At 73.0% G+C, this 55,834-nt stretch carries 54 protein-coding genes and 3 pseudogenes (2 of these 57 only partly in view); 37 read left to right on the top strand and 20 right to left on the bottom strand.

Annotation, left to right across the window (positions count from 1 at the left end):
* From ACFPCY_RS26325 to ACFPCY_RS26290, 8 genes are all read left to right on the top strand, one after another.
* Positions 1-1,126: the 3' portion of a proline--tRNA ligase gene (locus ACFPCY_RS26325; protein ID WP_378259509.1), read on the top strand. 587 nt of this gene lie to the left of the window's left edge; the window shows 1,126 of its 1,713 coding nt (coding positions 588-1,713); the start codon falls outside the window, past its left edge; its stop codon occupies positions 1,124-1,126.
* 34 nt (positions 1,127-1,160) lie between these two features.
* Entirely contained in the window at positions 1,161-2,804 is a 1,644-nt protein-coding gene (locus ACFPCY_RS26320; protein WP_378259508.1) for an ABC-F family ATP-binding cassette domain-containing protein, read from the top strand.
* Positions 2,805-2,885: 81 nt separating this feature from the next.
* On the top strand, positions 2,886-3,797 hold the full coding sequence (locus tag ACFPCY_RS26315; protein WP_378259507.1) for an NAD-dependent epimerase/dehydratase family protein: 912 nt from the start codon (positions 2,886-2,888) through the stop codon (positions 3,795-3,797).
* Positions 3,794-4,966: a glycosyltransferase family 4 protein gene (locus tag ACFPCY_RS26310; protein WP_378259506.1), complete on the top strand. Its 1,173-nt coding sequence runs from the start codon at positions 3,794-3,796 to the stop codon at positions 4,964-4,966. Before ACFPCY_RS26315 ends, ACFPCY_RS26310 begins: the two co-directional genes overlap by 4 nt.
* Before the next feature lie 3 nt (positions 4,967-4,969).
* On the top strand, positions 4,970-5,725 hold the full coding sequence (locus tag ACFPCY_RS26305; protein ID WP_378259505.1) for a hypothetical protein: 756 nt from the start codon (positions 4,970-4,972) through the stop codon (positions 5,723-5,725).
* On the top strand, positions 5,722-6,213 hold the full coding sequence (locus tag ACFPCY_RS26300; RefSeq protein ID WP_378259504.1) for a hypothetical protein: 492 nt from the start codon (positions 5,722-5,724) through the stop codon (positions 6,211-6,213). Before ACFPCY_RS26305 ends, ACFPCY_RS26300 begins: the two co-directional genes overlap by 4 nt.
* Positions 6,213-7,340, top strand: a complete 1,128-nt coding sequence (locus ACFPCY_RS26295) for a glycosyltransferase family 4 protein (protein WP_378259503.1) — start codon at positions 6,213-6,215, stop codon at positions 7,338-7,340. Before ACFPCY_RS26300 ends, ACFPCY_RS26295 begins: the two co-directional genes overlap by 1 nt.
* 4 nt (positions 7,341-7,344) lie before the next feature.
* A complete protein-coding gene (locus tag ACFPCY_RS26290) occupies positions 7,345-8,169 on the top strand; it encodes a hypothetical protein (RefSeq protein WP_378259502.1) in 825 nt (274 codons plus the stop codon).
* Here ACFPCY_RS26290 and ACFPCY_RS26285 read toward each other — a convergent pair.
* The 6 genes from ACFPCY_RS26285 to ACFPCY_RS26260 form a co-directional block, all read right to left on the bottom strand.
* Complete coding sequence (locus ACFPCY_RS26285; RefSeq protein ID WP_378259501.1) at positions 8,126-9,400, bottom strand: serine hydrolase domain-containing protein; 1,275 nt, start codon at positions 9,398-9,400, stop codon at positions 8,126-8,128. The two genes, ACFPCY_RS26290 and ACFPCY_RS26285, sit on opposite strands and share 44 nt — an antisense overlap.
* Before the next feature lie 83 nt (positions 9,401-9,483).
* Complete coding sequence (locus ACFPCY_RS26280) at positions 9,484-10,308, bottom strand: VanW family protein (RefSeq protein WP_378259500.1); 825 nt, start codon at positions 10,306-10,308, stop codon at positions 9,484-9,486.
* Between the two features lie 196 nt (positions 10,309-10,504).
* The gene (locus ACFPCY_RS26275) at positions 10,505-11,710 is read right to left on the bottom strand and encodes an amidohydrolase family protein (protein ID WP_378259499.1); all 1,206 of its coding nucleotides are present in this window, start codon (positions 11,708-11,710) and stop codon (positions 10,505-10,507) included.
* Positions 11,707-13,092, bottom strand: a complete 1,386-nt coding sequence (locus ACFPCY_RS26270) for an amidohydrolase family protein (RefSeq protein ID WP_378259498.1) — start codon at positions 13,090-13,092, stop codon at positions 11,707-11,709. The genes ACFPCY_RS26275 and ACFPCY_RS26270 overlap by 4 nt, the downstream gene beginning before the upstream one ends.
* Positions 13,089-13,946, bottom strand: a complete 858-nt coding sequence (locus tag ACFPCY_RS26265; protein WP_378259497.1) for an SDR family NAD(P)-dependent oxidoreductase — start codon at positions 13,944-13,946, stop codon at positions 13,089-13,091. Before ACFPCY_RS26265 ends, ACFPCY_RS26270 begins: the two co-directional genes overlap by 4 nt.
* Positions 13,939-14,721 carry an acetoacetate decarboxylase family protein gene (locus ACFPCY_RS26260; RefSeq protein ID WP_378259496.1) on the bottom strand — a complete coding sequence of 261 codons (783 nt, stop codon included), beginning with the start codon at positions 14,719-14,721 and terminating at the stop codon, positions 13,939-13,941. Before ACFPCY_RS26260 ends, ACFPCY_RS26265 begins: the two co-directional genes overlap by 8 nt.
* Positions 14,722-14,872: 151 nt before the next feature.
* Between ACFPCY_RS26260 and ACFPCY_RS26255 the strand changes: the two genes are divergently transcribed.
* Together ACFPCY_RS26255 and ACFPCY_RS26250 are read left to right on the top strand one after the other, a co-directional pair.
* The gene (locus tag ACFPCY_RS26255) at positions 14,873-15,541 is read left to right on the top strand and encodes a sulfotransferase family protein (RefSeq protein WP_378259495.1); all 669 of its coding nucleotides are present in this window, start codon (positions 14,873-14,875) and stop codon (positions 15,539-15,541) included.
* Positions 15,542-15,573: 32 nt separating this feature from the next.
* Positions 15,574-16,200: a TetR/AcrR family transcriptional regulator gene (locus ACFPCY_RS26250; protein WP_378259494.1), complete on the top strand. Its 627-nt coding sequence runs from the start codon at positions 15,574-15,576 to the stop codon at positions 16,198-16,200.
* Positions 16,201-16,272: 72 nt separating this feature from the next.
* Here ACFPCY_RS26250 and ACFPCY_RS26245 read toward each other — a convergent pair whose 3' ends face one another.
* On the bottom strand, positions 16,273-16,515 hold the full coding sequence (locus ACFPCY_RS26245) for a DUF6158 family protein (RefSeq protein ID WP_378259493.1): 243 nt from the start codon (positions 16,513-16,515) through the stop codon (positions 16,273-16,275).
* A 114-nt stretch (positions 16,516-16,629) separates the two neighbouring features.
* Here ACFPCY_RS26245 and ACFPCY_RS26240 point away from each other — a divergent pair, with 114 nt between their 5' ends.
* The 3 genes and pseudogenes from ACFPCY_RS26240 to ACFPCY_RS26230 form a co-directional block, all read left to right on the top strand.
* A complete protein-coding gene (locus tag ACFPCY_RS26240) occupies positions 16,630-17,169 on the top strand; it encodes a 2,4'-dihydroxyacetophenone dioxygenase family protein (RefSeq protein WP_378259492.1) in 540 nt (179 codons plus the stop codon).
* A gap of 227 nt (positions 17,170-17,396) precedes the next feature.
* Positions 17,397-17,858: pseudogene (locus tag ACFPCY_RS26235) on the top strand (cytochrome P450 family protein); the annotation flags it as partial.
* A 169-nt stretch (positions 17,859-18,027) separates the two neighbouring features.
* Positions 18,028-18,336 (top strand): annotated as a pseudogene (locus ACFPCY_RS26230) (cytochrome P450); the annotation flags it as partial.
* On the opposite strand, the gene ACFPCY_RS26225 reads toward ACFPCY_RS26230, so the two are convergent.
* Positions 18,333-19,862, bottom strand: a complete 1,530-nt coding sequence (locus ACFPCY_RS26225; protein WP_378259491.1) for a bifunctional phosphatase PAP2/diacylglycerol kinase family protein — start codon at positions 19,860-19,862, stop codon at positions 18,333-18,335. The pseudogene ACFPCY_RS26230 and the gene ACFPCY_RS26225 overlap by 4 nt on opposite strands.
* 218 nt (positions 19,863-20,080) lie before the next feature.
* Between ACFPCY_RS26225 and ACFPCY_RS26220 the strand changes: the two genes are divergently transcribed.
* The 7 genes from ACFPCY_RS26220 to ACFPCY_RS26190 all read left to right on the top strand — a co-directional run bounded on the left by ACFPCY_RS26220 (position 20,081) and on the right by ACFPCY_RS26190 (position 27,114).
* Complete coding sequence (locus ACFPCY_RS26220; RefSeq protein ID WP_378259490.1) at positions 20,081-21,064, top strand: ABC transporter permease; 984 nt, start codon at positions 20,081-20,083, stop codon at positions 21,062-21,064.
* Positions 21,057-21,851, top strand: a complete 795-nt coding sequence (locus ACFPCY_RS26215) for an ABC transporter ATP-binding protein (RefSeq protein ID WP_378259489.1) — start codon at positions 21,057-21,059, stop codon at positions 21,849-21,851. The genes ACFPCY_RS26220 and ACFPCY_RS26215 overlap by 8 nt, the downstream gene beginning before the upstream one ends.
* Positions 21,852-22,073: 222 nt before the next feature.
* Positions 22,074-23,480, top strand: a complete 1,407-nt coding sequence (locus tag ACFPCY_RS26210) for an ABC transporter substrate-binding protein (RefSeq protein WP_378259488.1) — start codon at positions 22,074-22,076, stop codon at positions 23,478-23,480.
* A 110-nt stretch (positions 23,481-23,590) separates the two neighbouring features.
* A complete protein-coding gene (locus tag ACFPCY_RS26205; protein ID WP_378259487.1) occupies positions 23,591-24,646 on the top strand; it encodes an ABC transporter ATP-binding protein in 1,056 nt (351 codons plus the stop codon).
* On the top strand, positions 24,643-25,671 hold the full coding sequence (locus ACFPCY_RS26200) for a carbohydrate ABC transporter permease (protein ID WP_378259486.1): 1,029 nt from the start codon (positions 24,643-24,645) through the stop codon (positions 25,669-25,671). The genes ACFPCY_RS26205 and ACFPCY_RS26200 overlap by 4 nt, the downstream gene beginning before the upstream one ends.
* Entirely contained in the window at positions 25,668-26,543 is an 876-nt protein-coding gene (locus ACFPCY_RS26195; RefSeq protein WP_378259485.1) for a carbohydrate ABC transporter permease, read from the top strand. The genes ACFPCY_RS26200 and ACFPCY_RS26195 overlap by 4 nt, the downstream gene beginning before the upstream one ends.
* 46 nt (positions 26,544-26,589) lie before the next feature.
* Positions 26,590-27,114 (top strand): YbhB/YbcL family Raf kinase inhibitor-like protein, encoded by a 525-nt coding sequence (locus tag ACFPCY_RS26190; RefSeq protein ID WP_378259484.1) that lies wholly within the window; start codon positions 26,590-26,592, stop codon positions 27,112-27,114.
* A 32-nt stretch (positions 27,115-27,146) separates the two neighbouring features.
* Here the strand turns inward: ACFPCY_RS26190 and ACFPCY_RS26185 are convergent, their stop codons facing one another.
* A complete protein-coding gene (locus ACFPCY_RS26185) occupies positions 27,147-27,596 on the bottom strand; it encodes a MarR family winged helix-turn-helix transcriptional regulator (protein ID WP_378259483.1) in 450 nt (149 codons plus the stop codon).
* Positions 27,597-27,700: 104 nt separating this feature from the next.
* Here ACFPCY_RS26185 and ACFPCY_RS26180 point away from each other — a divergent pair, with 104 nt between their 5' ends.
* The 7 genes from ACFPCY_RS26180 (at position 27,701) to ACFPCY_RS26150 (ending at position 32,584) form a co-directional block, all read left to right on the top strand.
* Positions 27,701-28,033, top strand: coding sequence for a DMT family transporter (locus ACFPCY_RS26180; RefSeq protein ID WP_378259482.1), 333 nt, complete (start codon positions 27,701-27,703; stop codon positions 28,031-28,033).
* Between the two features lie 55 nt (positions 28,034-28,088).
* Complete coding sequence (locus ACFPCY_RS26175; RefSeq protein ID WP_378259481.1) at positions 28,089-28,409, top strand: DMT family transporter; 321 nt, start codon at positions 28,089-28,091, stop codon at positions 28,407-28,409.
* A gap of 71 nt (positions 28,410-28,480) precedes the next feature.
* Positions 28,481-29,242 carry an alpha/beta fold hydrolase gene (locus ACFPCY_RS26170; RefSeq protein WP_378259480.1) on the top strand — a complete coding sequence of 254 codons (762 nt, stop codon included), beginning with the start codon at positions 28,481-28,483 and terminating at the stop codon, positions 29,240-29,242.
* 79 nt (positions 29,243-29,321) lie between these two features.
* Positions 29,322-30,014, top strand: coding sequence for an ABC transporter ATP-binding protein (locus tag ACFPCY_RS26165; RefSeq protein ID WP_378259479.1), 693 nt, complete (start codon positions 29,322-29,324; stop codon positions 30,012-30,014).
* Positions 30,011-30,754, top strand: a complete 744-nt coding sequence (locus ACFPCY_RS26160; protein ID WP_378259478.1) for an ABC transporter permease — start codon at positions 30,011-30,013, stop codon at positions 30,752-30,754. The genes ACFPCY_RS26165 and ACFPCY_RS26160 overlap by 4 nt, the downstream gene beginning before the upstream one ends.
* A gap of 37 nt (positions 30,755-30,791) precedes the next feature.
* Positions 30,792-31,439 (top strand): response regulator, encoded by a 648-nt coding sequence (locus ACFPCY_RS26155; protein WP_378259882.1) that lies wholly within the window; start codon positions 30,792-30,794, stop codon positions 31,437-31,439.
* Complete coding sequence (locus ACFPCY_RS26150; protein ID WP_378259477.1) at positions 31,436-32,584, top strand: sensor histidine kinase; 1,149 nt, start codon at positions 31,436-31,438, stop codon at positions 32,582-32,584. The genes ACFPCY_RS26155 and ACFPCY_RS26150 overlap by 4 nt, the downstream gene beginning before the upstream one ends.
* Positions 32,585-32,665: 81 nt before the next feature.
* Here ACFPCY_RS26150 and ACFPCY_RS26145 read toward each other — a convergent pair whose 3' ends face one another.
* On the bottom strand, positions 32,666-33,658 hold the full coding sequence (locus tag ACFPCY_RS26145; RefSeq protein WP_378259476.1) for an ArsR/SmtB family transcription factor: 993 nt from the start codon (positions 33,656-33,658) through the stop codon (positions 32,666-32,668).
* 58 nt (positions 33,659-33,716) lie between these two features.
* Between ACFPCY_RS26145 and ACFPCY_RS26140 the strand changes: the two genes are divergently transcribed.
* On the top strand, positions 33,717-34,925 hold the full coding sequence (locus ACFPCY_RS26140; RefSeq protein ID WP_378259475.1) for an MFS transporter: 1,209 nt from the start codon (positions 33,717-33,719) through the stop codon (positions 34,923-34,925).
* A gap of 191 nt (positions 34,926-35,116) precedes the next feature.
* Here the strand turns inward: ACFPCY_RS26140 and ACFPCY_RS26135 are convergent, their stop codons facing one another.
* Complete coding sequence (locus tag ACFPCY_RS26135) at positions 35,117-36,427, bottom strand: KamA family radical SAM protein (protein WP_378259880.1); 1,311 nt, start codon at positions 36,425-36,427, stop codon at positions 35,117-35,119.
* A gap of 430 nt (positions 36,428-36,857) precedes the next feature.
* Between ACFPCY_RS26135 and ACFPCY_RS26130 the strand changes: the two genes are divergently transcribed.
* From ACFPCY_RS26130 to argS, 7 genes and pseudogenes are all read left to right on the top strand, one after another.
* Positions 36,858-37,946, top strand: a complete 1,089-nt coding sequence (locus ACFPCY_RS26130; RefSeq protein WP_378259474.1) for a DUF998 domain-containing protein — start codon at positions 36,858-36,860, stop codon at positions 37,944-37,946.
* Positions 37,943-38,857, top strand: coding sequence for an alpha/beta fold hydrolase (locus tag ACFPCY_RS26125; RefSeq protein WP_378259473.1), 915 nt, complete (start codon positions 37,943-37,945; stop codon positions 38,855-38,857). Before ACFPCY_RS26130 ends, ACFPCY_RS26125 begins: the two co-directional genes overlap by 4 nt.
* Positions 38,854-39,246 (top strand): hypothetical protein, encoded by a 393-nt coding sequence (locus ACFPCY_RS26120; protein ID WP_378259472.1) that lies wholly within the window; start codon positions 38,854-38,856, stop codon positions 39,244-39,246. The genes ACFPCY_RS26125 and ACFPCY_RS26120 overlap by 4 nt, the downstream gene beginning before the upstream one ends.
* Positions 39,247-39,477: 231 nt before the next feature.
* Complete coding sequence (locus ACFPCY_RS26115) at positions 39,478-39,879, top strand: hypothetical protein (RefSeq protein ID WP_378259471.1); 402 nt, start codon at positions 39,478-39,480, stop codon at positions 39,877-39,879.
* 556 nt (positions 39,880-40,435) lie between these two features.
* Positions 40,436-41,503 (top strand): annotated as a pseudogene (plsX, locus tag ACFPCY_RS26110) (phosphate acyltransferase PlsX); the annotation flags it as partial.
* A gap of 505 nt (positions 41,504-42,008) precedes the next feature.
* Positions 42,009-44,639: an HAD-IC family P-type ATPase gene (locus tag ACFPCY_RS26105; RefSeq protein WP_378259470.1), complete on the top strand. Its 2,631-nt coding sequence runs from the start codon at positions 42,009-42,011 to the stop codon at positions 44,637-44,639.
* A gap of 9 nt (positions 44,640-44,648) precedes the next feature.
* Positions 44,649-46,412 carry an arginine--tRNA ligase gene (argS, locus tag ACFPCY_RS26100; protein WP_378259469.1) on the top strand — a complete coding sequence of 588 codons (1,764 nt, stop codon included), beginning with the start codon at positions 44,649-44,651 and terminating at the stop codon, positions 46,410-46,412.
* Positions 46,413-46,951: 539 nt separating this feature from the next.
* On the opposite strand, the gene ACFPCY_RS26095 is transcribed toward argS, so the two are convergent.
* Both ACFPCY_RS26095 and ACFPCY_RS26090 read right to left on the bottom strand, forming a co-directional pair.
* Positions 46,952-47,314: a hypothetical protein gene (locus ACFPCY_RS26095; protein ID WP_378259468.1), complete on the bottom strand. Its 363-nt coding sequence runs from the start codon at positions 47,312-47,314 to the stop codon at positions 46,952-46,954.
* A 267-nt stretch (positions 47,315-47,581) separates the two neighbouring features.
* Complete coding sequence (locus tag ACFPCY_RS26090; protein ID WP_378259467.1) at positions 47,582-47,827, bottom strand: DUF2630 family protein; 246 nt, start codon at positions 47,825-47,827, stop codon at positions 47,582-47,584.
* Positions 47,828-47,976: 149 nt separating this feature from the next.
* Here ACFPCY_RS26090 and ACFPCY_RS26085 point away from each other — a divergent pair, with 149 nt between their 5' ends.
* The gene (locus ACFPCY_RS26085; RefSeq protein WP_378259466.1) at positions 47,977-49,140 is read left to right on the top strand and encodes a hypothetical protein; all 1,164 of its coding nucleotides are present in this window, start codon (positions 47,977-47,979) and stop codon (positions 49,138-49,140) included.
* Positions 49,141-49,221: 81 nt separating this feature from the next.
* Here the strand turns inward: ACFPCY_RS26085 and ACFPCY_RS26080 are convergent, their stop codons facing one another.
* The 5 genes from ACFPCY_RS26080 to ACFPCY_RS26060 all read right to left on the bottom strand — a co-directional run bounded on the left by ACFPCY_RS26080 (position 49,222) and on the right by ACFPCY_RS26060 (position 54,175).
* Entirely contained in the window at positions 49,222-50,079 is an 858-nt protein-coding gene (locus ACFPCY_RS26080; RefSeq protein WP_378259465.1) for an aldehyde dehydrogenase family protein, read from the bottom strand.
* Positions 50,080-50,175: 96 nt separating this feature from the next.
* Complete coding sequence (locus ACFPCY_RS26075; RefSeq protein WP_378259464.1) at positions 50,176-51,606, bottom strand: aldehyde dehydrogenase family protein; 1,431 nt, start codon at positions 51,604-51,606, stop codon at positions 50,176-50,178.
* Positions 51,607-51,611: 5 nt separating this feature from the next.
* A complete protein-coding gene (deoC, locus tag ACFPCY_RS26070) occupies positions 51,612-52,526 on the bottom strand; it encodes a deoxyribose-phosphate aldolase (protein WP_378259878.1) in 915 nt (304 codons plus the stop codon).
* 63 nt (positions 52,527-52,589) lie between these two features.
* Positions 52,590-53,696, bottom strand: a complete 1,107-nt coding sequence (locus tag ACFPCY_RS26065) for a hypothetical protein (RefSeq protein WP_378259463.1) — start codon at positions 53,694-53,696, stop codon at positions 52,590-52,592.
* A complete protein-coding gene (locus ACFPCY_RS26060; RefSeq protein WP_378259462.1) occupies positions 53,693-54,175 on the bottom strand; it encodes a SigE family RNA polymerase sigma factor in 483 nt (160 codons plus the stop codon). Before ACFPCY_RS26060 ends, ACFPCY_RS26065 begins: the two co-directional genes overlap by 4 nt.
* Positions 54,176-54,262: 87 nt before the next feature.
* On the opposite strand from ACFPCY_RS26060, the gene ACFPCY_RS26055 reads away from it, so the two are divergent.
* Positions 54,263-55,021 carry an inositol monophosphatase family protein gene (locus ACFPCY_RS26055; RefSeq protein WP_378259461.1) on the top strand — a complete coding sequence of 253 codons (759 nt, stop codon included), beginning with the start codon at positions 54,263-54,265 and terminating at the stop codon, positions 55,019-55,021.
* 57 nt (positions 55,022-55,078) lie between these two features.
* Here ACFPCY_RS26055 and ACFPCY_RS26050 read toward each other — a convergent pair whose 3' ends face one another.
* Together ACFPCY_RS26050 and ACFPCY_RS26045 are read right to left on the bottom strand one after the other, a co-directional pair.
* Positions 55,079-55,306, bottom strand: a complete 228-nt coding sequence (locus tag ACFPCY_RS26050; protein WP_378259460.1) for a hypothetical protein — start codon at positions 55,304-55,306, stop codon at positions 55,079-55,081.
* A protein-coding gene (locus ACFPCY_RS26045) for a hypothetical protein (protein WP_378259459.1) crosses the window boundary here: on the bottom strand, positions 55,303-55,834 show its 3' portion. Its footprint extends 344 nt past the window's final position; 532 of the gene's 876 nt are visible here — the last part of the coding sequence; its start codon lies beyond the right edge, outside the window — the gene reads right to left on this strand; its stop codon occupies positions 55,303-55,305. The genes ACFPCY_RS26050 and ACFPCY_RS26045 overlap by 4 nt, the downstream gene beginning before the upstream one ends.

The raw sequence follows: 55,834 nt of genomic DNA, 5'->3' as shown, positions 1-55,834 counted from the left end.
GTCGAACGGCGCGATGGGCGGGACGGGCTCGACCGAGTTCGTCCGGCCGGCCGACGTGGGCGAGGACGCCGTGGCGCACTGCCCGTCCTGCGGGTACGCGGCGAACGTCGAGAAGGCGACGTCCCGCCTGGCGCCCGTCGCCGACGAGGACGGCCCGGACGCGCCGGAGCCGTTCGACACGCCCGGCGTCCGGACGATCGAGGACCTCGCCGCCGGGTACGGCGCGCCCGCCGACCGGCAGATCAAGACGCTCGTCCACGTCCTGGACGGCAAGCTCACCCTCGTCCTGCTGCGCGGTGATCATGCCCTGCATGAGCAGAAGCTCGCCGACGCGACCGGCGCGAACGACGTCCGGGCCGCCGAACCGGACGAGATCCGGGACGCCCTCGGCGCGCTGCCCGGCAGCCTCGGCGCGGTCGGCGTGACGAGCCTGCCCGTCCTCGCGGACGAGGCGCTGCGCGGCCGCCGGAACATGTTCACCGGCGCGAACCGCGACGGCGTCCACCTGCGCGGCGTGGACGTGGCGCGCGACATCCCGTCCGCGACCTGGGCGGATCTGCGCGAGGTGGCGGCCGGCGAGCCGTGCCCGGCCTGCGGGACGCCCCTGGAGGTCTTCACGGCGCTGGAGGTCGGCCACATCTTCAAGCTCGGCGACCGCTACACCCGCGCGCTGGACCTGGCCGTCCTCGCGGCGGACGGTGGCCGCGTCCACCCGCTGATGGGCTGCTACGGCATCGGGATCGAGCGGGCGATGGCCGCGATCGTGGAGGCCCACCACGACGAGCGCGGGATCGTCTGGCCGGAGGCCGTGGCGCCCTTCGCGGTCGCCGTCGTCCCGGCCCAGACCGACGATCCGGAGGTCGGCGAGACGGCCGAGCGCCTCTACCGCGACCTGCGCGCCGCCGGTGTGGACGCCGTGATCGACGACCGTCCCGAGCGGGCGGGCGTGAAGTTCCGCGACATCGAGCTGACCGGAATCCCGCACCGCCTGACCGTGGGGCGCCGGAGCCTGGCCGAGGGCGTCGTGGAGCACACCGTCCGGGCCACCTCGGAAACCGCGAAGCTGCCGGTCGCCGAGGCCGTCCCGCACCTGTCGGCCTTGCTCGGAGCGGCGAAAACGAGTTGACCGGGGCCGCCGCGCGTCCGGAGACTCGGGTCCCATGGGTCACGTCGAGGTCGGGCATCTCAGCCACACGCTGCCGGACGGGCGGGTGCTGCTGGAGGACGTGTCGTTCCGGGTCGCGGACGGCGTCACGGCGGCGCTCGTCGGGCCGAACGGGGCCGGGAAGACGACGCTGCTCCGGATGATCGCGGGTGATCTCGCACCGCAGGAGGGCTCGGTCGCGCACAGCGGCGGGCTCGGCGTCATGCGGCAGTTCGTCGGGAACGTCCGGGACGGGTCGTCGGTCCAGGACCTGCTGCTGACCACGGCGCCGCCCCGGCTGCGGGACGCGGCGGACGTGCTGGAGGCCGCCGAGCTCGCCATGATCGAGAAGGACGACGAGCCGGCGCAGATGCGCTACGCCGAGGCGCTGGCCGGGTGGGGCGACGCGGGCGGGTACGAGGCCGAGGTGCTCTGGGACGCCTGCACGGTCGCCGCGCTCGGCGTCCCCTTCGAGCGGTGCCGGTACCGGGACGTGTCGACGCTGTCGGGCGGGGAGCAGAAGCGGCTCGTCCTGGAGGCGCTGCTGCGCGGGCCGGACGAGGTGCTCCTGCTGGACGAGCCGGACAACTACCTCGACGTGCCGGGCAAGCGCTGGCTTGAGGAGAGGCTGCGCGAGACGTCCAAGACGGTGCTGCTGGTGTCGCACGACCGGGAGCTGCTCGACCGGGTGGCCGACCGGATCGTGACCGTGGAGGCCGGGACGGTCTGGATCCACGGCGGGCGGTTCGCGACGTACGCCGAGGCGCGGCGGGACCGGAACGAGCGGCTGGAGGAGCTGCGCCGCCGCTGGGACGAGGAGCACGCCAAGCTCAGGGCGCTCGTCCAGATGATGAAGAACAAGGCGACCTACAACGACTCGATGGCGTCGCGGTACCAGGCGGCGCAGACGCGGTTGCGGAAGTTCGAGGAGGCCGGGCCGCCGGAGGTGCCGCCGCGCGACCAGAGCCTCAAGATGCGGCTGCGCGGCGGACGCACCGGGAAGCGGGCCGTGATCTGCGAGGACCTGGAGCTGACCGGGCTGATGCGGCCGTTCGCGGCCGAGTTCTGGTACGGCGAGCGGATCGCGGTGCTCGGGTCGAACGGGTCGGGCAAGTCGCACTTCCTGCGGCTCCTCGCGCACGTGGCGGAGGTGCTGCCGAGGGGCGCGACGCCGGTCGAGCCCGTGGCGCACACGGGCGTCGCGCGGCTCGGGGCGCGCGTGGTGCCGGGCCTGTTCGCGCAGACGCACGCCCGGCCGGACCTGGCCGGGCGGACGCCGTGCGAGATCGTCATGACCGAGCACGCGCGGCTGCGGAACGACGCCATGAACGCGCTCGCCCGGTACGAGTTGCAGTACTGCGCCGAGCAGCCGTTCGAGACGCTGTCGGGCGGCCAGCAGGCGCGGTTGCAGATCCTGCTGCTGGAGCTGGGCGGCGCGACGCTGCTCCTGCTGGACGAGCCGACCGACAACCTCGACCTCGCGAGCGCCGAGGCGCTCCAGGAGGGGCTGGAGTCGTTCGAGGGCACGGTCGTCGCCGTCACGCACGACCGGTGGTTCGCGCGGTCCTTCGACCGGTTCCTGGTGTTCCGGTCGGACGGTTCGGTCACCGAGTCGCCCGAGCCGGTCTGGGACGAGCGCCGGGTCGTCCGCGCCCGCTGAGCCTGCCGCGTCTTCCTAGCGGCAGGCTCAGCGGGCGCTGAAACCGTCGGGGCATCTGCGGCGTCTCTATAGGGTGCTTCGGTGCGAGTTGTGGTGACAGGGGCGGCCGGGTTCATCGGGGGCCGCGTGGCGCGGGCGGCGGCGGAGGCCGGGCATGACGTGCTGGCCGTGGACGCCCCCGGCCGCGCGCTCGCGCCCGCGACCGCCCGCCGCAACTGGGACGCGCTCCCCCTGGAGAAGGCCGAACTCGACCTGGCGTCCGCCGATCTCGCGCCGCTGACCTCGGCGGACGTGGTCGTCCACCTCGCCGGACGGCCCGGGATCCGCTCGTCGTGGGGCGCCGAGGAGGACATCCGCCGCGACAACGTCCTGGCGTCCCGGCGCGTCCTCGCGGCGGCCGGTGGACGGGTGGTCGTGGCGTCCAGCTCGTCGGTCTACGGCTCGGCCGGACGGGACCGCCCGACCCGCGAGGACGACCCGCTCGCGCCCGCCAGCCCGTACGCGGCGAGCAAGGTCGCGGTCGAGCGGCTGGCCCGGCGGCGGCCGGAAACGGTCATCCTGCGCTACTTCTCGGTCTACGGCCCCGGGCAGCGTCCCGACATGGCGTTCCACCGGTTCGCCGAGGCCGCGCTGGCGGGGCGTCCGCTGCCGGTGTTCGGCGACGGCCGCAAGGCCCGCTCGTTCACGCACGTGGACGACGTCGTGGCCGCCACGCTCGCCGCGATGTCGGCCACGACGCCCGCCGGGACGGCGATCAACGTCGGGCATCCGGAGCCGGTGACCGTCCGCGAGGCGATCGACCTGCTCGGCCGGATCCTGGGCGTCCGGCCGGAGATCGAGAGCGCCGCGCCGGTCGCCGGGGACGCCGACCGCACGTGGGCCGACCCGTCCCGCGCCCGCGACCTGCTCGGCTGGACGCCCCGGATCGCGCTCGCGGACGGTCTCGCCGACCAGATCGCCTGGCACCGCGCCAGCACCCTGGCGCCCGCATGAGGCATCGCGCGGCGTACTTCGCCTTCGACCTGTTCCCGTCCACCAAGGGCGCGGCGGTGCACATCGCGCAGATGGCGGACGAGCTGTTCACCCATTTCGGCGGCGGCCTGCTCGGCGTGACGGGCGGCGGGAGCCTGCCGTCCCGGCAGGTCGAGGGCGACCGGGAGATCGTCCGGTTCGGGGACGCCGTGCCGAACCTGCTCGGCCGGTTCGAGGCGTTCTCGGCGTGGGTGGCCGGGCACGTCGCCGCGCACGCCGGGACGCTGGAGCTGTGCCACGTCCGGGACCCGTGGGGCGCGCTGCCCGTCGTGTCCGCGCCGGACCGCCGGTACCGGGTGGTCTACGAGGTGAACGGGCTGCCGTCGATCGAGCTGCGGCACACGCGGCCGGGCGTCCCGGAGCGGACGCTCGCCAAGATCCGCGAGCTGGAGCACCGGTGCCTGCACGCGGCGGACGCGATCATCGTGCCGTCGCGGGTGAACGCGCGGGCCGTCCGCGCGTACGGCGTCCCGGACGAGAAGATCACGGTCGTCCCGAACGGCGCGGACGTCCCCGAGCCGCGTCCCAGACCGGAGGACGCGCCCGGCCGCTACATCGTCTACGTCGGCGCGCTCCAGCCCTGGCAGGGCCTGGACGTGCTGCTGCGGGCGTTCGCGCGCCTCGCCGACCTGGACGACCTGCGCCTCGTGATCTGCTCGTCGGTCCCGGCGCGGCGGGCCAAGCCGCTGCGGCGGCTGGCGCGGCACCTCGGCGTCGAGGACCGGATCGAGTGGCGGTTCACCGTCCCGCATGCGCAGGTCGCGGCCTGGCTGGAGCACGCGGAGCTGTCGGTCGCGCCGCTCACCGCCTGCGCCCGCAACCTCGACCAGGGCTGCGCGCCGCTGAAGGTGCTGGAGTCCATGGCGGCCGGGACCCCGGTCGTCGCCTCCGACCTGCCGGTGGTGCGCGAGCTGATGGCCGACCGGGAGCACGGACGGCTCGTCCCGGCGGACCGTCCGGCCGAGCTGGCCCGGGCCGTCCGGGTGCTGCTGGAATACCCGGACCTCGCCCGCGACCTGGGCGCGCGCGCCCGCGAGCACGTCGCGGGGACGCTGACGTGGGCGGCCTCGCGCGCCCGCCTTGCGGAGGTCTACCGTACGTTGTCCGCCCGACCCGTCGATCGGTGGTGACGCATGTTCTGGCGTAAGCAGCGCCAGGCGTTGGAACGCCTGCATCCCCTGCACCGGCAGCTCGTGGAGGAGCACCGCTTCTCCGCGACGCTCCCCGCCACCGACTGGTCGGCGCTGGTGGCGAGCCTCGCCCGGCACGAGCAGTCGATCAAGCGGCACAAGTGGCGGCTGCCGGCGCAGGCGCACGCCGTGGTCGTCCCCATGCTGCGGATCCTCCAGGAGGACATGGAGCCGGGCGCGCCGCTCGGCGTGACGGCGGACCTGCGCGGCCCGCGGGTCGCCGACAAGCGCGGGCCGTCCCGGCGGCTCCCGGTGCAGCGGCCGGTCCGGTCCGCGACCGAGACGGTCTTCACCGACCCGTGGTTCGTCGCCCGCGCCGAGCTGCGCGACGGCAGCGTGCTGGACGTGGCGGTCGTCGAGCGGCTGCGAGTGCGCAACGTCGTCAAGACCAGCCGCAGCGGCAAGACCAAGCACAAGTCGAAGTCGAAGACCGTGCGGGTCGTCCAGGCGACGCGGCGGCTGCCGAAGGGCATGCCGGTCCGGCGGCCGGAGCCGCCCGCGCCGCCGTGGCTGGCCGTGCGCGTCCAGCAGAAGGACAACGGCCGGACGGTGCTGCGCTCGTCGGCGAAGCTCCGGCCCGGCGCGGACGCCGACGCGCCCGCGCAGATCCTGACCGTCACGGGCGAGCTGTTCCGCTGGACGCCCGCCGCGCCGCCCGCCTCCGCGGCGTCCGCGCCGGCCCCGAGGAGGACCCGTTGACCACGCCGCCGATGCCGCCGATGCCGGGGACGCCGCCGCAGCCCGGCCGCCCGGTCTTCTGCTCGGTGCTCACCGGGTTCTTCGTGCTGCGCCGCTGCGAGCGGTACGCCGCCGCGCCCTGCGCCCGGTGCGGACGGCCCGCCTGCCCGCACCACCTCGGCCACGACGGCCGGTGCCCGGAGTGCGCGGGCCACCTGAGCCGGAACCCGTACGACCGGAGCTGGACGCACGGCTACCGGCGCAGCCACTACCACCACACGACGACCGTCTACGGGAACGACGGCTGGTACTCGTCCTTCGACCAGTACGACCGGGACTCCTTCGAGCCGGGCGGCGGCGGGGGCGGTGACGGCGGCGAGTGGGCCGCGGCCTCCGGCGACTTCGGCGGCGACGAGTGGGACGGCACCGACACCGGCACCGACACCGACACCGGCACCGGCTCCGACGACTGGGACTCCGGCGGCGACGACGGGCTCGTGGACAGCTGATGGCCCGCGTCCTGTGGCTCACCGAGCACTATCCGCCCAGCAAGGGCGGCATGTCCGAGTCGTGCGACCGGATCGTGCGCGGGCTGCGCGCCGCCGGGGTGGAGATCGACCTCGTCCATCTCACCCGGCGCGAGCTGCCGTGGGACGTGCGGCGAGAGGTCGGCGGACGGCGGGTCACCGCGCCGCTCGGCACCGACCCCGAGCACGCGCTGCGCCGCCTCTGGACGCAGCTGACCGCCGCGCGCATGACCGCGTACACGCACGTCGCCGCGTTCGGCGGGGTGTTCGCCACGCTCGCCGCGCCCGTCCTCGCGGCGCTGCTCGACGCCCCGCTGATCACGCTGCTCCGGGGCAACGACATCGACGTGGGCCTGTTCTCGATGCGGCGGCGCGGCACGCTGACCGACGCGCTCCGGGCGTCCGCGCGGGTCTGCGTGGTCGCGCGCTCGCACATCCCGCTGGTCCGAGCCCTCGCGCCCGCGACGGACGTGACGTTCGTGGCGAACAGCGTGGACACCTCGTCCTGGGAGCTGCTGCCGTCGGAGCGGCGGCGCGCGGACGGGTGGCGGGCCGCGAACGTCGCGGGCGGCCTGCGGACGCTCGGCGTGATCGGGCAGCTCAAGGCCAAGAAGGGCGTGGACCTCCTGCTCGACGCGCTCCCGTCCGACGCGTTCCACCTCGTCCTCGCCGGTGAGGTGGACGAGGCCGTGACCGCGCGGCTGGACCGCTTCGCCCACTCGGTGCTGCCGTTCCAGGAGCGCTACGACCTCCCGGCCGTGTACGCGGCGTGCGATCTGGTCGCGCTGCCGTCGTTCTACGACGGAATGCCGAACGTGGCGCTGGAGGCCGCCGCGCTGGGCGTCCCGCTGCTCTGCTCGGACGCGGGCGGCCTCGCCGACGTCGCGGACGACGAGATCGGCTTCACCTTCGCGGCGGGCGACGCGGACGGCTGCCGCGACGCGGTCCGGCGCGCCCTGGCCGCCTCGGACGCCGAACTCGCCAAGCTCGGCGCGGCCGGGGCCGAGCGGGTCCGCCGCGATTTCACGCCCGCCGCCGAGACCGCCGGCTACCTGCGCGTCCTGACCGAAACGTCCCGAGACGCGAGCGGCGCCGCAGGAACCGGATGAGCGGGTGATCGCCTGCTACGCGCGCGGCGCGGGCCTGGGGCATCTCACCCGCGTCCGGGCGGCGCTGCGCGCTCTGGGCCGCGAGGACGAGCCGGTGGCGCTCGTCTCCGGCTCCCCGTTCGTCCAGCGCGGCGCGCCCGGCTGGGACGTCGTCCCCTCGCTGGACGACGTGCGCGCTGACGAGGTCTGGATCGACGCCTTCCCGGCCGGGATCAACGGCGAACTGGAGATTCCGGACGGCCGGCGCGTCGTCCATCTGGCGAGGCTGCTGCGCTGGCCCGTGTACGAGAAGCTGCTGCCCGCCGTCCGCCCGAGGTTCGACGTCACGTACGTCTGCGAGCCTCTCGCGCCCGCGCACGAGGCGTTCCTACGCGACGTCTCGGACGAGTTGAAACCGCTGAAGCTGGTAGATCCGCCTGCGCGATGCGACGTTCAGGTGGACGGGTGGCTGATCGTCCATTCCGGCCCGGACGACGAGATCCGCGAACTGGTCGGCTACGCCCTCGACATGGCCGCCGCCGAAGGCGCGAGCCCGACGTTCACGCTCATCGCGCCGAGGCGTCCGGACGGCCTTCCCGCACAGGTCGTCCACCACGACGTCTATCCGGCCTGGCCGCTCGGCGCGCGGGCGGAGCGGATCGTCACGGCGGGCGGGTTCAACGCCGTCCGGCAGTTCGCGCCGTGGCGGGAACGGCACCGGATCATGCCGTTCCCGCGCCGCCTGGACGACCAGTTCGCGCGCGCCGCCCGCGTCCGCGCCGAGACCGGCCTCGAAGACGTCGGCCTCAGAAGTACTTCGGGTACAGGTCCCCGGCCGGCCACCTCGTGACCGCGTTCGCCGCCTTGTGCAGCGCGCCGTCGATGTCGCCGTAGGACGGCTGATCGCCCTCCTGCCGCTGGTCGAACAGCACGGCCCAGGTCAGCCCGTCGAAGCGGCGGACGAGCAGGGTGCTCGTCCCGGCGAGGCTGCCGTCGTGCCAGGTGTTGCGGCCGCCGGTGACGGGGCGGACCATCCAGCCGGTGCCGTAGTACCAGCCGTTCGCGTTGATCCCGGTCTCCGGCTTGGCGAACGCCCGCGCGATGGACGCCGCGTTCAGCACCGACGTGCCGCCGTCGTAGATCTGCGCGAACCGGGTCAGGTCCACGGCGGTCGAGAGCCAGCCGCCGTGCGCGTCCATGTTCTCGATGTTGAACCCGCCGTACGGGAACGGCACCTGCCTGCCGCTGTTGTCGTAGACGGTCGTCCCCTTGTACGAGGAGTAGTAGGGGACCTCGCCGGCGGCCTTGGTGAGGCCGTGCGCGAGCTTCATCCGCTTGATGCCGCGCGGGCCGAGCACCTTCTGCTGGACGTAGGTCGCGTAGCTCTGCCCGGAGACCTTCTCGATGATCCGGCCGAGCAGCAGGAAGCCGTAGTTGCTGTAGGCGTAGGTCGAGCCGGGCTTGTGGTCGAGCTTGCGGCCGGACTCCCACTTCATGATGTCGGCGCGGCTGACCGGCAGCTTCTTGTGGAGGGCGCGGGCGATCGCCGCGTCCTGGAACATCGGGTCGGGGGAGATGTCGCGGTCCCAGCCGCCGAGGTGCTGGAGCAGCCGCAGGACGGTCACGTCCTTCAGCCTGGGGTCGGCCGTGGTGGGGAGCTTCAGCAGCGTCGCGACCTTGTCGGTGGGCTTGAGCCTGCCCTCCTGGATGAGCCGCAGGACGGCGGTCGCGGTGATCGGCTTGGAAACGCTCGCGATGCGGAACAGCGAGGTCGGCTGCGTCTTGAGCGCCGCGTCCGAGCTCCAGGTGTAGCCGCGCGCGAGCAGCAGCTTGCCCTTGCGCGCGACGGCGAGCTGGCCGCACGGGATGTTCCGCGCCTGCATGAAGCTCTTCACCGTGGAGTCGAAGCCGCCGAGCCCGGCCAGCGCCTGGCCGGTCACCTTCCAGGTGCGCGTCGCGGCCACCGAGGACGCGTCGTGGGAGCCGCCGCCCTCGCCGCACGCGGCCAGCAGCGCGGGCCCGCCCACGCCGAGGGCCGCCAGCCTGCCGAAGTCCCTTCGCCTGAACGCCGGAGTTTCCATGGTTCGCGACCGTAGCGCACGTTGATCGCTTATGTCGGCCCGTTGGAAGATCATCCGTTCAGCGGCCGGTGCAGCCGACCTGTTCAGCGGCCGGTGCAGGTGACCTTGGGTTCGGGCTGGTAGACGGTGTGGAAGCGGTCGCGGCGGACCGTCCGGCCCTGGCGCGTCAGCGTCCGGTACACGTCGATCTGGAAGCCCGGCCCGCCCGGCATCGGGACGCAGCGGCGGCTCGCGTCGCGGAACGTCCCGGCCCGCGTGTACCGGTACCGCTTGGACGAGGCGGTCCTCACCTCGTACCTGGGCGCGCCCCACAGCGAGACGGTGAGCGAGTCGCCGGTGACCTCGGCCTGGATCCGGACCGGGGCGCCGGAGTCGTTGCGCCACACGAAGTCGAGCGAGGGCCAGGCGACGGCCGCCTCGCGGCCCTGCGGGTACTCCGGCATCCACAGCGTGTGCGGGTGCGACTCGCTGATCTTGAGTCCGGCCTGGAACACCGCGTTCCAGAGCGTCGCCGAGACCTGGCAGATGCCGCCGCCGAGATCGTCCACCAGCCGGGACCCGACGATCGTCGGCGCGGGCACGTAGCCGCGCGCGGCGCTGCGCGGGCCGACGACCTTGTTGAACGAGAACGCCTCGCCCGCCCTCACCACGTGCCCGTCGATCGCCTTCGCGCCGAGCCGGATGTTCCTCACCCGGGCCTCGCCCGGCTTGAACTTCGTGGTGTAGCCGGCGAGCCGCTGCGAACCGTCGCTCGGTCCGGACGAGACGGGCCGCGCCCGGCTGGAGTCGGCCGGACGGCGCTCGCCCGACCCGGCCGCGTCGGTGCCGCCGTCCGCGGCGACGAACCCCGCGCCGAGCGCCGCGGCCGCGACCGGGACACCGGCCAGGACGGGCCACCATCGGCGCATCCGCTGCCGCTTCTCCGGACGCCTCCTCCGATGCCGAACCATGACCGGGCCCCACCCCCAAAAGTGGACAACCCGGCCAACGTTACGCACAGATCACGGCCGGGTGCCCACTTTCGGACGACCCGAATGAGATAGATCACGCGCGGTAAACCAACGGCCCTCCCCGGCCGTCGCCATCACGTCTCAGCAGGTCAGATCACCAGGCCCGGACGATGGTCTCGGGATTGAACACGGGACTGGTGGCGTCCGCCGGAAGCACCTCCAACGGCCGCGCGATCTCCTTTTCGGTCAGGCCCACACGGTCGGCCAGGGGACGCAGGAAATCGAGGTCGAAGCCGTAGACGCGGGCCGCGTTCCCGGCGACGATCCGGTTCAGCTCGTCCGCCGGGACGTCGTGGAACGACCGCCGCAGCGCCTCGCGGCTGTAGGGGAAGGTGCCCTCGTCGTGCGGGAAGTCGCTGCCCCACATCAGCCGGTCCACGCCGATCTCGTGCCGCAGCGGCGTCTCGGACGGCTTCATGAACGTCGCGCCGACCACGCAGTTGCGCGCGAAGTACTCGCTCGGACGCAGCGACAGCCCCGCCACGGCCGGTCCGCCGAACTTCGCCTCGGCCGTCGCGTCCCCGGAGCGGAACCGGTCGAAGTAGTAGTCCAGCGTGGTCAGCACGTTCGGGATCCAGTCCGCGCCCTGCTCGGTCAGCACGAGCCGCAGGTTCGGGTGGCGCTCGAAGACGCCCCCGAAGATCAGATGCCAGAGCGCCCGGTGCGCGTACCAGCTCACCTCCACGATGAAGACGGCGAGCGCGACGGGGTTCGGCTCCAGGCCGGGCGCGCCCGTGCCGCCGTGGTGGTTGACCGGCAGGCCGAGCTCGGCGCAGGTCCGCCAGAGCGGCTCGTAGACCGGGTCGTACAGCGGCGGGACGGGCGCGCCGGGCGCGACGCCGGGCAGCAGGACTCCCCCGCGAAGGCCCGCCTCGTGCGTCCGGCGGACTTCCGCGACGGCGTCGTCCACGTCGTTCAGCATGATCTCGGCGACCCCCGCACGGCGGCCCGGCGCCTCGGCGCAGAAGTCGGCGAGCCAGCGGTTGTGCGCGCGGCAGCCCGCCCAGCGCAGCTCGTACTCGGCCGCGGACGGCAGCGGCGCGGTCAGGTTCCCGGACGGGAAGAACGGCGGGATCGTGTTCGGGAACAGCACCTCGGCGACGATCCCGTCCTGCTCCAGCTCGCGCAGGCGGCGGGCCGAGTTCCAGTTCCGCTCGGCCTCGGGCGCCTGGAGGTCGGCGAACGGGTTGACGTACGCCTTCGCCCAGGCGTCGAACTCCTCGTGGTAGCGCGACTCCAGGTAGGGCCGGTAGTCGAGCAGGTCGGCGCCGGCGTGCCCGTCGGCGGAGATCACGATCATCGCGTGCCTTCCTTCCGCGCCGCGCCTTCCTTCCGCGCCGCGCCTTCCTTCCGCGCCGCGCCTTCCTTCCGCGCCGCGCCTTCCTTCCGGGCCGCGCCCACGACGGCCGGGACGTCCGGGCCGGTCAGCCAGTGCCGTCCGGTCTCGCGCGCCCGGTCCCACACGGACGTGTCGGCCTTGTCCTGCCCCAGGTCGGACGGCCTCGGACCGATGCGCTCGGCGTGCGGACGCAGCCGTGCCACGTCGAAGCCGTAGTTCGCGGCGGCCGAAAGGCCGAGCATCGCGCGCGTCTCGTCCACCGGGATGTCGGAGAAGGCGTGCACGAGCCATTCGCGCGTGTGCGGCCACGTCCCCTCGGGATGCGGGAAGTCGTTGCCCCACAGCAGGTTCCCGACGCCCACCTCGTACCGGTGGGACAGCTCGCGGCGCTTCGGCGTGGACATCCCGAGGAAGCAGTTCCGGTCGAAGTACTCCGACGGCCGCATCCTCATGTGCTCGCCGAACGAGGCGAGCTTGCGGGTGCCGTGCTCGCGGTCGAACGCGACGTCCATCTGCCAGAGCAGGTTCCCGGCCCACCAGACGCCCGCTTCGGTGACGCCGAACCGCAGATCGGGATGGCGCTCGAACACGCCCGTCCAGATGAGGAACCACAGCGGACGCGCCGACCACCACGTCACCTCGGTGATGTAGAGCCCCAGGTGGGCGCCCAGTTCGTCGCGCGGGGCCGCGCCCACGTGGGTGTGGACGGGAAGCCCCAGCTCGGCGCAGGTCGCCCATACCGGGTCGTAGCACGCGTCGTGGTAGGGCGCTTGGCCGTGTCCCCAGATGGACGGGATCATGACGCCGCCGCGCAGGCCGTCCGCGTGCGCGCGGCGGATCTCGGCGACCGCCCCGGCGACGTCCCCGACGATCGGCGCGACGATCACGCCCCGGCGGCGCTCCGGCGACTCGCGGCAGAGCTCGGCGAGCCAGCGGTTGTGCGCGCGGGCCCCGGCGAGCGCGAGCTCCGGGTCGTAGTCGGAGCCGATCATGCCGAGGCCTGCGCCGAACGGGGCCTGCGTCCCGGCGGCCACGGCGTCCGCGTCCGGGAAGATCACCTCGCCGACGACGCCGTCCGCGTCGAGCTCGCGGTCGCGCCGGGAGGCGTCCCATCCGGCGCGCAGCTCCTCCTCGTGCTCGCCGAACCACTCTTCGGCGAACTCCTCGTTCTCCAGACCGAACTTGCGGCGGGCCTCGGCCATCGCCTCCTGCTTGGCGAGGAAGCCGTCGAAGGCCTCCCGGTAGGCCGGATCCAGGTACGGGCGGTACTCGGCGGTCGGCAGGCCCGCGTGCGTGTCGGACGAGATGATCAGGTACGGGTCGTCGGCCCGGTCGTCGGTCATGGCGCTTCCCGGAGGTAGGCGGGGTCGGAGCGGGTGAGCAGCGAGTCCGCGCGGGCGCGGACGAGCGCGTCGGTGCGGTCGCTCGGCGGCAGGATCCAGAACCGGTCCGCGCGGACGGCCTCGACGACCTGCTCCGCGACGTCCTCGACCGGCGTGAACTCGGGGGTCAGGCCGTGCGCGCGCATCGCCTCGGCGATCTCGTCGGCCGTGCGCGGCACCGGCCCGGCCTGGGCGCGGGCGTGCCGCGCGGGACGGTTCCGCTCGGCGGTGAAGATCCCCGTGCGCAGCATGTGCGGGCCGGGGAACAGCGCCGAGACGCCGATCCGCGTGCCGTCGAGCTGGCCCTTCAGGCATTCGGTGAGCGTGACGACGGCCGCCTTCGTGACCGCGTAGACGGCGGCGGACGGGATCGGCGCGATGCCGCCGTTCCCGGACGCGGTGTTGACCACGTGGCCGTCCTCGCCGGACGCGAGCATCCGGGGCAGGAACGCGCGGACGCCGTGCAGCACGCCGAGCACGTTCACCTCCAGCCCCCAGCGCCAGTCGCCGAGCTCCTGCTCCCAGAGCCACGGCGCGGCCGACGGCCCGACGCCCGCGTTGTTGCACAGGACGTGGACCGCGCCGTGCGTCGCGAAGACGCGGTCGGCGAGCGCGTCCATGGAGTCCTGGTCCGCGACGTCCGCCGCCAGGGCCGTCGCGCCGGGCAGTTCGGCGCGGGCCTTGTCGAGCGCGGCCTCCTCGACGTCCGCGAGGACGACCCGCATCCCGCGCGCCGCGAACGCCTTCCCGAGCGCGAGGCCGAGACCGCCCCCGCCGCCGGTGACCACGGCGACCCGGCCGTCCAGCTCACGCATCGAGCACCTGCATCGGGTCGTCGTACCGCTGGTGGACGAACGGCAGGACGGCCGCGGCGGGCACGCGCTCGACGATCCGCCCCTCCTGCGTGGACGTCCGCTCTTCCAGCGTGATCTCGACCAGGCGGCGGACGGGCAGGTCGGCCACGGGATCGAAGGGCGAATCGGTCAGCGTGACCGCGCCGTCCACGCGGCGCAGGGCGCGGGTCCGGCCGCGCCGCGTGCAGTGGACGAGCGCCGCGTCCGAGTCGAGGCCGTCGCCGTCGGGGGCGGGCAGGAACTTGAGGTAGAAGTCGAGGTTCTCGTGCGGCGGCGGAAGCTCCAGCTCCTCGCCGGCCGTTCCGGAGACCCGCACGAACGCGATCCCGTGCCGGGTCAGGGACGCCTCGACGCGGCCGTCCGCGACGGTCACCTCGACCTCGCCGAGCTTCTTCGGCTCGCCGAACACCTCCCGCCCGCCGATCAGCGCGCGCTCGGTCGTCATCGGCATGACCAGCGGATAGTCGCCCTCCTGCCCGTCGTGGACGGCCCGCACCGCCACCGACCCCGCGCCGAGCGCGTGGCCGCCGGGCAGGTCCACCCGGCTGATCACGGCCCGCACGAGGGGCCGCGGCGCGGGCTTGAGCGGTGGCGGGAGGACCTGCGCGGCGGCGTCCGGATCGGTCTCCCATACGGCGATCACCCCGGTGGACCAGACGTCCGGGATCCGGGCCGCCGCCTCCCGCGCGGCGCTCAGCTCCTCGGCGGATCGTGGACCGTAGCGGACGCGGCGCATCGTTCCTCCTCGGCGTCGGGAGTGTTCCGGCATCGAGGGCGCCGGGGCACTCTGTAACACCGTTACAGGGATCGGGCCGTCCGTCGAGACCCACCGCGGGACAGGTCTTTGTCACCTTGATCGGAGCATCGCGCAGTGTCACGGTCACTCTGTGGATGTCATCGGCGCCGGGTACGGACGGACCGGCACGCTGTCCCTGAAGACCGCCCTCGAACAGCTCGGTTTCGGGCCCTGCCACCACATGCTGGAGATGCGGCGGCCCGGCCAGCTCGAAGCGTGGCTGGCCAAGACGCGCGGCGAGCCCGTGCCGTGGGAGACGCTGTTCCCCGGCTACCGCTCGTGCGTGGACTGGCCGTCCGCCGCCTACTGGCGCGAGACGACCGAGTACTACAAGGAAGCGAAGGTGGTGCTGAGCGTCCGGGACCCGCGCGGCTGGGTCGCCAGCATGCGCAAGACGATCCTGGGCGAGCGCGCCAAGCAGGACCGGCCCGGGCGCAAGGCCCTGGTCCTGCTGTCGTCGGCGCTCGGCACGCGGCTCGCGCCGTTCGCCCGGATGACCTCGTCCATGCCGGGCACGCAGCACCTCGGCGAGCTCACCGACGACGAGCTCGCCGCCGAGTTCGAGCGGCACACCGCCGAGGTCGTGGAGGCCGTCCCGGCCGACCGGCTGCTCGTCTACGACGTGCGGCAGGGCTGGGACCCGCTCTGCGAGTTCCTGGAGGTCCCGGTGCCGGACCGGCCGTTCCCGCAGGTGAACGACACCGCCGAGTTCGCCGCCCGGTCGCGGCGCATGGTCCTGCGCATGGCGGTGACGCGGTAGCCGCCCCCGCCGGACGGCACAATGGGCGCGAGATGGAGACGCCCAGGCTCAGCCGCGACGCGGTGCTCGACACCGCGCTGCGGATCGTCGAGGAACGCGGCCTCGCCGCGCTCACCATGCGCGGCCTGGCCGCCGACCTCGGCGTGGCCGCCACCGCGATCTACTGGCACGTCGGCAACCGCGACGCCCTCGTCGCCGCCCTCACCGACCGCGTCCTCGGCGATCTCGGGGACCTCACCCCGCCCGGGTCGGCGGACGGGCCGCAGGAGCGGATCGTCGGCGTGGGGCGGGTTCTGCGGCGGCGGATCCTGGCGCGCCCGCACGCGATCGCGCTGCTGCACGAGCAGGGCCGGACGGCGGTGATGATGCGGCCGGCGCAACGAGCGCTCGCGGCCGAGGTGGCGGCGGCCGGGCTCGGCGGGGAGCGCGCGGCGACCGTGGTGCGGGCCGTCCTGCACCACGTCGTCGGGTTCGTCCTGCTGGAGCGGGCCGTCCAGCGGGGGCCGGAGCCGCACCCCGGCCCGGACGAGGTGTGGCGCGATCCGGACGGCGTCGATCCCGCGCTCGCCCACGAGCTGGGTCGCCCGCACGACCCGGACGCCCTGTTCGAAGTCTCCCTGTCCGCGCTGGTCAGCGGCCTGCTGGCAGCGGACACCTGAGCCCGCCGCGGCGGCGAGCGCCGACCGCCTGCGCCCGCTGCGGCGCCAGGTACCGGGCGAACGGGCGCCCGGTCAGCGGGCGCGGGCTCCGGCGCGGAGCCGCTCCGGGTCGATCTCGCGGGCCGGTTTGCGGCGCAGGTACTCCGCCTCGTACTGGTTCATCCGGCGCGTGTGCTCGCTGAACGCGTTGTCGGACCCGTGGCGCAGCGTGTCCATGCGGGTCGTGTAGAGGTGGTTCAGCTCGCGCAGGAGGTCGTCCTCGTCGAGCCGGCTCGGGTCAACACCGTTGGACCTGGGGTCCGTGGCTTGGGACATGGCGGTCTCCCTCCGCGCTTGTCGATCAGCACCGTCCCCACACCTACCCGGCCGCGCCCGGACGAACCGGAAGAACCCTTGCGCGGACGGAGGCACCTACCTAGCGTTTGCTCCATGACTGAGACGATCACGGTCGGGCACGTCCACGACGACGACCTCCCCTGGGTCCAGGCCGGCCCGGTAGGCCTCAAAGTGCTGCGCGCCTCCTCCGACACCTGGGTGGTACGCAACCGCTTCCCCGCCGGGTTCCAACTGCCAAAGCACAAGCACACCGGCGGGGTCCACGCCCATACATTCTCCGGCCGCTGGCGGTACGCCGAGTACGGCATCGACTATGTCGCCGGCACGTTCATCTACGAGCCGCCCGGGTCAGTGCATACCCTGATGGTGCTGGAAGACGACACGGAGATCCTCTTCGTCATCCAGGGAGTGTTCATCGAATACGCTCCTACGGAAGGCGAGCAGTCGGCTACCGTTGATGATGGGCGAGAGCCTTGGCGCACGCGCGATGACGGCGCGAGCGAGGATCGCAACATCGAATTCGACGAAACGGGACAGATCAGCGGGGTCGTGGACGCCGAGTCGACGCTGAACGCCTACCTGGCGCTCTGCGACGCCGCCGGTCTCCCGCGTCCGACCGGCATCCTCCGGTGATCTCCGAGAAGTTCCCGGACGACGGGTCCTACGAGCACGGGCATCCGGTCGGCCTCTACGCGGAGATCCGCGAGCGGAGCCCGGTCCGGCATCCGGCGCTGCCCCTGTGGATCGCCGGGACGCACGCGCAGGTGCAGCGGGTCGCGGCCGAGCCCGAGACGTTCCGGTCCCGGGACGGGATCCTGATCCCGGAGATCGGGCACGCCTACGACGCGCCGCCGACGCTCATGCACACCGACCCGCCGGACCACACCCGCTACCGCGCGCTGGTCGCGCCCGCGTTCCGCCCGGCCGTCACGCGCGGGCTCGCCGGCGCCGTCCGCGACCGGGTCCGCGCGCTGCTGGACGGCCTGCCGTCCGGCTTCGACGCGGTGGGCGAGCTGGCCGTCCCGCTGCCGCTCCAGGTGATCTGCCTGCTGCTCGGCGTCCCGGAGTCGGACTGGCCGCGGTTCCACCGCTGGACCGAGGCGGTCATCCCCGGCGTGTCCGGCCTGCCGGAGGACGAGCGGACCGCGCTGCGCGTCGAGTGCGGGTCCTACCTGCTGGAGACCGCGCACCGCCGCCGCGCCGACCCGCGCGACGACGTGATCTCCGGGCTGGCCCTCGCCGAGCTGGACGGGGACCGGCTGACCGACCTCGAACTGGTCATGTTCCTGATCCAGCTGCTCGTGGCCGGGAACGAGACGACCCGGCACGCGATCTCCGGCGGGCTGCTGGCCCTCGCGACGCACCCGTCCCAGTGGACGGCGCTGCGGGACCGTCCGGGCCTGCTGCCGACCGCCGTCGAGGAGATCCTGCGCTGGACGTCACCGGTGTCCTACTTCCTGCGCACCGCCGCCCGGGAACGTCCGGCTCGGGGACGCGGAGATCGCCGAGGGCGAGCACGTGATGCTGCTGTTCGGCTCCGCGAACCACGATCCGGCCGCGTTCGGCCCGGACGCCGACCGCTTCGACATCACCCGCGAGCCGTCCGCGCCCGGCCTGGCCTTCGGCCACGGGCCGCACTTCTGCCTCGGCGCGGCGCTGGCCCGGATGGAGATCCGCGTCCTGCTGGAGGAGGCGGCGCTGCGCCATCCGCGCCTGCCCCTGGCCGGGACGCCGGAATGGAACGGGTCGCCGATCGTGACGGGCCTCTCCCGGCTGCCGCTGGGAAGCGCCTTCCGCTAGTGCGGCTTGCGCGGGACGAAGACCTGGAGGGCGCGGGGCTCGACCGTGAACCGGACCGCCGGGGGCAGGTCGGTGACCTCGCCGTCGAAGGCGAGCTTGAAGCCGCCCGACCGGTCGGTGAGGTCCAGGCTGCCGCCCTTCCACGCCTTGTAGCCGGGCGCGACGTGGATGCCGCCGCCCAGGACGGACGCCAGCGCCCGCAGGCGCGGGACGCGGCGGCCGAGGTGGACGATCCGGATGTCGAGCAGCCCGTCGCTCAGGTCCGTCCGCCAGGTCGGGGCGGGCCCGCGCGAGTTGTAGACGCCGTTGCCGACGAACGCGAGCCAGACCTTGCGCGGACGGCCGTCGAGGACCATGTCGTGCGGTTCGAGATCGCGCAGGGTGCGGACGGTCGCGACGGCGAGCGCGGGCCACTTGCCGAGCCGTCCCTGCAGCTTCTCGCGCCGGTTGACCAGCTCGGTGTAGGCGCCGAAGCTGGCGGTGTTGAGGAACGTCACGCCGCCGGGCGAGATCCGGCCGACGTCCACCCGGCCGAGGAGCCCGTCCCGGTAGGCGGCCACGGCGTCGCCGGCGGTCTCGACGCCGAGGGCGCGGGCGAAGTGGTCGAACGTCCCGCCGGGGACGGTCAGCAGCGGCACCTTGTGGGTGATCGCGGCGCGCGCGGCGGCGTTGACCGTGCCGTCGCCGCCGACGACGGCGAGGGTCTCGGCGCGGGCGGCGGCCTGGTCCAGGACGGCGGCCAGGTCGCCGCCCGCCTCGAACCGGATGATCTCGGCGCCCGGCAGCTCGCGCTCCAGGATCCGCGCGACCGACTCGGCGCGGCTCGGCAGCCGGGAGTCGTCGCCGAGGTTGGAGCCGGAGCCCATGTTCACGACGGCGACGACGCCGCGCCCGTCGGGGTCGACGACGACCTGCTCGGTGGTGGTGTGCGAGACCTTCGCGACGGCCGGGCGGGCGGGCCAGGCCAGCCGGGTGCCGACGGCGGCGAGGACGCCGACCGCGGCGCCCGCCAGGACGTCGCCCGGATAGTGCGCGCCGGTGTAGACGCGGGAGAAGCAGACGGCGGCGGCGGCGCCCGCGACCGGGACGGCCACGGCGGGCGCGGCCTCCATGGCGACGCCGGCGGCGAACGCGGCGGCCGACGCCGAGTGGCCGGACGGGAAGGCGTGCGAGGTCGGCAGCTTCCACCGGATCCGGACCGGCGGGACGAGGTCGACCACCGGACGGCGGCGGCGGAACGCCTGTTTGCCGAGCAGGTTGACGACCGGGCTGGCCACGGCGATCCCGATCAGGCCGCGCAGCGCGGCGCGGCGCAGCCGGGGCCGGCCGGACGCGCCGAGCGCCGCCGCCGTCCCGAACCAGAGCAGGCCGTGGTCGGCGGCCCGGGAGAGCCGGGGCAGGACGTACTCCAGGCCGGGCAGCTCGGCCGTGGCGACCCGCTCGAACGCGTCCCGGTCCAGCCGGCCGAGCCGTGCCAGCGGTCCTCCGCCGCTGGTCGGGGCCCGACCCGTGACGGGGGGTGACATCCTCGGTGACGTACGGTGAGTCGCGCGCATGACTCGGGTATCCCCCGGGAGCCGGACATGATTCCCCGGAGATCACATCGGGACGGCCGGCCCTGTACGGTGTGATGTGCGCCACGTTCCGCCCTGCCGTCCCAGAACCTCCCGTTTTCGGTCTATGTGGGGTTTCGAATAAGGGCGAACGTCTCGCACAGAGTCCGGTCTGCAATAGGCTTCCGACCATGAGTCACCCGGAACCGACCGGCTCCTCGGGTGGCGAGTCGGTCGGCACACTCGCCAAACCTCCACGCGGAAACGTCGGAAGCAGCGAGTCCCTGGCCGCCTACGCCGCCCGCTTCGGCCTGAAGCGGAGCGCGGCCCGCCCCCCGCTGCGCAAATACATCGCCGACGTCTGGCAGCGACGCCACTTCATCTGGGCGTTCGCCTCCGCCAAGAACATCGCGATGTACAGCGACTCCCGCCTGGGCCAGGTGTGGCAGCTGCTGACCCCGCTGCTCAACGTCGGGGTCTACTTCCTGATCTTCGGCCTGCTGCTGAACACCTCGCGCGGCCTGCCCGACTTCCTGCCGTTCCTGGTGACCGGCGTGTTCATGTTCGGGTTCATGCAACGGTCCATCCAGTCGGGGTCCAAGTCGGTCGGCGACAACCTGTCGCTGATCCGGGCCCTGCACTTCCCGCGCGCCACGCTGCCGCTCGCCATCGCCGTGGTCGAGTTCCAGCAGCTGCTGCTGTCGCTGGTCGTCCTCATGATCATCGTGGTGGCGTTCGGCGAGCCGCTGAGCCTGCACATGCTGCTGTTCATCCCGGTCGTCGGGCTCCAGCTCATGTTCAACGTCGGCGCGGGCATGATGATGGCCCGGCTGGGCGCGTTCAACCGCGACATCACCCAGCTGCTGCCGTTCGTCACCCGCACCTGGCTGTACCTGTCCGGCGTGATCTGGTCCATCCCGGCCCTGATCCAGGACAGCCACTTCCTGAAGGAGCACGCCTGGATCGGCGAGGTCCTCAAGGCGAACCCCGGGTACGTGTACGTGGAGCTGAGCCGCCACACCCTGCTCGGCAAGTACCGGCACTACGTCCACCACCATCTGCACGAGCACTCGACCAGCCAGCTGTGGATCTACGCGGTGATCTGGTCGGTGGTGGCGCTCGTGGCCGGGTTCATGTACTTCTACCGTGCCGAGGAGCGATACGGCCGTGGTTAACGCCCAGCTGGCGCAGAGCCCCGTGGTGATCGACCCGGAGCGGGAGCCGATCGTCGTCGTGGACGGCCTGCACATCATCTACCGGGTGTACGGCGCGGGCGGCAAGGGCAACGCCGCGTCGGCGATGTCGCGGGTGATCAAGCGGCAGAAGCGCCCGAGCATGACCGAGGTGCACGCGATCAAGGGCCTGTCGTTCGTCGCCTACCGCGGCGAGGCGGTCGGCGTGATCGGCACCAACGGGTCCGGCAAGTCCACGCTGCTCCAGGCCATCGCCGGCCTGCTCCCGCCGGCCCGCGGCGGCGTCTACACCGACGGCCAGCCGTCCCTGCTGGGCGTCAACGCGGCCCTGATGAAGGACCTCACCGGCGAGCGCAACATCGTCCTCGGCTGCCTCGCGATGGGCATGACCCCGCAGGAGACGCGGGAGAAGTACCAGGAGGTCGTCGACTTCGCCGGCCTCAAGGAGGGCTTCATCAACTACCCCATGCGGACGTACTCGTCCGGCATGGGCGCCCGGCTCCGGTTCGCGATCGCCGCGGCCAAGACCCACGACGTGCTGCTGATCGACGAGGCGCTGGCCACCGGTGACGCCAAGTTCCGCACCAAGTCGCAGAAGCGCATCGAGGAGCTGCGCGGCGAGGCGGGCGCGGTGTTCCTGGTCGCGCACCAGCTCGACGTCGTCCGCGAGACCTGCGACCGGGTGATCTGGCTGGACGACGGCCAGATGCGCATGGACGGCGACCCCGACGAGGTCATCGACGCCTACACCGAGGCCACCCAGAAGTGACCAGGGCGCCCGCACCGGGCGCCTACACCGAGGCCGTGCCGAAGTAAACGCCTCGTCCGCGGACCCCGCCCGATTGGCCGTGACCGGTCACGGGCGGGGTTCGCCGTTTCCGGAGTGACGCGTGGGACGGGAGTAGCGGGTCGTTCCCCAGCCGCCCCTGGATGCGCCTCGCGTCCCGTCCTACCGTCGGACGAGGAGACGATCGGGCGACGAGGTGCGGCCATGGCCGACGGCATCAGCAGGCGCGGGTTCCTGGGCACAGCGGCGATCACGGGCGGTCTGGCGGCGGCGGGCGCCGCGGCCGGGTGCGCGAGCGACACGAGCGGGCCGAAGGCGAAACCGTCCGGGCGGGCCCCGACGGAGGTCTTCTCGCCGCCGGCGAAGAAGCTCAAGGGGTCGCTGACCATCCTGATGTGGAGCCACTTCGTGCCGCGGCACGACACCTGGTTCGACAAGTTCGTGGCCGACTGGGGCAAGCGGGTCGGCGTGAACGTCCGGGTGGACCACATCAACACCGTGGACGTGCCGAGGCGGGCCGCGTCGGAGATCCAGTCGGGGCACGGGCACGACCTGATCCAGCACATCGCGCCGCTGTCGCAGTACGAGCCGTCCGTGCTGGACATGGCCGACGTCGTCCAGGAGGCGACCCGGCGGTGGGGCCAGCAGCTCGAACTGTGCCGCAAGTCCAGCTACAACCCCAACACCCGGCGGTTCTACGCCTACTGCCCCGGCTGGGCGCCGGATCCGGGCGACTACCGGAAGTCGATGTGGCAGAAGGTCGGCCTGCCGAACGGCCCGCACACCTACGACGACCTGCTGCGCGGCGCGGCGGAGATCAAGCGGACGACCGGGATCCCGTGCGGCGTCGGGCTGTCCCCGGAGACCGACACCAACATGGCGATGCGGGCGCTGATGTGGTCGTACGGCGCGTCCGAGCAGGACGCGAACGAGCGCGTCGTGATCGGCTCGGACGCGACGGTCGCGGCCGTCGACTTCATGGCCCGGCTGTGGCGGCAGGCCGAGACCAGCGAGGTGTTCTCCTGGACGCCCGCCTCGAACAACCAGGCGCTGATCGCGGGCCGGTCGTCCTACATCCTCAACTCGATCTCGGCCTGGCGGACGGCCCAGGCGACGAACACGGCCGTCAGCGACGACATCTTCTTCGTCCCCGCCCTGCGCGGGCCGAAGGCGGCGCTCGCGGCGCAGCACGTGATCCAGCAGTGGATCGTCCCGAAGTACTCCGCGAACGCCGACGCGGCGAAGGAGTTCCTGCTGCACTACACGGCGAACTTCGCGTCCGCCTCCTACTACTCCGAGCTGTACGACTTCCCGGGGTGGCCGTCGCTGGTGCCGCAGCTCGACGGCTGGCTCGGCAAGGACCCGTGGGGCGCGCGCCCGGCGGACAAGCTGTCGCTGCTGAAGTCGGCCGTGTCGTGGAGCGCGAACATCGGGTATCCGGGGCCGTCCAACCCGGCCGTCGGGGAGATCTTCAACACCAACGTGCTGCCGACGATGTTCGCGCGGGCGGCGCGCGGCCAGGTCAGCGCGAAGCAGGCGGTCGCGGAGGCGGCCGGGCAGGTCAACACGATCTTCGCGAACTGGCGGGCGCGCGGGCTCGTCGGCGGCTGACGCAATGGCGACGCAGTGGCGACGCGGCGGGCGACGCGGCGGGCGATGCGGCGGGCGACGCGGCGGGCGACGCGGTGGGCGACGCGGCGGGGAGGGGTAGGCGGTTCGCGGTGAAGACGGTCGAGGTGCGGGCGCTCGTCAAGGTCTACGAGGGGCATCGGAGGCTGGGCACGGAGTCCGTCCGGGCGCTCGCCGGAGTGGATCTGGCGGCCGAACCCGGCGAGTACCTGGTGCTGCTCGGCCCGTCCGGGTGCGGGAAGACGACGTTGCTGCGCACGATCGCCGGGCTGGAGCAGCCGACCGAGGGCGAGGTGCTGATCGACGGGCAGGTCGTGAACGGGCTGCCGCCGCGCGCCCGCCAGGTCGCGATGGTGTTCCAGTCGTACGCGCTCTACCCGCACAAGACCGTCCTCGCGAACATCGAGTTCCCGCTGAAGGCGGAGCGGTCGCTCGACCGGACGGCCCGCGCGGAGAAGGCGCGCTGGGCGGCCGGGCTCCTCGGGATCGAACCGCTGCTGGCGCGGCGTCCGCGGCACCTGTCGGGCGGCGAGCGGCAGCGGGTGGCGCTGGCCCGCGCGCTCGTCCGGGACCCGGCCGTCTTCCTGCTGGACGAGCCGCTGTCGAACCTGGACGCCAAGACGCGCACCGCCGCGCGGGACGAGCTGAAGCGGTTCCAGCGGCGGGTCGGCACGACGACCGTCTACGTCACGCACGACCAGGCCGAGGCGATGGGCCTCGGCGACCGGATCGCCGTCCTGTCGGACGGCCGGGTCCGGCAGGTCGGGACGCCCGCCGAGGTGTACGACGACCCGGCCGACACGTTCGTCGCGACGTTCATCGGGTCGCCGCCGATGAACCTCGTCCGGCGGGACGACCGGCTCGTCGGGTTCCGTCCCGAGCACCTGCTGCCGGTCGAGGCCGTCCCGTCCGGCGAGCGCGTGACGATGCCGCTGCGGATCGAGCGGATGGAGTACCTGTCCGGCGACCGGCACGTCTACGCCACGGCCGGAGGGTTCGGCGCGGGGACGCGGGTGATCGCGCGGCTTCCCGCGACGGTCGAGACGCCGCTGCGTCCGGAGGAGACGCACGAGTTCGCCGTGGACGCGTCGCGGCTGCGGTTCTTCGAGGCCGAGTCGGGCCTCCGGGCGTCGGCGGTGCGGCTGTGACCCCCGCGAGAAGGAACCCGGCGGCACGGCGCCGGGCAAAGGCGCGCGAGGCGAAGGCGGGCGCGGCGAAGGCCGGCGCGGCGAAGGTGGGCGCAGCGGCGGGCGCGGCGGACGCGGCGGGAGGGCGTGGGGTGGGGCCGAAGGCGCGGCTCTCGGATCGGGAGGGCTTCCTGGCCTGGGCGATGCTGCTTCCGTCGGTGGTCTACATCGCCGCGCTGGTCGGCGTGCCCTTCCTGCTGGCGATCGCGTTCGCGTTCTCCGACGTCACGACCGGCGACCCGTCCTACCACTTCGTCGGGTTCCGGAACTTCCGGGAGATCTTCCACGACGGGGTGTTCTGGCAGGCGCTCGGGAACACGCTGCTGTTCACGGTCGCGTCGATGGCGCTGATCGTGGTGTTCGGGAAGATCCTGGCGAACATCCTGGTCGCGGACTTCCGGGGGAAGTGGTTCGTCCGGTTCCTGGTGCTACTGCCCTGGACCACCCCGGTGGCGCTGTCGTCGATCTCGTGGCTGTGGTTCCTCGACTCGATCTACTCGCCGGTGGACTGGACGCTGCGGAGGCTGGGCCTGCTGCACGGGAACGTGATCTGGCTGGGGCACTCGTCCACGGCGATGCTCTCGGTCGTGTTCGTCCAGGCGTGGCGGCTGACGCCGCTCGCCGCCGTGATCGTCCTGGCCGGGCTGGTCGCGATCCCGCGCGACCTGGAGGAGGCCGCCCGGGTGGACGGCGCGGGCTACTGGCGGCGGATGTTCGAGGTGACGATCCCGCTGACGCTGCCGGTGATCGCGGTCGCCGCGCTGTTCGGGGCGATCATGACGTTCACCGACATGACCGTCCCGTACGTGCTGACGCGGGGTGGGCCGACGCACGCGACGGACGTGCTGGCGTCCTGGGCGTACTTCCGGGGCATCGAGGGCGGGGACGTCGGGCAGGGCGCGGCGATCGCGCTGTTCCTGTTCCCGATCCTGCTCGCGGCGGTGATCGCGGTGCTGCGGGCCGTCCGGCGGCTGGGGGCGCTGTGAGCGCCGACACCGCGGCCCTGCGCCGCCGCTACGCCCGCCGGTACGTGCTCGGACGCGTCACCCTGTACCTGCTGGCGATCCTGGCGGCGCTGGTCTGCGCGCTGCCGTTCCTGTGGAGCCTGGTCAGCGCGTTCAAGCAGAACCAGGACCTCTACAACCCGTCCAACGACCCGTTCGCGTTCAACCGGCCCGCGACGCCCGACCACGTCCGGTACCTGTTCACCGACACCGGGTTCCCGACGTTCGTGACGAACACGCTGCTGGTCGGCGCGGCGGTCGTGGTGATCACGCTGCTGCTGGCGCTGCCCGCCGCCTACTCGCTCGCCCGCCTGGACCGCCCCTGGGGCACGCCGATGGGGATCGGGATCTTCCTGGTCTACCTCGTCCCGCCGTCCCTGCTGTTCCTGTCGATGACGCGCGTGGTGGTCGCGCTGGGCCTCGCCGACTCGCTCTGGTCGATGATCGTCGTGTACCCGACCTTCACGGTCCCGGTGTCGGTGTGGCTGCTGATCGGGTTCCTCAGGGCCGTCCCGAAGGACGTCGAGGAGCAGGCGATGGTGGACGGGCACAGCCGGCTGAGCGCGTTCGCCCGGGTCGTCCTGCCGCTGGTGTTCCCGGGGATCGTCGCGGTGGTCGTGTTCGCCTTCACCCTCACCGCGAGCGAGTTCGTGTACGCGCTGGCCTTCGTCTCCGCCGCGCCGAAGATGGTGGTGAGCACCGGCGTCCCGACGCAGCTCGTGCGCGGGGACGTCTTCTACTGGCAGTCGCTCCAGGCGGCGGCGGTGTTCACGGCGGTCCCGATCGCGTTCGTGTTCAACCTGTTCCTGGACCGGTTCGTCACCGGCTTCACCATGGGCGCGGTGAAGACGTAGACCCTGATAGGTATGGGAGAAACGGCTATCAGGAGGAGGACTGACCATGGCCGGTAAGCCGCCGCTCCCGCACGAGCACCTGCCCGAGGTCCCGTCGTTCACGCTGGAGAGCGACGACATCGCCGACGGCGAGCACCTCGCGAACAAGCACGTGTTCGACGACTGGGGCTTCTCCGGCGAGAACCTGTCGCCGCACCTGCGCTGGTCCGGGTTCCCCGCCGAGACCAGGAGCTTCGCGGTGACCTGCTACGACCCGGACGCGCCGACCGGCTCGGGCTTCTGGCACTGGGTGCTGTTCGACGTCCCGGCGGACGTGACCGAGCTGCCGACCGGCGCCGGGACCGCCGACTCCAAGATCGGCGTCCACGCGCGCAACGACTACGGCAACAAGGAGTTCGGCGGCGCGGCCCCGCCGCCCGGCGACCCGCACCGCTACGTCTTCACCGTGCACGCCCTGGACGTGGAGTCGCTCGGCATCCCGTCGGACGCCATGCCCGCCGTGGTGGGCTTCAACGTCACCGCCCACACGCTGGCCCGCGCCACCCTCGTCCCGGTCTACGGCACCAAGTGACCCGCCGGTGAGGGCACCGTCCCGCGGTGCCCTCACTCCCCCGGCTGTTCTCGGCGCGCGTTGCGGCGGGCCTCGCCGAGCACCTCGGACGCCTCCTCCGCCTCGTCCAGGGTGGTGGTGAGCGCCTCCTCGTAGGACGGACGGGCCCGCCGGTAGCGTTCGCGGCCGGCGTCCGTGATCACCGTGTAGACGCCGCGCTTGTCGTCCGGGCAGAGGTCGCGGTAGCTGAACCCGGCCTCGTTGAGCCGTCCGACGAGCCTGGTCACCGAGCTCTGGTTGAGCCCGAGGCCGCTCGCGAGATCCTGCATGCGCAGTTCGCCGTCCGGGGCCTCGGCGAGCAGCGCGAGCGCCCGGTACTCCGACAGGCCGAGGCCGTGCTGCCGTTGCAGGACGGTCCCGAGCCTGTGCTCCACGCGCGCGTGCAGCGCGAGCACCCGGTTCCAGAGCCGCACGTCGGCCCGCCCCTGAAGCGTCGCTTCCATCTGCGCCGTCCCTCCCGTGCTCGTTGACACCAGCTTACTTGTACATACATACTCTTGCTCGTCCGAAAGAACTTGCATATACATACAAGCACTTGGAGGTGCTCATGGCCTGGCTGTACCTGCTGGTCGCGTCCGTCTTCGAGGTGGTGTTCGCGCTCGCCACCAACGCCACGCACGGCTTCACCGAACTCTGGCCGTCCCTGCTGACCGCCGGGGCGGCGGCCGGCGGGATCTTCTTCCTCAGCCAGGCGCTGAAGACCCTGGACGTCGGCGTCGGCTACACCGTCTGGACCGGCATCGGCTCGGTCGGCACCGTCTCCCTCGGCACGGTGATCTTCCACGAGTCGATGACCGCCGCGAAGGCGCTCGCGTTCGTCCTGATCATCGGCGGCGTGCTCGGCCTCAAGCTCGCCGACAAGCTCGCCCCGTCGAACTGAATCCCCGACCTGAACCCCTCCCCCGCCCCCTTCACGGAACGGAAGCGACGACACCATGGCCTGGTTCTTCCTCGCGCTCGCCATCGTCTTCGAGATCGCCTTCGCCCTCGGCACCAACGCCACGCACGGCTTCACCCGGCTGTGGCCGTCGGTCCTGACGCTGCTGGCCGCGAGCGGCGGCATCTTCACCCTCAGCCTCGCCCTGCGCACCCTGGACGTGAGCGTCGGCTACACGATCTGGACGGGCATCGGCTCGATCGGGACCGTCCTGTTCGGCGCCCTGATCTACAAGGAGCGGATCACCCTGCCCAAGCTGCTCTCCTTCGCCGCGATCATCGCCGGGGCGATCACCCTGAAGCTCGCCGCGGGCCTCTGAGGCCCCCCGCGGCGCGGGTGCCCCTCGGCCGCCGTCAGGATCGTCGTACCGGCGATCTAGCATCTCGGACCATGCGCGGGTACTTCTCAGTGGACGGGCGACGGCTGTCATACCTGGACTTCGGCGGTCCGGGGAGGCCGCTGATCGCCCTCCACGGCCATTACAACGAGGCGTCCGTCTGGGCGCCGCTGGCCGAGGCGCTGTCCCCCGAGTGGCGGGTCCTCGCGCTCGACCAGCGCGGCCACGGCGAGTCCGACCGGGCCGGGACCTACGGACGCGACGACTACGTCTCGGACCTCGCCGCCTTCCACCGGCACCTGGGTCTCGGCCCCGTCGCCCTGCTCGGGCACTCGCTGGGCGGCGTCAACGCCTACCAGTACGCCGCGAGGCACCCGGGGCGGGTCAGCGCGCTGATCGTGGAGGACATCGGCGCGGTCGTGGACTCCGACTGGAACTTCACCCTGCGGCTGCCCACGCACGCGCCCACGCGCGAGGAGCTGGTCGCCGCCCTCGGCGGTCTCGCCCCGTACGTCGAGGGTTCGCTGCGTCCGTCCGGGGACGGGTGGGGCCTGTCCTTCGACATCGGCGACACGGTCGCGTCCCAGAAGGCGCTGACCGCCGACCACTGGGCCGACTGGAACGCCCTGACCTGCCCGACGCTGCTGATCCACGGCGAGCGCAGCGACGAGCTCCCGGCCTCGCACGCGACCGAGATGGCCGAGCGCCTCCCCGCCCTGCTGGTCTCGCTGGACGCCGGCCACGTCGTCCACCACGACGCGCCGGAGGCGTTCACCGACGCCGTCCGCGCCTTCCTGGACGCCCAGACCGCCTGATTTTCCGGTGGGGGTGGTCCTCTGGGCTGACGGACCGCAGGCCGATGTGCTCGCGGGGCGGGCCTGCCAGCGTGGGCCCATGATCGAAGTCGAGGGGCTGAGCAAGCGGTACGGGCCGGTCGCGGCCGTGGACGATCTCACGTTCACGGCCCGGCCGGGACGCGTGACGGGGTTCCTGGGACCGAACGGCGCCGGGAAGTCCACGACGATGCGCATGATCCTCGGGCTGGCGTCCCCGGACGGCGGGCGCGCCCTGGTGGGCGGGCGCCGCTACCGCGATCTCCGGCGTCCGCTGTGCGAGGTCGGCGCCCTGCTGGAGACGGCCGCGCCGCATCGCGGGCGAACCGGGTACGCGCATCTGCTGTGGCTCGCGCGGACGGCCGGAATCGGTCCGCGCCGGGTCCAGGAGGTGCTGGAACTCGTCGGGTTGCCGGACGCCGCCCGTCGCCGGGTCGGCGGGTACTCGCAGGGGATGCGGCAGCGGCTCGGCCTCGCGGCGGCGCTGCTCGGCGACCCCGGGATCGTGATCCTCGACGAGCCCGCGAACGGCCTCGACCCCGAGGGCCTCCGGTGGCTGCGGGGCCTGCTGCGCGGGCTCGCCGCCGAGGGCCGGACGGTGCTGGTGTCGAGCCATCTCATCGGTGAGGTGGGGCGGACGGCCGACCGGCTCGTGATCGTCGCGCGCGGACGGCTCGTCGCCGACGCGGACACCGCCGCGTTCACCGGCGATCTGGAGGACGAGTTCCTGCGGATGACGGGCGGTGTCCGGTGATCGACGCGGTGCGCGCCGAGTTCGTGAAGCTGCGCAGCCTGCGCGGGCCGAGGGTCGCGCTGGCGCTGGTGCCGATGATCAGCGTCGGTGTCGGAGCGCTGGACGGATGGTCCGGACGGCAGGCGCTCGACTCCCACGATCCGTCGATACGGCCCGATTTCACGGCGCAGCAGGCGGGGTTCGACGGCGTCCAGTACGGGATGCTCGCGCTGATCGTGTTCGGGGTGCTCGCGGTGTCCGGCGACCCGCTCGGGCCCGCGCTGCTCGCGGTGCCGCGGCGGGCGCGGTTCCACGCGGCGAAGATGATCGCGGTCGCGGTGGTGGCGCTGCCGGTCGTCGCGTTCTCGGTGATCGTCTCGGATCTCGCCACGCAGCTCGCGCTCGGCCGCCACGGGACGTCGCTCGGCGCGGACGGCGTGCCGAGGTCGCTGGCCGGGGCCGTCCTTCACCTGACGCTCATGTGCCTGCTCGCGGCCGGTTGCACGATGGTGACGCGGACCGCGCTGGTCCCGCTCGCGGTGCTGTTGCCGCTGGTCACCGTGGGGTCGCAGCTGATGACGGTCGCGCAGTCGAGCAGGTTCGCGGCGAACCTGCTGCCCGATCGGGCGGGGGCGCAGTTGCTGACCGTCCGGCCCGGGGAGGACGCGCTGGGGCCACTGCTCGGCGGCGCGGTGCTGCTCGCATGGACGGCCGCGGCCGTCCTCGGCGGCCTGCTCGCGCTGCGGCGGCGGGACGTCTGACGGTTACGCTTCGGGCATTCCGAGGGCGGGAGGCGTGCTGAGCGAGACGGTCCGGGTCCTGATCGCGGAGGACCAGGCGTTGCTGCGGGGCAGCTTCCGGCTGCTCGTCGACTACGCGCCCGACCTGGAGGTCGTCGGCGAGGCGGGCGACGGGGAGCGGGCGGTGGAGCTGGCGCGGCGGCTGCGTCCGGACGTGGTGCTCATGGACGTCCGCATGCCCGTCCTGGACGGCGTGGAGGCGACCCGCCGGATCTGCGGCGACCCGGAGGCGGGCGGCGCGCGCGTGCTCGTCCTGACGATGTTCGACCTGGACGCCTACGTCTTCGCGGCGCTGCGCGCCGGGGCGAGCGGTTTCCTGCTGAAGGACACGCGTCCGGCGGACCTGCTGGAGGGGATCAGGGTGGTGGCGGCCGGGGACAGCATGCTCGCGCCGTCGGTCGCACGGCGGCTGGTCGAGGCGTTCGCCCGCCGCACGGACGTCGCGATCGACGGCATCACCGACCGGGAGCGGGACGTGCTGAAACTGATCGCCGCCGGGCTGAGCAACGCCGAGATCGCCGAGCGGCTCCGGCTCAGCCTGCCGACCGTGAAGACGCACGTCGGACGGCTGCTGAGCAAGCTCCACGCGCGCGACCGCGCCCAGCTCGTCATCGTGGCCTACGAATCGGGACTGGCCGGACGATGAACCGCGACTCCGTGGACGTCCGGACGCGGGAGGGGCTGAAACGCCTCGCGGTGGACGCGGCGCTGGTTCTCGGTCTGGTCGCTTTCCCGCAGGTCACCGGGCTTCAGGGCATGACTGCCGGGGCGTGGACGGTCTCGATGGCGGCGGCGTTGCCGCTGGTCGTGCGGCGCCGGTGGCCGGTAGCGGTCTTCGCGGCGTCGGCGGCCGTGTCGGTGATCGGGATCTCGGTCGGCGCCGGCGCGTTCCTCGCCGCCGCGCTCGCGATGTACACGGTCGCGTCGCGGCGTCGCGCGGCGCGCGCGCCCTCGACGCGGCTCGTCGGCGCCTTCAGCGCGGCGGGCGCGGTCGGGCTGGCCGCCGTGGGCGCTCCGGCGGGCGCGGTCGGGACCGTCCTGCCGCGCGCGCTGCTCGGGCTCGTCCTGCTCGGCTGCGCCTGGACGGCAGGGCAGGCCGTCGCCGAGCGCCGCCGGAACGCCGAACGCGAGATCGAGCGCGCCCGGGCGGACGAGCGGCTCCGCATCGCGCGCGAGATGCACGACGTGGTGTCGCACGGCATGGGCCTCATCGCCGTCCAGGCCGGGGTCGCGAACCACGTCGTCGCCGACCGTCCGGAGGAGGCGCGGCGCGCGCTCGAAGTGATCGAGGAGGTCAGCCGGACGTCGCTCGGCGAGATGCGGGCGATGCTCGGCGTCCTGCGCGGCGAGGCCGACGAGACCGCCCTCGGCCCCGCGCCCGGCCTGCGGGACCTTCCCGGCCTCGTCCGGGCGGCGGGCGCGAGATTCGAGCTCCACCTCGACGGCTCGCGGTCCGAGGGCGGAGTGCAGGTGTCCGGCGATCCGGGCGGCGGCGGGTTCGGGGAGGTGCCTGAGGGCGTGCAGGTCGCGGCATTTCGGATCGCCCAGGAGGCGGTGACGAACGTGACACGGCATGCGGACGCGTCCGCATGTTGCCAGGTGCGCGTCCGGAACCGGCCAGGGCGGCTGGAGGTGGAGGTGCGCGATACCGGTCCGGCGCGCGGCGGGACGTCCGGCGGGGGTTTCGGTCTGCTCGGAATGCGGGAGCGGGCGCTCGCGCACGGCGGCGCGTTCGAGGCCGGGACGACCCCGGACGGCGGGTTCGCGGTGCGAGCCGTCCTGCGCTACTGACTTCTGCGCCACTGACTCCTGGGCCACTGACTCCTGCGCCACTGAGGCCTGCGCTACTGAGGCCTGCGCTACTGAGCGGCCTTACGGCGGTATCCCGCTGTCGAGCAGAGCCTCGCCCAGCTCGGTGCGCCGATACAGGACGGCGCGTCCGTACCGGTCCCGCGCGACCAGGCCGCAGTCGCGCAGGACGGCCAGGTGGTCGCCGACGTTGCCGAGGCTCATCCCGAGCAGCGCGGACAGGCGGGTCGTCGTGGTCGGCTCGTCCAGGGCGCGCAGCACGTCGGCGCGGGTGCGGCCGATCAGCTTGGGCAGGCCGTCGTTCGGCGGCGCGTCGCGGAGCCAGAGCGCCGCGACGCCGCGCGCCCGGTACAGCAGGGTGTTGCGCCACGGCGGTTCGGTCGAGTAGCCGAGCCCCGCGAAGACCGACGGCTGGAAGAGCAGCCCCGCGCCGTTGAGGGACGTGCGCGGCCCCTCCAGGCCCGCCAGCTCGATCGCGCCGCCGGTCTCGGACGGATGCCAGTGCACCCGCGGGGACAGTCCGGCCAGGGCTTCGGCCCAGCCGTAAACGGCGAGGCGACCGGCCCGGTACAGCAGGTCCCGCTCGAAGATCGTCCGGATCGTGGGCCAGTCCGGCTCGATCAGCGCGCCGAACGCTCTGGCCAGGCCGTTCGCCAGCAGATCCACCACGTCGTCGGAGTCCAGGACGGTGCGGACGGCCCGGTCCGGCGCGGGCAGGCCCGCCCGGTTCTGCGCCAGCTCGTGCCGCGCGAGCGCCAGCGGCGTGGCCCTGACCTGCGCGAGCTGCTCCTCCAGCGTGACGTGGACGCGCTCGGGCGGCGGCGTCACGAAATCGGCCATGTAGCCGCCGCGGCGGCGCAGGAAGGCGAGCGCCCGGACGGACGGGTCGTCCATCAGGGCGCGGAAGGTGGGGCGGGCGCGCCGCACCCACGGTTCGAGCGGTCCCAGCTCGTGCCGCCCGGACAGGACGCCGAGCGCGCTGGTGACCTCCGCCAGAGGCGACACCGCGAACCTCGACGCGGTGACGTCCCCCGGACCGACCTCGATCCACGCCATGTTTCGCTCCTGCCCGAAACCTTAGCCTCGGCGGCGATATGCCGCGAAGGTGCGTGTCGTGACGACGACTCCTACCACGTCCCCCGCCACCGTCGCCTACCGCGACATCTTCGCCGTCCGCGAGTTCCGCGTCCTGTTCGCGCTCCGAGTGATCCTCGTGGGCGGCGACATGGTGCGGATGCTGGCGCTGTCCGTGCTGGTCTACCAGCGCACCGGATCGTCCCTGCTCGCGGCGCTCGCCTACACCGCCGAGATGTTCCCCTACGTCATCGGCGGTGCGCTGCTGCTCTCGCACACCGACCGGCTCCCGCCGCGCCGGCTGCTCGTCGGCGTCTACCTCGTCCAGTCCGCGACGTCCGCCCTGCTCGCGCTGGACGTGCTGCCCGTCGGCGGCACGCTCTGCGTGATGTTCGGCCTCGGCCTGCTGATGCCGCTCGCGTCCGCGTCCACGTGGGCGATGCTCAGCGAGATCCTGCCCGGCGACGGCGGCTACGTCCTCGGCCGCTCGGTGTTCACCATGACGGCGGGCGGCGCCCAGATCGCCGGGCAGGCGTGCGGCGGGCTGCTGATCACCGCCGTCGGGCCGTCCAGCACGCTGTGGCTCTCCACCGCGACCGCCGGATGCGCCGCCCTGTTCGCGCGGATCGGGCTGGCGGCCCGTCCGCCGCGCGTCGAGGGCGAGCGCGACGGCGGGGCCGCGCGGGAGACCTGGCGGGTCAACAAGGCGCTGCTGCGCGATCCGGTCATCCGCGGCGGGCTGGTCGCGATGTGGCTGCCCGCGGCGCTCGCGACCGGCGCGGAGGGCGTGGTGATCCCTTACGCCGCGTCCATCGGGAAGGCCGAGCAGGCCGGCTTCGTGCTGGCCTCGATCGCCGCCGGGATGCTGCTCGGCAACTTCGTCGTCGGACGGTTCGTCCCGCTGGCGCTGCGCGAGCGGATCGGACTGCTGCTGGCCGTCCTGAACGGCGCGCCGCTGGTGCTGTTCGCGCTCAGGCCGGGCATCGCGATCGCCTGCGTCCTCGGCCTCGCCGGGGCGGCCGGGCTGAGCTACGAGCTGAGCATCCAGCAGCGGTTCGTGGACGCCGTCCCCGAGGAACGGCGCGGGCAGGCGTTCGGGCTCCTGACCACCGGCAGCATGACCCTCCAGTCCGGCGCGATGGCCGGTGCGGGCGCGCTCGCCGAGGGCCTCTCCCCCGGCATCACGATGGCGCTGTTCGGCGGCGCGTCGGTGTGCGCGGCCCTCGCCCTGTCCCGCCACCTCAGCTGACCCCGCCCGCCGGACGGCGCGTCCGCCGGACGGCTCGCACACCGGACGGTTCGCCCGCCCGAGGGTGGGCACGCCGGACGGTTCGCCCGCCCGAGGGCTCGCATGCCCGAGGGTGGGCACGCCGGACGGTTCGCATGCCGGTTCGCTGACCGGGGAGTTCCGCCCTGGACTCCCCGGTCACGCCCGTCGGGTTACGCCTCGAAGGGGAACTTGTCGGCGAAGGCGGGCTTGAGGTCGTCCAGCCAGACCGCGTTCGGGTCGAACTTGGCGTAGAAGGGCCGGTTCACCAGCGACGAGTCGCGCGCCTGGATGAAGTGCAGCGCGAAGACCTTCTCGCCGAACAGGTCCAGGACGCCGTCCACGCAGACCTTGCCGGGCGTCGCGGACATGGACGGGCCGCGCACCGTCCGGGAGAGGCCGGAGACGTTCGCGTACGCGTCCCGGAAGATCTCGTAGGCGTCGGCCAGCGGGACGGCGAAGTAGTCCTGCGGCCCCGTGTCACGCTCCACGAACATGTAGTACGGCACGAGGCCCATGCGGGTCTGGGTGCGCCACATGTTCTCCCAGACCTTCGGGTCGTCGTTGATCGTGCGGATCAGCGGGGCCTGCGTCCGGATCACCGCGCCGGTGTCCCGGATCCGCCGGCACGCCTCGGCGACCATCAGCGGCTCCAGCTCGCGCGGGTGCGTGAAGTGCGCCATGAACGCGAGGTTCTTGCCCGACTGGACGACCTGCTCGAACAGCCGCAGCATCGCGTCGGCGTCCGGGTCGGTGACGAACTTCTGCGGCCAGTAGGCCAGCGACTTGGTGCCGATCCGGATCGACTCGAGCTGCTCCAGGTCGAGCAGCGGCTCGATGTAGCGGCGCAGCACCGGCTCGCCCATGATCATGGCGTCGCCGCCGGTGAACAGGACGCTGGTCACCTCGGGGTGCGCGAGCAGGTACCGGCGGAGCTGGTCCGGCTCGTCCCCGGCCATCTTGAGGTCCGGCTCGCCGACGAACTGCGCCCAGCGGAAGCAGTAGGTGCAGTACGCGTGGCAGGTCTGGCCCTGCTTGGGGAAGTAGAGCACGGTCTCGTCGTACTTGTGCTGGAGACCGGGGATCTTGCCGTCCCCGAAGGTCGGGATGTTCAGCTCCATCTGCCCCGCGGGGTGCGGGTTGAGCTTCATCCGCACCGCGTGCGCGGCGGCCTCGACCTCGGCCTTGGGCGCCTCCCGGCGCAGCAGGCCGGCCAGGTGGGCGACGTCCGCCTCGGGGAGCATGTCCTCCTGCGGGAAGACCAGCCGGTAGATCGGGTCGTCCGGCGCGGCGGACCAGTCGATGAGCTCCTCGATGACGTAGGCGTTGGTACGGAAGGGCAGTACGGTCGCCACCGCCCGTACCGCCAACTGCTGGTCCGGCGAGAGGCCTGCACGGGCGGTCAGCTCGTCCAGGTGCTTCGCCGTGAAGGCGCGGAACTTGCGACCGGAGGATCGCGTGTGGGGAGCCGCGTCGTTCACCATCGTCACGTGTGGGTACTCCTTGAGTTCAGCGGGGGATGCGGGCACCGCGCCCGGGACGGTGAACGTCCGCGAAGCCGCACCCGCCGGGGGGTTTCACTTCGTCACCGACAGTCATCGTCCGGGTCCGGGCCACCCCCATTGAAGCGTCGAAAATCGGTACATGCCGAATGGATACCCCCTTACCAGTACAAAGAAGCAGGTCAGCGCCAGCGCGCGCCCGGCGGTCCGAGGGCACTTACGGACCCGCACCAGATACAACGATTACGCGGCGTAAAAGTGGCGAGCCGACGCGGCTCCCTATGCTGGTGTGGAGATACTTGCAAAGGGAACGCTCGATGCACACGAGGCGTTCGACGCTGTACCGGCGACTCCGCGCGGGCGACTGCGAGCGCCAGTGCCGAAGGACGCGACCGACGCTTGAGGGGGGCCGGTGAAGGCGACCGGGCACGACAGGCCCAGGGGGCGCGAGCCGGTGCCCCACGCCGCCGCGGACGACCACGACCCGCCGTCCGCCACCGACCCGAACGACCGCAAACGGACGCCCGAAAGCGCCGAACGGCCGCTCGAAAGCCGCGAGCCGACGCCCCGAAGCGCCGCAGGCGAGGAACGCATGGCGCCGGCGCAGCCCGGAGAAACCGCGGCGCAGCCCGAAGGGGCGGCGGCGCGGCGCGGCGACGCGAGCGCGCGACCCGAAGCAACGGCAGCCCGGCGCGGCGACGCGAGCGCGCGACCCGAAGCGACGGCAGCGCGGCGCGGCGACGCGAGCACGCGGCCCGAAGGGGCGGCGGCGCTGGGTGGGGTGGCGGCGGTGCGGCCGGGGGTGGCGCCGCTGTTCGCGGCGGTGATCGCGGCCGTCGCGGGCGTGAGTTACGCCACGTTCATGCTGGAGCACCTGCTGAGCCCCGCGCTGGACGTCGTGAACGGGTACGTGAGCGAGCTGTCCGCCCGCGACCAGCCGTACCACCTGGTCTACAGCGGCGGCGACCTGGTCACCGGGGTGCTGTCGATCATCGTCGCGGGCACCGCGCTGGCCACCCTGCGCCGCCGGTTCTGGAGCACGCTCGGCTGGAGCTTCCTCGGCCTGTTCGGGCTGTGCGCGATGGGCGACGCGCTGTTCCCGCTCGACTGCGCGCCCAGCCTGGAGACGTGGTGCGCGCTGCGCGAGCGCGCCGACCAGGTGTCGTTCTCGCACTCCTTCCACTCGGTGACCAGCAGCGCGGTGATCGCCTGCGGCGTCGCGGCGCTGCTCACGCTGTCGATCGCGGCCCGCCGGTACGGCTGGTGGCCCGCGCTCGCCCGGTTCGGCTGGCTCCTCGCGGTCGTCGAGACCGCGTTCGCGCTCGCGACCGTCGTCGCGATGCTGGTCGGCGAGTGGCTCGGCATCCTGCAGCGCATCCAGATCAGCATCCTGTGCCTCGGCCTGCTCACGATCGCGTGGGCGCTGTGGGCCGACTGGCGGGCCGCGTGGCGCGCGCCGCAGACCCGCCCCGTCCAGGCGAAGGAGACGACGGCCCGGTGACGCGCGGCGAGCGGACGACGGTGGAGCGGGACGGCGCGGACGGCGGTCCGGTCGCGCCCGGCGGGCGCATCGCCGCGGCCGGGGGCGAGCGGGTGCACGTGGTCGAGTCCGGTCCGCCGGACGCGCCCGCGCTGCTGCTCAGCACCGGCCTCGGCGGGGCGTGGTTCGACTGGGAACCGGTCATCGGCCTGCTGCACGACCGGTACCGGGTGATCGCGTTCGACCGTCCGGGGCTCGGGCTGAGCCCGGCGGCGCGGCGTCCGGCGAGCCTGCGCCGAGACGTCGGCGTCCTCGCCGACCTCGCGCGCGCGAGCGGCGGGCCGGTCACGGTCGTCGCGCACTCGATGGCCGGGTTCCACGCCGAGGCGCTGGCCCGGCTGCATCCGGACGCCGTGCGCGCGCTGGTGCTGGTCGATCCGAGCTGCGAGGAGCGGGTCAACTGCGCCGGGCTGCGGATCAGCGCCGCCGTCCATCCCGTCCTGCGCGCGACCGGGGCCGGCCTGGAGGCGACCCGGCTGTCCCGGGTGATCGGGCCGTTCGGGCGGCGCATCACACTGAAGCAGGTCACCGAGCGCGCGGAGCCGGTGCCGCCCGAGGTCGTCCGGTCGGTGTACGGGCGCGGCGCGGTGCTCGGCGCGGTCATCGCCGAGGACGTCGCGTACCGCGAGGCCGCCGCCGACCTGCTGGCGCTGCGCGAGCGGCGACCGCTTCCGGCCATCCCGCTGGAGGTGCTGACCGCGCTCGGCGACGCGGGCGACGGCCTCGAATGGGCGGGCTGCCACCGCCGCCTCGCCGGGATGTCCCCGCGCGGCCACCAGGTGGATCTTCCGGACTGCCCGCACATGGTGCAGTTCGACCGTCCCGACGCGGTGGCGGACGCCGTCGACCGCGTCCACGGGGGCGCGTCGTGACCGCCCCGGCCCGCGGACGCCTGAGGCGCCGCCTCGGTGTGATGTTCGTCGCGTCGATCGCGGTGGCCGGGCTCAGCGGATGCGGCGTCATGCAGCGGATCTCCGAGGGCGCGTACCGCAACGCGGTGGCGGACGGCGCGTCCGCCGACCTGCGCGCGCAAGGCGTCCGGCTGGAGGGCCGCCCGGCCTGCCAGACGCCGCCGACCGGCGCGTTCGCCGAGGTCCGGATCACCTGCACCGCCCGCACCACCGGCGGCGAGCCCGTCGCGATCACCGGGACGGTCAGCGACGCCGACACGTCCAACCCGCGCGAGCGCTACCAGGTGACCGTCGGCGGACGCGTGCTGATCGACCGCGACTGCCTCGGCACCGGCTGCCGGCACACCTGAGCCGCCGCCCCGCCGCCCCGCCGCCCGCCGCTCCGCCGCTCCGCCGCCCGCCGATCCGCCGCTCCGCCGCCCGGCGACGCGACGCCCAAACCACGCGAACGCGGCGGAAGGTCTGGACGCGGGCATGCGCTGACCGGCGGCACGTGAAGCACGCGTAACGAGTCCGCATGATCGACAAAGATCGGGACGGCGTCCGCGTGCCGCGCCGACCGAGCGGTGACGTCTACAGCCGTGAAGATCACTCGAACGAGAGCCCTGGTCATGGGCACGCTGGCCGTCGTCGTCGCCGGCTTCGCCGCGGGCGCCGCCTACCTGACGGTCTCCGGCTCCAAGGAACTGCGCTACCCGTCCCAGAAGGCGCTGCGCACGGGGGTCGCGCGCGTCGGCGGAGCCGAGCTGGCCCGCCGCGGCGTCACCCTCACCTCCGGCCTGACCTGCGCGGACGCGCCGGGATGGACGAAGGAGAAGATGCGCGTCAGCTGCACCGCCAGCACCGCGGACCACCGTCCGGTGCAGGTGATCGGCGCGGGCGAGGACGCGACGCAGACCCAGTACTACACGGTCCTCGTCAACGGCCGTCCGATCGTGCAGAACGCCGACTGCCTCGGGACGGACTGCGCCAAGAAGCACTGATCCGGCGGGAGGGACGGAGCGTCGTCCCTCCCGGGGGCGGGACGGCGGAGGCCCGGCGATCGCTGGATACCATGCGATGAGCTGCCCCGTCGTGGCGCGGCGCCTCTCTCCCCGTCCCCTCTGGAGTGCTGATGACCGGCAATGGCGAGCAGGCACGTCCCTCGCCGGTCGGTGCCACCGGCCCCGCTCCGGCCACGCACCCCCACCCCGGTTGCTCCCGCCCAGCCCAAGCTCCGCACCCCCAAGCAACGCAGGACGCACGAACCCGCACAAGCCAGAACCTGCTAGCGCGGGCGCGCACGAGCCGGGCTGCCCGAGCTCGCACGAGCCAGGCCCCGCGGACGCGCACGAACCAGGCCCCGCGAGCGCGTGCGCACACGAGCCACGACCCGCGGGCGCACACAAGCCAGACCCCGCTAGCGCGAGCGCGCACGAGCCGGGCTGCCCGAGCTCGCACGAGCCAGGCCCCGCGGGCGCGCACGAACCAGACCCCGCTAGCGCGGGCGCGCACGAGCCAGGACTTGCGGACGCGGGTGGCTGGGACGGGCGGGCGCGCATGAGCCAGGATTCGCGAGCGCGGGCGGCGCAGGAGCCGCGGGTGCGGCCCGCGCCGATCGCGGTGGACACCATGGGCGGCGACCACGCGCCCGAAGAGATCATCGACGGCGCGGTGGCCGCGTTCCGCGAGCACGGCGTGCGGGTCGTCCTGGTGGGGCAGGCGCCGCGGATCCGGGCGCGCCTCGACCTGCTCGGCATCGCCGGGGAGATCCCGATCGTGCACGCGGACGAGGCGCTCGACATGGGCGAGGGCGCGCTCGCGAGCTGGCGCAAGCCGCGCTCGTCGGTCGCGATCGCCTGCCATCTGGTCAAGCAGGGCCGCGCGTCCGCGCTGGTGTCGGCGGGTTCGACGGCCGGGGTGGTCGCCACGTCGCGGCTGCGGCTGAAGGCCCAGCAGGGCGTGATGAAGCCCGCGATCGCGGTGACGCTCCCGACCCGTCCGCGTCCGACCGTCCTGCTGGACGCGGGCGCGACCGCCGACGTGAAGCCGGAGACGTTGGTGCAGTTCGCCGCGCTCGGCACGGCCTACGCGCAGATCCGCCTCGGCCTCGCGCGCCCGCGCGTGGGACTGCTCAACATCGGCTCGGAGGCGGGCAAGGGCAACAAGCTCGCCAAGCGCGCGCACGAGCTGCTCGCGTCCGGACACCACGGCGTCGAGTTCGCCGGGAACGTCGAGGGCCACGACCTGCTCGCGGGCAAGGTGGACGTGATCGTCACCGACGGCTTCACCGGGAACGTCGCGCTCAAGACCCTGGAGGGCACCGTCCGGACGGCGTTCGCCGAGATCCGCGAGGCCGTCACCTCGTCCCGGACCGCCCGCGTCGGCGCGCTGCTGCAACGCCGCAAGCTCACCGAGCTCAGGGACCGCCTCGACTCCGACACCTACGGCGGCGGCGTCCTGCTCGGCCTGAACGGAACAGTGATCATCGCGCACGGGGCGGCGCGCGCCCGCGCGATCACCTCGGCCTGCCTGCTCGCGCACGAGCTGGCCGCGGGCCGCATCGTCGAACGCATCCGCGACCAGGTCGCCGCGACCAAGACGTCCCGCTTCCCCCGCTGGCCCCACGGCGACCGCGACGCCTCCAAGGACGCCAAGGACAGCCGCGACGACCACGAGCCCAAGGACGGACGCGACGCCAAGGACAGCCGCGACGCCAAGGGCCGCGACGATCGCGATCCCAAGAAGGGCCGCGACGCCCGCCCCGGCCGTGAGGGCAAGGACGGACGCGACGCTCGGGACGGGCGCGAGCCGCGGGACGCGCGGGAGACCGGAGGCGGCACGGACGCCGCCGCGAAGGCCGTCACGGCGAAGGAAGGCTCGGCGAAGGGCGGCTCGGCGAAGGACGCGGCCGCTCGCGAAAATCACCGGGACGATGACCCCAACGTTCCGAGGCCGTCACACGTTGTAGAGGGTGAAGGTGAACGGGGGCCGGGTGCGGACGCCGAGTCGGCGGCGCGTCCGGTGACGGGACGGGCGGCCGAGCGGCCGGACCGGGGCGCCGCGGGTCGCTGAGCGGACCCCGGGGTTGTCCCAGTCGATCTCTGGGAATGGGGCTTCCAACGGGGGGAAGATGACTGACGTGGAGCAGGCCGCGCGGGGCGGGCTCAGCGACGCGCAGGTCCGCGAACGCGTTGCGGCCGGCCAGGTCAACGACGTGCCGCGCCGCACCAGCCGGTCGGTCGGCGAGATCGTCCGGGCGAACGTCCTCACCCGTTTCAACGCGCTGATCGGCTCCCTGTTCGTGCTGGTCATGCTGTTCGGCGAGTGGCAGGACGGCCTGTTCGGCGGGATCATCGTCGCCAACTCGGCGATCGGCGTCGTCCAGGAGCTGCGCGCCAAGCGCACCCTCGACCGGCTCGCCGTGATCGGCGAGGCGCCGGTCCGGGTCGTCCGCGACGGGACGGCCCGGGATGTGCGCCAGCACGAGGTCGTGCGGGACGACCTGATCGCGCTCGGCACCGGCGACAAGATCGTCGTGGACGGCCCGGTCGTCGCCTCCAGCGGCCTGGAGGTCGACGAGTCGCTGCTGACGGGCGAGGCCGATCCCGTCCATAAGCGGGCGGGCGACGAGCTGAAGTCGGGCAGCTTCGTGGTCGCGGGCAGCGGCACGTTCACCGCCGCGAAGGTCGGCAGGGACGCCTACGCGGCCCGGCTCACCGAGGAGGCCAGCCGGTTCACCCTCACCCGCTCGGAGCTGATGGAGGGCATCAACCGGTTCCTCAAGTACGTGACCTGGCTGATCATCCCGGTCGCGATCCTGCTGTTCGCGAGCCAGTTCCGGTCGGCGGGCGGCGTCTCGAACGCCGTGGTCGGCGCGGTCGCGGGCGTGGTCACCATGATCCCCGAGGGCCTGGTCCTGATGACGAGCATCGCGTTCGCGGTCGGGGTCGTCCGGCTGGGCCGCCGGCAGGCGCTCGTGCAGGAACTCCCCGCCATCGAGGGCCTCGCCCGCGTGGACGTCCTGTGCGTGGACAAGACCGGCACCCTCACCGAGCCGGGCATGGATTTCGACCACCTGGTCCCCCTCGACACCCCACCCCCCACCGCCCCAGCCCCCCATGCACCGGACGCACAGGCACCGAAGACGCAGGAACCGGACACGCAGGCACCGGGCGCGCAGGAGCTGGATGCACGGGTGCCGGGTGCACAAGCACCAGACACACAGGCGCCGGACGCACGAACGCCGGGTGCACAGGCCCCGGATGCGCAGGGGGCGGGTCCGGCGGATGCGCAAGGGGCGGATGCGCGGGAGTCGGGTGCGCAAGGGGCGGGTGCGCAGGGGGCCTCTGGGGGGCGGGGGGCTGGGGAGCGGGCTTTGGCGGCGTTGGCTTATGCGGATCCGGATCCGAACGCGACGATGCAGGCTGTGAAGGACGGGCTCGACGTTCCCGATCCGGGCTGGAGGCGGGAGGACGCCGTCCCGTTCTCGTCCGCGCGCAAGTGGAGTGGGGCGAGGTTCGAGGGGCACGGGTCCTGGGTGTTCGGCGCGGCCGACGTGCTGCTCGGGCCGGACGATCCGGCTCGCGCGAAGGCCGAGGAGCTCGGGTCCACCGGGCTGCGCGTCCTCGCGCTCGCCCGGGTTCCGGACGGCGCGTTCGCCGATCCGGACCGGCTCGACGTCGCGTCCACCGCGCGGCCCGCGCTGCTCATCGTGCTGCGGCAGCGGGTCCGCCCCGACGCCGAGGAGACCCTCGCCTACTTCGCGAAGCAGGACGTCACGGTCAAGGTCATCTCCGGGGACAACCCGGTCTCGGTGGGCGCGATCGCCACCTCGCTCGGCCTGCCCGACGCCGAGCATCCCGTGGACGCCCGCACCCTGCCGTCCGACATCGGCGACATGGCCGAGGTGCTGGAGCACAACTCCGTGTTCGGCCGGGTCACCCCGCAGCAGAAGCGCGACATGGTCGCGGCGCTCCAGGCCGGGGGCCACACGGTCGCGATGACCGGCGACGGCGTCAACGACGTGCTCGCCCTGAAGGACTCCGACCTCGGCATCGCCATGGGCTCCGGCAGCGACGCCACCCGCGCCGTCGCGCAGATCGTCCTGCTGGACAACCGCTTCGCGACCCTGCCGCACGTCGTCGGCGAGGGGCGGCGGGTGCTCGGGAACATCGAGCGCGTCGCCAACCTGTTCCTCACCAAGACCGTCTACTCGATCATCCTGTCGGTGCTGGTCGGGCTGATGCACGTCCGGTTCCCGTTCCTGCCGCGGCACCTGACGCTGATCAGCTCCCTCACGATCGGCGTCCCGGCGTTCTTCCTCGCGCTCGCGCCGAACTCCGAGCGCGCCCGGCCCGGCTTCGTGCCGCGCGTCCTGCGGTTCGCGGTCCCGGCCGGGCTCGCCTGCGGCGTCGCCACGTTCGCGGGCTACTGGATCGCCACCCGCAACCCGGAGAGCAGCTTCGAGGAGGACTCGTCGTCCGCGTCCCTGTCGCTGTTCCTGCTGGCCCTGTGGGTGCTGGTGCTGATCGCGCGGCCGTGGAACTGGTGGCGGCTCGGCCTGGTCGGGGCGATGGGCGCGGCGTTTCTGATCGTCCTCGCCGTGCCCTGGCTGCGGCACTTCTTCGCGCTGCGCCCCGACAGCCTCGGCAACGATCTGGACGCCCTGGTGATCGCGGGCGTCGCCGGGGTGCTGCTGACCCTTGTCCTGAAGGCCCTTAAACAGCAAACCATTACCGGTTCCACACCGCCGCGCCGATAACCTTGAGACATGTCCGACCCGCAACTCGTACTCGCTGACAGGGTCCGGGCCGCGCTCGCCGCCGCCTTCGGACCGTCGTTCGCGGACACCGACCCGGTCATCCGGCCGTCGCAGTTCGCCGACCTGCAGGCCAACGTCGCCATGTCGCTGGTCAAGCCGCTCACCCAGGAGCGAGGCGAGAAGCAGAACCCGCGCGGCATCGCCGAGGAGATCGTGGCGCGGCTCGACGTGGACGGGCTGGTCTCCAAGGTCGAGATCAGCGGGCCGGGCTTCATCAACCTCACCCTGTCCGACGAGTGGATCGCGGGCCGGGCGCAGGACGCGCTCGCCGACGACCGGCTCGGCGTGCCGCCGGCCGAGCACCCGCAGAAGGTGATCGTCGAGTACTCGTCGCCGAACGTGGCGAAGGAGATGCACGTCGGGCACCTGCGCACCACGATCGTCGGCGACGCCATCGCCCGGATCGGCGAGTTCCTCGGCGAGAACGTCGTCCGGGACAACCACGTCGGCGACTGGGGCACGCCGTTCGGCATGCTGATCGAGCAGCTGCTCGACGTCGGCGTGGACGCCGCGGAGCGGAACGACTCGTCGGTCAGCGACCTCACCGCCTTCTACCAGGCCGCCCGGCAGAAGTTCGACTCCGACCCCGGCTTCGCCGAGCGGTCCCGGACCCGGGTCGTCAAGCTCCAGGCGGGCGACCCGGAGACCATGCGGCTCTGGCAGATCCTCGTGGACGTGTCGAAGCGGTACTTCAACCACGTCTACGCGCGGCTGGGCGTCACGCTCACCGACGACGACATCAAGGGCGAGTCGTTCTACAACGACCTGCTCGCGCCGACCGCGCAGGAGCTCACCGACAAGGGCATCGCCGAGATCAGCGACGGCGCGCTCGTGGTGTTCCCGCCCGGCTTCAAGGGCCGCGAGGGCGACCCGCTGCCGGTGATCGTCCGCAAGAGCGACGGCGGCTACAACTACTCGACCACCGACCTCGCGACCATCCGGTACCGGTCCGACACCGAGCACGCCGACCGGGTGATCTACGTCGTCGGCGCGCCGCAGTCCCTGCACTTCCAGATGGCCTTCGCGGTCGCCCGGATGGCGGGCTGGGTCAACGACGGGATGGTGCTGGAGCACGCCGAGATCGGCAACGTCCTCGGCACCGACGGCAAGATCCTGCGGACCCGGGCGGGCGGCACGGTCAAGCTCGCCGAGCTGCTGGACGAGGCCGTCGAGCGGGCCGGGGCCGAGTTCGACAAGCTCAACCACGACGGCTCCTTCGACGCCGCCGAGCGGGAGGCGATCGTCGAGGCCGTCGGCATCGGCGCGGTCAAGTACGCCGACCTGTCGGTCGCCCGCGACAGCGAGTACATCTTCGACTTCGACCGGATGATCTCCTTCAAGGGCAACACCGGCCCGTACCTCCAGTACGCCGCCACCCGGATCCGGTCGATCTTCCGCAAGGCGGGCGTCTCCCCGGACGACGCGCACGGCCCGATCACCGTCCGCGAGCCCGCCGAACGCGCCCTGGCCCTGCACCTGCTCGGCTTCGGAGCCGCCGTCAAGAGCGCCTTCGAGACCGCCGAGCCGCACCGGCTCGCGACCTACCTGTTCGAACTCGCGTCGGCCTACACGGCCTTCTACGAGAACTGCCCCGTCCTGAAGGCGCCGGACGACGAGACCAGGCAGTCCCGGCTGGCCCTGTGCGCCCTCACCCTGCGCACGCTGGTCACCGGCCTCGGCCTCCTCGGCGTCCCCACCCCGGAACGCATGTAGCTCCCGGAACGCACGAGAGCCGTCCACCCCGCCGGGTGGACGGCTCTTTCCGTCCCATTCAGGCCAGAACCCGCCCAGACGATCCCGGAACACCGATCTACCGAGTTCGCCCGTCAAAACCCATTTCAGCCCCGCAGAGGGCCAGCTAGCTTCCCAAACCGGACACCAACCACACCGCGAGGCCAGGACTCCGACGCGCAACAGCATCCCTGACCAAGGCACAACACCGCGCCCCGAGCAGCCTCCGCGGCGCGGGCCCCGCGCTCCACCAGGCCGCAGTAAGCCGCTCCGCGGGACCGGAAGATCACGCCGCCCCAAGCGGGCAAGCACATGCCGAGCGGGGCGTGATGGCGCGGCCAGCGAGACGCGATGGCGCCGGTTAGCGGGGCGGGACAGCGCCGGTTAGCGGGGCGGGACAGCGCCGGTTAGCGGGGCGGGACAGCGCCGGTTAGCGGGGCGGGACGGCGCGGCCGGCGAGACGCGATGCCGCTGGTCTAGCAGGGCGGAAGGGCGCGGCCGGCGAGGCGGGATGGCGCCGGTCAGCAGGGTGGGACGTGGCCTGAGACGAGCTTCACGTAGTGGGCCGCCACGTACTCGTGGCGAGCAGTCGCCAGGCGGTACCAGGTGCGGTTGCCGTAGATGCGCTGTCCCTTGACGGAGCAGCGGAGCGCCACGGTCGTGCCGTTCGGCAGCCGGCGGTAGGTCTGGCTGAGGCGGTTCGCCTTGCTGCGGACGCGCAGCGGGACCGGCGCGTGGACGCGGCCCTGCGCGACGGCGGCCGTCCGCGCGGCGGTCAGGGCGACGGCGGGTCGCGCGGACGCCGACGCCTGCGTCAGCGCGATGAAAGGTACGGCCGCGACCAGGACGGTCCCCACGGTCACGGCTTGCGGCAGGCCCTTCACAGCGGCCCTCTTCCCCTGGCACGCGGCGCCCCCGTCGGGTGCCGTCTCAGCTCATGAGACGACGCGTCGGCCGTGTGGGTCGGCGCACCGGCCGGTTCTTCCCCGGCCGCATCCGGTCAGGGAGAGCAGCGGCCCTCGGCCCGCACCCTCCCGGCGAGGCCGGGCAGCCAGGAGATGTCAGCCGAGTTTTCCGGCCGAGGTGCCCGGGCCGGCCCGTCCCGTCGCCAGGTGGGCGACAGGGGCGGGTGGGGCGCTGGTGGGCGCGGGTTACTGGAGGTAGCCCTCGACCGCGGCGCCGGGGCGGGCGGTGGCGTCGTCCGGGTTCTGGCCGGCGTCGCGGCGGGCGCGGCGCTGGCGGAGGAGGTCCCAGCACTGGTCGAGTTCCACTTCCAGGGCGCGCAGGCGCTGCTGCTCCTCGCCCTGGGAGAGCTCGCCCCGCTGGAGCTTCTCGCGCAGCTTCGCCTCCTCGGCGACGTACTCGTCGATGTGCGAAAGGATCTGCTTGTCGTCCATGCGTCCTCCGTAGGCTCGTCCACTCACCGGCCGAGCCCCGACCCGCGCGGACGCGGGACAGGGCTCTGCACCGTCGAGGATCCCACCCTCGTCAACCGCCTTCGGCCCCCCGGTTCATCCCGGACAGGACGCCGCCGTTCGGCGACGGCGTGGAGCTCGCACCGACGGGCGCGGTCTTCGGATCGACCAGGGTCGTGTCCGAGGCGGCCGAGGCCGCGCCGCTCGAGGTGGCCGACGCGGGCGAGGACACCGTGCGGCGCGCGGGCCCGCGGCTGCTCGACGCCGCCTTGGTGCGCGGACGCGTCGGCTCCGACCTCGTCCCCGCCGACTTGCGCGCGGTGGTCTTCCTGGTCGTGGAGCGCTTGGCGGGCGCCCGCTTGGCGGTCGAGGCCGACGACGCCGACTTCGCCCGGCCCGACGCGGCGCTCGTCCGCTTGGCGGTCGCCTTCTTGCCGGTGGCCGCCTTCTTCGCGGTGGTCGCGCTCTTGGCCGTACCGGCCTTCTTGGCGGTGGACGCCTTGCGCGCCGTCGTCTTCTTCGCCGTGGACTTCCGCGCGCTCGTCGACTTCTTCGCCGCCGACTTCTTGGCGGTCGACTTCTTCGCGGTGGCCGACTTGCGCGTGGACGCCTTCTTGGCGGTCGACTTGCGGGCGGTCGAACCGCGCGCGGTCCCCCCGCCCGACCCCGAGCCGCCGACGGCCTTCGCGGCGACGTTCATCGCCTTCGCGGCGTCCGCCATCGCCTTGGTCGCGGTGGTCATCGCCTTGGTCATCGCCGTCATGGCCTTCACCGAGGCGTTCGCCTTGGTCGCCACCGACTTCATCTTCGTCGCGGCGGACTTGGCCTGCGTCGCGGCGCTCGTCACCTTCTTGGCGGCGGCCGCCGTGCCGCGGGACGGGGCGGCTGCCGCGCTGCGGCGGGTTCCCGCCGTCCGCTTCGCCGCCGTCGAGGACGACCCGCGTTTCGCGGTCGTCCTCCCGGCCGTCGACTTCCTGGCCGCGGTCGTCCGCGTGCCGTTCCGGGACGGTCCCGACCCGGCGGACGCGCGGCGCGTGCCGGTCGCCTTCTTGGCGGCCGTGCCCCGCGACGCGGACGTCCGGCTCCCGGTGGCCGCCCGGCCGGCGGTCTTGCGCGCCGTCCCGGTGCGTGCCGTGACCGTGGACCTTGCCGCCGTCGACTTCGCGGCGGCGCTGGTCCGCTTCGGCGCCGACCGCTTCGCGGTGGTCGCCTTGGTCTTCCTTGCGGTTGTCTTCGCGCGCCCGGCCGTGCTTCGGCTCGAGGTCGTACGCGATGTGGTCCTGGTAGGCACCTGATCTACCCCCCGTGCATGATCAGCTACGGAGAGATCTATTCCACACTTCGCGACGATCTACACACCGGGCGCGCGACGGGCGTTACACACCCACCGGATGCCAGACCGTCTTCGTCTCCAGGAACGCGGTCATCCGGTCGATGCCGGGATCGTCCGACCAGTCGTGCACACCGGGGCGGAGCACGCGCTTGAGGTTGTCCGCGGCGGCCCGCTCCAGGTCCGCGACGGCGTCCGCGGAGACGCCCGCGAGATCGATCGCGTTCACGTCCATGTGGGACGCCAGCCACGGCGCGAGCTCGGCGCGCCGTCCGGTCAGCAGGTTCACCACGCCGCCCGGCAGGTCGGACGTCGCGAGCACCTCGGCGAGCGTGATCGCGGGCAGCGGCGCGGGCTCGGACGCGACGACGACCGTCGTGTTGCCCGTGACGATCGCGGGCGCGACCACCGAGACCAGCCCGAGCAGCGGCGAGTCCGGCGCGACGATCCCGACGACGCCGGACGGCTCCGGCGTGGACAGGTTGAAGAACGGCCCCGCCACCGGGTTCGCGTTCCCGGCGACCGCGCCGACCTTGTCGGCCCAGCCCGCATACCAGACCCACCGGTCGATCGCCGCGTCCACCTCGGCGGACGCCGCGGTCTTGGCGATCCCGGCCGCGCGCAGCTCGTCCACGAACTGGACGCGCCGCCCCTCCAGCATCTCCGCGATCCGGTACAGGATCTGCCCGCGGTTGTACGGCGTCCGGGACGACCAGCCGCCGAACGCCTTGCGCGCCGCGACGACCGCGTCCCGCACGTCCTTGCGCGACGCCTGGGACGCGTTGGCGAGGAACCGCCCCTTCGCGTCGTTCACCACGTACGACCGTCCGGACTCCGAGCGGGGGAACGCGCCCCCGATGTACAGCTTGTAGGTCTTACGAACACTCAGCCGCTCAGCGCTCATCGGCTCGCCTCCGCTCGCCGCTTCGCGGCCGTGGGACCGCACCGTCTTCCCTCGTCACTCGTCCCTCGCTCCTCAGCCCAGACGATGCGCGACCGCTCAGACATCGAGATACGCCTCCAGGCCGTGGCGTCCGCCCTCGCGGCCGAAGCCGGACTCCTTGTAGCCGCCGAACGGCGACGCCGGGTCGAACTTGTTGAAGGTGTTGGCCCAGACGACGCCCGCGCGCAGCTTCTCGGCCGCCCACAGGATGCGCGAGCCCTTCTCCGTCCAGACGCCGGCGGAGAGGCCGTAGGGGGTGTTGTTGGCCTTCTCGATCGCCTCGTCCGGCGTGCGGAAGGTCAGCACCGACAGCACCGGGCCGAAGATCTCCTCGCGCGCGATGCGGTGCGACTGCGCGACACCGGTGAACACCGTCGGCGCGAACCAGAAGCCGCGCTGCGGCAGCTCGCACGGCGGGGACCAGCGCTCGGCGCCCTCGCTCTCGCCGCTGTCGGCCAGCTCGCGGATCTTCGCGAGCTGCTCGGCGCTGTTGATCGCGCCGACGTCGGTGTTCTTGTCCAGCGGGTCGCCGACGCGGAGCGTGGCCATCCGCGCCTTCAGCCGGTCGAGCAGCTCGCCTGCGACCGACTCCTGGACGAGCAGCCGCGACCCGGCGCAGCACACGTGCCCCTGGTTGAAGAAGATCGCGTTGACGATCCCCTCGACGGCCTGGTCGAGCGGCGCGTCGTCGAACACGATGTTCGCGGCCTTGCCGCCGAGCTCCAGCGTGAGCCGCTTGCGGGTGCCGGCGACCGTCCGCGCGATCTCCCTGCCCACCTCGGTGGACCCGGTGAACGCGACCTTGTCGACGCCGTCGTGCCCGACCAGCAGCCGGCCGGTGTCGCCCGCGCCGGTGACGATGTTGACCACGCCGTTCGGCAGCTCCGCCTGCCGGCAGATCTCCGCGAACAGCAGCGCGGTCAGCGGCGTCGTCTCGGCGGGCTTCAGGACGACCGTGTTGCCCGTCGCGAGCGCCGGAGCGATCTTCCACGCCAGCATCAGCAGCGGGAAGTTCCACGGGATGACCTGGCCGGCGACGCCGAGCGGGCGCGGGTCCGGGCCGAAGCCGGCGTGGCCGAGCTTGTCGGCCCAGCCCGCGTAGTAGAAGAAGTGCGCGGCGACCAGCGGGACGTCCACGTCGCGCGACTCGCGGATCGGCTTGCCGTTGTCGATCGACTCCAGGACGGCCAGCTCCCGCGACCGCTCCTGGATGATCCGGGCGATCCGGTACAGGTACTTGGCGCGCTCGCGGCCCGGCATCGGGCCCCAGACCTTGTCGAAGGCGCGCCGCGCGGCGGCGACGGCGCGGTCGACGTCGGAGGCGTCCGCGCAGGCGATCTCGGCGAGCGGCTCCTCGCTGGACGGGTCGAGCGACTTGAACGGCTCGCCGTGCCCGTCGGTGAACTCGCCGTCCACGAACAGCCCGTAGGAGGGCCGGATGTCCACCACGCTCCGCGACTCGGGAGCCGGCGCGTACTCGAAGTCCATCGTCCTCAGTCCAGGGTGAAGTGGTCGGGACCGGAGTAGACCCCGGTGGCGAGCTTGCGGCGCTGCATCAGCAGGTCGTTCAGCAGGCTGGACGCGCCGATCCGGAACAGGTCCGGGGTCAGCCAGTCGGGACCGGCGACCTCGTTGACCATGACCAGGTACTTGATCGCGTCCTTGGTGGTGCGGATGCCGCCCGCGGGCTTCACGCCGACCGTCCGTCCGGTGGCGGCGCGGAAGTCCCGCACCGCCTCCAGCATGATCATCGTGACCGGGGGCGTGGCGGCCGGGGAGATCTTGCCCGTGGAGGTCTTGATGAAGTCGGCCCCGGCCCGCATCGCCAGCCAGGACGCCCGCCGCACGTTGTCGTAGGTGCGCAGCTCGCCGGTCTCCAGGATGACCTTCAGGTGCGCGTCCCCGCAGGCCCGCTTGGTCTCGACGATCTCCTCGTGGACCTTGAGGTAGTCGCCGGCCAGGAACGCGCCCCGGTCGATCACCATGTCGATCTCGGTCGCCCCGGCCGCGACCGCGGCGCGGGTGTCGGCGAGCTTGGCCTCCAGCGGGGCGCGCCCGGCCGGGAACGCCGTGGCCACCGAGGCGACGCCGATCCCGGAGCCGCGCAGCGCGTCCACCGCGACCCCGACCAGGTCCGAGTACACGCACACGGCCCCGACCTTCGGCGCGTCCGGCTGGGCGGGATCCGGCCGGACGGCCTTGGCGCACAGCGCCCGCACCTTCCCGGCCGTGTCCGCGCCCTCCAGGGTGGTCAGGTCCACCATGGAGATCGCGAGATCGATCGCCGCCGCCTTGGCCGTCGTCTTGATCGACCGCGTGCCGAGGCGAGCGGCCCGCTCGTCCGCCCCGACCTGGTCGACGCCGGGCAGTCCGTGCAGGAAGCCCCGCAGCTCGACCCCGGTGGGCATAGTCTCCGTTGACACCTCCCCAGGATCACGCACAGAACGCGGTGGCACAAACCGGACCCGCGATCACCCGTCCAGCGGGGTCATCGTCCACTTCCGCTGGTCAGCCCCGAGGTAGGCGGTCCGTCCGACCATCCCGCGCACTCCGCCGGACGCCTCCAGCGCCCGGAAGGCCCGGCCCAGCGCCTCGATCCGGAGATCCATCCCGTGCCAGCCGTACACGATCACCGATTCGCCGCGGCTGCCGGTCGAGGAACCCTGGTACTGCCGGTAGAGAGCGGGATATCTGGCGACACGGGTGTTCGGACCGCTTTCCTTGGGTTTGGCGTCCTTGCTGCCATCACCGACCTTCTGGCCGGCCTGCGGGGCACCGACGTCCCGCTGCGCCGGTGCGAGACTCACGGAGAATCCGTCGGCGTCGGCGGTCCCGTGGGCGGGGACGAGTACGAGATCCATCTCCGAGGTCGGGGTCACCGACGCGCGGGCGATCCGCATTCCGGACGGGACGCCGCCGAGCCGAAGGGGGAAGGCCGCCGCCGCGTCGCCCCCGCCGAAACGGATGTTGTCGACGATCCGGCGCACGGTCGCCTCCGTCGCGACGTCCTTGTCGCCGACCACCAGCTCGGCCCAGCGGCCGTCGGCGGGCTGCCACCGGAAGTCGGCGGGCACCTGGTCCGAGCCGTCCGCGCCCGGCTTGATCACCCAGTAGGCCGGACGGCCGTGGACGGGCTCGGTCGCCGTACGGTGCCCGGGCCGTCCACCCGGCAGGTTCGGTATCCCCGGCTCCGCACCCCTGGTGAGCTGGAGCAACAGCCCGCCCGCCTTCTGCTTCGGCGTGCCCGCCGCGAGCGTGTACCCGTCGTCGCCCTGGCCCGTCCGGACGGTCGTGTAGCCGCCCGGCAGCCATCCGAAGGTCGCCTCCTTCACCAGGACCGTGCCGTAGCCGCCGCGCGCCGCCTGCACCGCCGGGGCTTGCCTGCCGTCCGACCCGACCAGCGTCGGCACGCCGGCCCCGGCGGCGACCACCAGCACCGTCGCCCCGGCGGCGAGCGCCTGCCGCCGGTGCCTGATCCGCCGCCCGCGCCGCACGGCCAGGCTCGCGCTCACGCCGGGCGCGTCGGCCGGACGCGGCGTCGCGGTGATCTTCTCCAGGTCGTCCCTGAGTGCGTTCATCTGCGCGTCTCCTCCAGAGAACGGCGCAGGGCCGCCAGGCCGCGCGCCGAATGGCTCTTGACCGTCCCGCTCGTGCATCCGAGGACCTCGGCCGTCTGCTCGACCGACAGATCGCAGTAGAACCGCAGCACGACCACGGCCCGCTGGCGGGCGGGCAGCGTCTTCAGCGCCTCCCGCACGTCGAGCGCGGCGTCCCGGTCGTCCGGACGGGACGGAGCGTCCGGGACGTCGCGGACCGGCCGGACGCGCCGCCACCACCCGGCCCGCTGCTCGGCCAGGTACACGCGAACCAGGACGGTCCGCGCGTAACCGTCGAGGTTCCCGCTGCCGGACGCCCGCCGCCAGTTCAGGTACAGCCGGGTGATCGCCGTCTGCACCAGGTCGTCGGCCCGGTGCCAGTCCTGGCACAGCAGGTACGCGACCCGCTGGAGCCAGGCCGTCCGCGCGGTGACGTAGGTGACGAACTCCTCATCGGCCATGCGCCCGCCTCAGCCTTGAATGCCTCACGTTCCACTAATGCGTCCGGCGGCTCCCCAGGTTGTCACCTCATGCCAGGCTTGTTCGGCATGGATGATCTCGCCGTGGCCCTCGCGCTGGCCGACCTCGCCGACGACGTCACGATGCGCCACTTCCGCCGGGCCGGTCTCGTCGTCCGGACGAAGCCGGACCGCAGCCCGGTCACCGAGGCGGACACCGAGACCGAGCGGGCCCTCCGCGCCCACCTGGCCGCACATCGCCCGGACGACAGCGTCCTCGGCGAGGAGCAGGGCGGGACGCAGGGACCGCGCTGCTGGGTGATCGACCCGGTCGACCACACCGCCAACTTCGCGCGCGGCATGCCGGTCTTCGGCACCCTGATCGCCCTGACCGAGCAGGGCCGTCCGACCGTCGGCGTCGTCAGCGCCCCGGCTCTGGGGCGCCGCTGGTGGGCGTCCCGCGGCCAGGGCGCGTTCGCCGACGGCACCCGCATGCGCGTCTCCGCCGTGGACGACCTCTCCGAGGCCACGCTCTCCTTCGCCGCCCTCCACCGCTGGGACGACCGCGACCTGCTCCCCGAGATCGCCGACCTGTCCCGGCGGGCGCTGCACACCTGGGGCTCGGGCGGTTTCTGGGCCCAGATGCTCGTCGCCGAGGGCCGCCTCGACGCCTGCCTGGACCCCTGGGGCAAGCCCTGGGACCTGGCCGCCTCGAAGATCATCGTCGAGGAGGCGGGCGGCCTGCTGACCGACCTGACCGGCGCCCCGCGCATCGACCAGGACTGCGCCCTGGCGTCCAACGGCCTGCTGCACAAGCAACTCCTGGACGCCCTGGCTCCGCGAGAGTGAACCAGGCGTGCCGCCGCCGCAGGCAGCACGCCCTCACTCAGCGAAACCAGGCCAGGCTCAGCGGAACAGCTCAGCGGACGCGCCGACCGTTCCGGCACGCGTCAGCCACTCCCGAAGCCGCTCGGGATCCGTGCACGCCAGCACGCGCTCGCACTCGTCGCTCGACACCGTCAGGCCGCGGCCCTCCAGCACCAGCAGCACGCCTTCGGCCTGCCCCTCGATCCGTCCTTCCCGCACTCCCCGGGCACGCGCCTCGGACGCGTACCGGAAGACGTTGCCCGTCACCCGAAGACGTCCTCCTCCGAAGAAGCCGTGGCCGCCCGCAGCAGCCACTCATGCAGGACGTCCGGATCCGCGCACTCCCGAACCCGCCGCCGCGCCTTCTCGGAAACGGAGATCCCTCGCCCCTCCAGGACCAGCAGCAGCGAATCCCCCTGCCCCTCGACGCGCCCCTTCGCAAGGCCCTCGTTCACCCCCTCCTCCCGAAGGACGGAGACATAACGCGGGTTGTAAGTCTTCACGAACTGCCTCCAGAGTTCCCGGGTCTCGCCGACGAGACCGGCTTCGACGAACTCGTTCAGGTTTCTCTGCGTCGAGTCCTTCACCTCGCTGAGGACCAGAGCCAGCGGCTCCAGTATCGCATCCGGATCCGGAGAGTGGCTGTGGACCAGGGCGGAGAGCACCGCGAAGACGTGGTCGTCGCGGGTCTCCTCGAGCGTCGTGACGCGCGGGACGTTGTGCGGCCCGAAGACGGCGGCGCGGACGATCAGGCTCGTCCAGCCGTCGACGCCGACGCACATCGGCTTCTCGAAC

Source organism: Actinomadura gamaensis, from assembly GCF_042652125.1.
GTDB classification, from domain to species: Bacteria; Actinomycetota; Actinomycetes; order Streptosporangiales; family Streptosporangiaceae; genus Spirillospora; species Spirillospora gamaensis.
Note: the sequence above shows the minus strand (reverse complement) of the source record. Positions and strands in the feature narration are given on the sequence as shown.

Bases quoted from the DNA above. Each gene is read 5' to 3' on its own strand.
- ACFPCY_RS26320 (WP_378259508.1), top strand. From the start codon at position 1,161: ATGGGTCACGTCGAGGTCGGGCATCTCAGCCACACGCTGCCGGACGGG.
- ACFPCY_RS26310 (WP_378259506.1), top strand. From the start codon at position 3,794: ATGAGGCATCGCGCGGCGTACTTCGCCTTCGACCTGTTCCCGTCCACC.
- ACFPCY_RS26305 (WP_378259505.1), top strand. From the start codon at position 4,970: ATGTTCTGGCGTAAGCAGCGCCAGGCGTTGGAACGCCTGCATCCCCTG.
- ACFPCY_RS26295 (WP_378259503.1), top strand. From the start codon at position 6,213: ATGGCCCGCGTCCTGTGGCTCACCGAGCACTATCCGCCCAGCAAGGGC.
- ACFPCY_RS26285 (WP_378259501.1), bottom strand. From the start codon at position 9,400: ATGGAAACTCCGGCGTTCAGGCGAAGGGACTTCGGCAGGCTGGCGGCC.
- ACFPCY_RS26280 (WP_378259500.1), bottom strand. From the start codon at position 10,308: ATGCGCCGATGGTGGCCCGTCCTGGCCGGTGTCCCGGTCGCGGCCGCG.
- ACFPCY_RS26275 (WP_378259499.1), bottom strand. From the start codon at position 11,710: ATGATCGTGATCTCCGCCGACGGGCACGCCGGCGCCGACCTGCTCGAC.
- ACFPCY_RS26270 (WP_378259498.1), bottom strand. From the start codon at position 13,092: ATGACCGACGACCGGGCCGACGACCCGTACCTGATCATCTCGTCCGAC.
- ACFPCY_RS26265 (WP_378259497.1), bottom strand. From the start codon at position 13,946: ATGCGTGAGCTGGACGGCCGGGTCGCCGTGGTCACCGGCGGCGGGGGC.
- ACFPCY_RS26260 (WP_378259496.1), bottom strand. From the start codon at position 14,721: ATGCGCCGCGTCCGCTACGGTCCACGATCCGCCGAGGAGCTGAGCGCC.
- ACFPCY_RS26250 (WP_378259494.1), top strand. From the start codon at position 15,574: ATGGAGACGCCCAGGCTCAGCCGCGACGCGGTGCTCGACACCGCGCTG.
- ACFPCY_RS26245 (WP_378259493.1), bottom strand. From the start codon at position 16,515: ATGTCCCAAGCCACGGACCCCAGGTCCAACGGTGTTGACCCGAGCCGG.
- ACFPCY_RS26240 (WP_378259492.1), top strand. From the start codon at position 16,630: ATGACTGAGACGATCACGGTCGGGCACGTCCACGACGACGACCTCCCC.
- ACFPCY_RS26225 (WP_378259491.1), bottom strand. From the start codon at position 19,862: ATGTCACCCCCCGTCACGGGTCGGGCCCCGACCAGCGGCGGAGGACCG.
- ACFPCY_RS26220 (WP_378259490.1), top strand. From the start codon at position 20,081: ATGAGTCACCCGGAACCGACCGGCTCCTCGGGTGGCGAGTCGGTCGGC.
- ACFPCY_RS26210 (WP_378259488.1), top strand. From the start codon at position 22,074: ATGGCCGACGGCATCAGCAGGCGCGGGTTCCTGGGCACAGCGGCGATC.
- ACFPCY_RS26190 (WP_378259484.1), top strand. From the start codon at position 26,590: ATGGCCGGTAAGCCGCCGCTCCCGCACGAGCACCTGCCCGAGGTCCCG.
- ACFPCY_RS26185 (WP_378259483.1), bottom strand. From the start codon at position 27,596: ATGGAAGCGACGCTTCAGGGGCGGGCCGACGTGCGGCTCTGGAACCGG.
- ACFPCY_RS26180 (WP_378259482.1), top strand. From the start codon at position 27,701: ATGGCCTGGCTGTACCTGCTGGTCGCGTCCGTCTTCGAGGTGGTGTTC.
- ACFPCY_RS26175 (WP_378259481.1), top strand. From the start codon at position 28,089: ATGGCCTGGTTCTTCCTCGCGCTCGCCATCGTCTTCGAGATCGCCTTC.
- ACFPCY_RS26170 (WP_378259480.1), top strand. From the start codon at position 28,481: ATGCGCGGGTACTTCTCAGTGGACGGGCGACGGCTGTCATACCTGGAC.
- ACFPCY_RS26165 (WP_378259479.1), top strand. From the start codon at position 29,322: ATGATCGAAGTCGAGGGGCTGAGCAAGCGGTACGGGCCGGTCGCGGCC.
- ACFPCY_RS26150 (WP_378259477.1), top strand. From the start codon at position 31,436: ATGAACCGCGACTCCGTGGACGTCCGGACGCGGGAGGGGCTGAAACGC.
- ACFPCY_RS26145 (WP_378259476.1), bottom strand. From the start codon at position 33,658: ATGGCGTGGATCGAGGTCGGTCCGGGGGACGTCACCGCGTCGAGGTTC.
- ACFPCY_RS26135 (WP_378259880.1), bottom strand. From the start codon at position 36,427: ATGGTGAACGACGCGGCTCCCCACACGCGATCCTCCGGTCGCAAGTTC.
- ACFPCY_RS26105 (WP_378259470.1), top strand. From the start codon at position 42,009: ATGACTGACGTGGAGCAGGCCGCGCGGGGCGGGCTCAGCGACGCGCAG.
- argS (WP_378259469.1), top strand. From the start codon at position 44,649: ATGTCCGACCCGCAACTCGTACTCGCTGACAGGGTCCGGGCCGCGCTC.
- ACFPCY_RS26090 (WP_378259467.1), bottom strand. From the start codon at position 47,827: ATGGACGACAAGCAGATCCTTTCGCACATCGACGAGTACGTCGCCGAG.
- ACFPCY_RS26080 (WP_378259465.1), bottom strand. From the start codon at position 50,079: ATGAGCGCTGAGCGGCTGAGTGTTCGTAAGACCTACAAGCTGTACATC.
- ACFPCY_RS26075 (WP_378259464.1), bottom strand. From the start codon at position 51,606: ATGGACTTCGAGTACGCGCCGGCTCCCGAGTCGCGGAGCGTGGTGGAC.
- deoC (WP_378259878.1), bottom strand. From the start codon at position 52,526: ATGCCCACCGGGGTCGAGCTGCGGGGCTTCCTGCACGGACTGCCCGGC.
- ACFPCY_RS26065 (WP_378259463.1), bottom strand. From the start codon at position 53,696: ATGAACGCACTCAGGGACGACCTGGAGAAGATCACCGCGACGCCGCGT.
- ACFPCY_RS26060 (WP_378259462.1), bottom strand. From the start codon at position 54,175: ATGGCCGATGAGGAGTTCGTCACCTACGTCACCGCGCGGACGGCCTGG.
- ACFPCY_RS26055 (WP_378259461.1), top strand. From the start codon at position 54,263: ATGGATGATCTCGCCGTGGCCCTCGCGCTGGCCGACCTCGCCGACGAC.